This window comes from Mesorhizobium sp. B264B1B (genome assembly GCF_020165765.1).
Taxonomy (GTDB): Bacteria; Pseudomonadota; Alphaproteobacteria; order Rhizobiales; family Rhizobiaceae; genus Mesorhizobium.
Map to the genome: position 1 here is coordinate 56636 of NZ_JAIUIS010000012.1, position 56299 is coordinate 112934.

59 protein-coding genes and 2 pseudogenes (2 of these 61 cut by a window edge) are annotated in these 56299 nt (G+C 60.1%); 34 read left to right on the forward strand and 27 right to left on the reverse strand.

Annotation, left to right across the window (positions count from 1 at the left end):
* From ccoN to LB547_RS23035, 18 genes are all read left to right on the forward strand, one after another.
* Positions 1 to 249: the 3' portion of a cytochrome-c oxidase, cbb3-type subunit I gene (gene ccoN, locus LB547_RS22950; RefSeq protein WP_140522793.1), read on the forward strand. 1362 nt of this gene lie to the left of the window's left edge; 249 of the gene's 1611 nt are visible here — the last part of the coding sequence; its start codon lies off the left edge, out of view; it ends in the stop codon at positions 247 to 249.
* Between the two features lie 11 nt (positions 250 to 260).
* Positions 261 to 992, forward strand: coding sequence for a cytochrome-c oxidase, cbb3-type subunit II (ccoO, locus tag LB547_RS22955; protein ID WP_140522795.1), 732 nt, complete (start codon positions 261 to 263; stop codon positions 990 to 992).
* An 11-nt stretch (positions 993 to 1003) separates the two neighbouring features.
* Positions 1004 to 1153, forward strand: coding sequence for a cbb3-type cytochrome c oxidase subunit 3 (locus LB547_RS22960; RefSeq protein ID WP_140522798.1), 150 nt, complete (start codon positions 1004 to 1006; stop codon positions 1151 to 1153).
* 2 nt (positions 1154 to 1155) lie between these two features.
* Positions 1156 to 2019, forward strand: coding sequence for a cytochrome-c oxidase, cbb3-type subunit III (gene ccoP / locus LB547_RS22965; RefSeq protein ID WP_140522800.1), 864 nt, complete (start codon positions 1156 to 1158; stop codon positions 2017 to 2019).
* Positions 2020 to 2192: 173 nt separating this feature from the next.
* The gene (gene ccoG, locus LB547_RS22970) at positions 2193 to 3752 is read left to right on the forward strand and encodes a cytochrome c oxidase accessory protein CcoG (RefSeq protein ID WP_140522802.1); all 1560 of its coding nucleotides are present in this window, start codon (positions 2193 to 2195) and stop codon (positions 3750 to 3752) included.
* Complete coding sequence (locus tag LB547_RS22975; protein ID WP_140522804.1) at positions 3749 to 4267, forward strand: FixH family protein; 519 nt, start codon at positions 3749 to 3751, stop codon at positions 4265 to 4267. Before ccoG ends, LB547_RS22975 begins: the two co-directional genes overlap by 4 nt.
* Positions 4242 to 6527, forward strand: coding sequence for a cation-translocating P-type ATPase (locus LB547_RS22980; RefSeq protein WP_140522806.1), 2286 nt, complete (start codon positions 4242 to 4244; stop codon positions 6525 to 6527). Before LB547_RS22975 ends, LB547_RS22980 begins: the two co-directional genes overlap by 26 nt.
* Positions 6527 to 6682, forward strand: coding sequence for a cbb3-type cytochrome oxidase assembly protein CcoS (gene ccoS / locus LB547_RS22985; RefSeq protein ID WP_140522808.1), 156 nt, complete (start codon positions 6527 to 6529; stop codon positions 6680 to 6682). The genes LB547_RS22980 and ccoS overlap by 1 nt, the downstream gene beginning before the upstream one ends.
* A 207-nt stretch (positions 6683 to 6889) precedes the next feature.
* Positions 6890 to 7996, forward strand: a complete 1107-nt coding sequence (gene nirK / locus LB547_RS22990) for a copper-containing nitrite reductase (protein ID WP_140522810.1) — start codon at positions 6890 to 6892, stop codon at positions 7994 to 7996.
* Positions 7997 to 8049: 53 nt separating this feature from the next.
* Positions 8050 to 8919 (forward strand): SUMF1/EgtB/PvdO family nonheme iron enzyme, encoded by an 870-nt coding sequence (locus LB547_RS22995; protein WP_140522812.1) that lies wholly within the window; start codon positions 8050 to 8052, stop codon positions 8917 to 8919.
* A gap of 885 nt (positions 8920 to 9804) precedes the next feature.
* Positions 9805 to 10182 (forward strand): hypothetical protein, encoded by a 378-nt coding sequence (locus tag LB547_RS23000; protein WP_140522814.1) that lies wholly within the window; start codon positions 9805 to 9807, stop codon positions 10180 to 10182.
* 122 nt (positions 10183 to 10304) lie between these two features.
* The gene (locus LB547_RS23005; protein ID WP_181165394.1) at positions 10305 to 10562 is read left to right on the forward strand and encodes a hypothetical protein; all 258 of its coding nucleotides are present in this window, start codon (positions 10305 to 10307) and stop codon (positions 10560 to 10562) included.
* Positions 10563 to 10748: 186 nt separating this feature from the next.
* Positions 10749 to 11081, forward strand: a complete 333-nt coding sequence (locus LB547_RS23010) for a DUF982 domain-containing protein (protein WP_224684583.1) — start codon at positions 10749 to 10751, stop codon at positions 11079 to 11081.
* A 308-nt stretch (positions 11082 to 11389) separates the two neighbouring features.
* Positions 11390 to 12100, forward strand: a complete 711-nt coding sequence (locus tag LB547_RS23015; RefSeq protein WP_140522820.1) for a c-type cytochrome — start codon at positions 11390 to 11392, stop codon at positions 12098 to 12100.
* Positions 12101 to 12109: 9 nt separating this feature from the next.
* Positions 12110 to 13387: a c-type cytochrome gene (locus LB547_RS23020; protein ID WP_140522822.1), complete on the forward strand. Its 1278-nt coding sequence runs from the start codon at positions 12110 to 12112 to the stop codon at positions 13385 to 13387.
* Between the two features lie 202 nt (positions 13388 to 13589).
* Complete coding sequence (locus LB547_RS23025) at positions 13590 to 14147, forward strand: cytochrome C oxidase subunit II (protein WP_140522824.1); 558 nt, start codon at positions 13590 to 13592, stop codon at positions 14145 to 14147.
* Positions 14137 to 15759, forward strand: coding sequence for a b(o/a)3-type cytochrome-c oxidase subunit 1 (locus tag LB547_RS23030; RefSeq protein ID WP_140522826.1), 1623 nt, complete (start codon positions 14137 to 14139; stop codon positions 15757 to 15759). The genes LB547_RS23025 and LB547_RS23030 overlap by 11 nt, the downstream gene beginning before the upstream one ends.
* Positions 15759 to 16574 (forward strand): c-type cytochrome, encoded by an 816-nt coding sequence (locus tag LB547_RS23035; RefSeq protein WP_140522828.1) that lies wholly within the window; start codon positions 15759 to 15761, stop codon positions 16572 to 16574. The genes LB547_RS23030 and LB547_RS23035 overlap by 1 nt, the downstream gene beginning before the upstream one ends.
* Positions 16575 to 16734: 160 nt before the next feature.
* Here the strand turns inward: LB547_RS23035 and LB547_RS23040 are convergent, their stop codons facing one another.
* Entirely contained in the window at positions 16735 to 17925 is a 1191-nt protein-coding gene (locus LB547_RS23040) for an NnrS family protein (protein WP_140522830.1), read from the reverse strand.
* Between the two features lie 262 nt (positions 17926 to 18187).
* On the opposite strand from LB547_RS23040, the gene LB547_RS23045 reads away from it, so the two are divergent.
* Positions 18188 to 18580, forward strand: a complete 393-nt coding sequence (locus tag LB547_RS23045) for a hypothetical protein (RefSeq protein WP_140522832.1) — start codon at positions 18188 to 18190, stop codon at positions 18578 to 18580.
* Between the two features lie 143 nt (positions 18581 to 18723).
* Positions 18724 to 19035 (forward strand): hypothetical protein, encoded by a 312-nt coding sequence (locus tag LB547_RS23050; RefSeq protein WP_140522834.1) that lies wholly within the window; start codon positions 18724 to 18726, stop codon positions 19033 to 19035.
* 57 nt (positions 19036 to 19092) lie between these two features.
* Here the strand turns inward: LB547_RS23050 and LB547_RS23055 are convergent, their stop codons facing one another.
* From LB547_RS23055 to LB547_RS23065, 3 genes are read right to left on the reverse strand one after another with little or no spacing between them, the layout of a single operon-like run.
* Entirely contained in the window at positions 19093 to 19347 is a 255-nt protein-coding gene (locus tag LB547_RS23055) for a DUF2249 domain-containing protein (protein ID WP_140522836.1), read from the reverse strand.
* A 37-nt stretch (positions 19348 to 19384) separates the two neighbouring features.
* On the reverse strand, positions 19385 to 19969 hold the full coding sequence (locus LB547_RS23060; protein WP_140522838.1) for a UbiX family flavin prenyltransferase: 585 nt from the start codon (positions 19967 to 19969) through the stop codon (positions 19385 to 19387).
* A complete protein-coding gene (locus LB547_RS23065) occupies positions 19966 to 21519 on the reverse strand; it encodes a UbiD family decarboxylase (RefSeq protein ID WP_318013164.1) in 1554 nt (517 codons plus the stop codon). Before LB547_RS23065 ends, LB547_RS23060 begins: the two co-directional genes overlap by 4 nt.
* A 111-nt stretch (positions 21520 to 21630) precedes the next feature.
* On the opposite strand from LB547_RS23065, the gene LB547_RS23070 reads away from it, so the two are divergent.
* The 6 genes and pseudogenes from LB547_RS23070 to ric all read left to right on the forward strand — a co-directional run bounded on the left by LB547_RS23070 (position 21631) and on the right by ric (position 26441).
* The gene (locus LB547_RS23070; RefSeq protein WP_140522840.1) at positions 21631 to 22071 is read left to right on the forward strand and encodes a hypothetical protein; all 441 of its coding nucleotides are present in this window, start codon (positions 21631 to 21633) and stop codon (positions 22069 to 22071) included.
* Positions 22072 to 22099: 28 nt separating this feature from the next.
* A complete protein-coding gene (locus LB547_RS23075) occupies positions 22100 to 22648 on the forward strand; it encodes a ubiquinone anaerobic biosynthesis accessory factor UbiT (protein ID WP_140522842.1) in 549 nt (182 codons plus the stop codon).
* Positions 22649 to 22659: 11 nt separating this feature from the next.
* Positions 22660 to 23643, forward strand: a pseudogene (gene ubiU, locus LB547_RS23080) (ubiquinone anaerobic biosynthesis protein UbiU).
* Between the two features lie 4 nt (positions 23644 to 23647).
* Positions 23648 to 24250, forward strand: a complete 603-nt coding sequence (locus LB547_RS23085) for a U32 family peptidase (RefSeq protein WP_224656235.1) — start codon at positions 23648 to 23650, stop codon at positions 24248 to 24250.
* A 318-nt stretch (positions 24251 to 24568) separates the two neighbouring features.
* Positions 24569 to 25098: pseudogene (gene mog / locus LB547_RS23090) on the forward strand (molybdopterin adenylyltransferase).
* 578 nt (positions 25099 to 25676) lie between these two features.
* Entirely contained in the window at positions 25677 to 26441 is a 765-nt protein-coding gene (gene ric / locus LB547_RS23095) for an iron-sulfur cluster repair di-iron protein (protein ID WP_224702965.1), read from the forward strand.
* Positions 26442 to 26675: 234 nt separating this feature from the next.
* Here the strand turns inward: ric and LB547_RS23100 are convergent, their stop codons facing one another.
* From LB547_RS23100 to LB547_RS23150, 11 genes are all read right to left on the reverse strand, one after another.
* The gene (locus tag LB547_RS23100) at positions 26676 to 27035 is read right to left on the reverse strand and encodes a hypothetical protein (protein ID WP_140522844.1); all 360 of its coding nucleotides are present in this window, start codon (positions 27033 to 27035) and stop codon (positions 26676 to 26678) included.
* Between the two features lie 186 nt (positions 27036 to 27221).
* On the reverse strand, positions 27222 to 30335 hold the full coding sequence (locus LB547_RS23105; protein WP_140522846.1) for a molybdopterin cofactor-binding domain-containing protein: 3114 nt from the start codon (positions 30333 to 30335) through the stop codon (positions 27222 to 27224).
* The gene (locus LB547_RS23110) at positions 30332 to 30802 is read right to left on the reverse strand and encodes a (2Fe-2S)-binding protein (protein ID WP_140522848.1); all 471 of its coding nucleotides are present in this window, start codon (positions 30800 to 30802) and stop codon (positions 30332 to 30334) included. The genes LB547_RS23105 and LB547_RS23110 overlap by 4 nt, the downstream gene beginning before the upstream one ends.
* Before the next feature lie 117 nt (positions 30803 to 30919).
* Positions 30920 to 31198 carry a DUF2249 domain-containing protein gene (locus LB547_RS23115; protein WP_140522850.1) on the reverse strand — a complete coding sequence of 93 codons (279 nt, stop codon included), beginning with the start codon at positions 31196 to 31198 and terminating at the stop codon, positions 30920 to 30922.
* 465 nt (positions 31199 to 31663) lie between these two features.
* Positions 31664 to 32536, reverse strand: a complete 873-nt coding sequence (locus LB547_RS23120) for an FAD:protein FMN transferase (protein ID WP_224656233.1) — start codon at positions 32534 to 32536, stop codon at positions 31664 to 31666.
* A 133-nt stretch (positions 32537 to 32669) separates the two neighbouring features.
* Positions 32670 to 33224 carry a nitrous oxide reductase accessory protein NosL gene (locus LB547_RS23125; RefSeq protein WP_140522854.1) on the reverse strand — a complete coding sequence of 185 codons (555 nt, stop codon included), beginning with the start codon at positions 33222 to 33224 and terminating at the stop codon, positions 32670 to 32672.
* A gap of 2 nt (positions 33225 to 33226) precedes the next feature.
* Positions 33227 to 34057, reverse strand: a complete 831-nt coding sequence (locus tag LB547_RS23130; RefSeq protein ID WP_140522856.1) for an ABC transporter permease — start codon at positions 34055 to 34057, stop codon at positions 33227 to 33229.
* Positions 34054 to 34971, reverse strand: a complete 918-nt coding sequence (locus tag LB547_RS23135) for an ABC transporter ATP-binding protein (RefSeq protein ID WP_140522858.1) — start codon at positions 34969 to 34971, stop codon at positions 34054 to 34056. Before LB547_RS23135 ends, LB547_RS23130 begins: the two co-directional genes overlap by 4 nt.
* Positions 34968 to 36317: a nitrous oxide reductase family maturation protein NosD gene (locus LB547_RS23140; RefSeq protein WP_140522860.1), complete on the reverse strand. Its 1350-nt coding sequence runs from the start codon at positions 36315 to 36317 to the stop codon at positions 34968 to 34970. The genes LB547_RS23135 and LB547_RS23140 overlap by 4 nt, the downstream gene beginning before the upstream one ends.
* A 37-nt stretch (positions 36318 to 36354) precedes the next feature.
* Positions 36355 to 38280 (reverse strand): TAT-dependent nitrous-oxide reductase, encoded by a 1926-nt coding sequence (gene nosZ / locus LB547_RS23145; RefSeq protein ID WP_140522862.1) that lies wholly within the window; start codon positions 38278 to 38280, stop codon positions 36355 to 36357.
* A 24-nt stretch (positions 38281 to 38304) separates the two neighbouring features.
* Positions 38305 to 40605, reverse strand: a complete 2301-nt coding sequence (locus tag LB547_RS23150) for a NosR/NirI family protein (RefSeq protein ID WP_140555439.1) — start codon at positions 40603 to 40605, stop codon at positions 38305 to 38307.
* A gap of 159 nt (positions 40606 to 40764) precedes the next feature.
* Between LB547_RS23150 and LB547_RS23155 the strand changes: the two genes are divergently transcribed.
* Positions 40765 to 41658, forward strand: a complete 894-nt coding sequence (locus LB547_RS23155; protein ID WP_140522864.1) for a ferritin-like domain-containing protein — start codon at positions 40765 to 40767, stop codon at positions 41656 to 41658.
* Between the two features lie 143 nt (positions 41659 to 41801).
* On the opposite strand, the gene LB547_RS23160 is transcribed toward LB547_RS23155, so the two are convergent.
* Both LB547_RS23160 and LB547_RS23165 read right to left on the reverse strand, forming a co-directional pair.
* Positions 41802 to 43007 (reverse strand): NnrS family protein, encoded by a 1206-nt coding sequence (locus LB547_RS23160; protein ID WP_140523397.1) that lies wholly within the window; start codon positions 43005 to 43007, stop codon positions 41802 to 41804.
* 84 nt (positions 43008 to 43091) lie between these two features.
* Positions 43092 to 43538 carry a pseudoazurin gene (locus LB547_RS23165; RefSeq protein WP_140522866.1) on the reverse strand — a complete coding sequence of 149 codons (447 nt, stop codon included), beginning with the start codon at positions 43536 to 43538 and terminating at the stop codon, positions 43092 to 43094.
* Positions 43539 to 43756: 218 nt separating this feature from the next.
* On the opposite strand from LB547_RS23165, the gene LB547_RS23170 reads away from it, so the two are divergent.
* Complete coding sequence (locus LB547_RS23170; protein WP_140522868.1) at positions 43757 to 44461, forward strand: Crp/Fnr family transcriptional regulator; 705 nt, start codon at positions 43757 to 43759, stop codon at positions 44459 to 44461.
* Here LB547_RS23170 and LB547_RS23175 read toward each other — a convergent pair.
* The 5 genes from LB547_RS23175 to LB547_RS23195 all read right to left on the reverse strand — a co-directional run bounded on the left by LB547_RS23175 (position 44458) and on the right by LB547_RS23195 (position 47683).
* Entirely contained in the window at positions 44458 to 44673 is a 216-nt protein-coding gene (locus LB547_RS23175) for a DUF1858 domain-containing protein (protein ID WP_140522870.1), read from the reverse strand. The genes LB547_RS23170 and LB547_RS23175 overlap by 4 nt on opposite strands.
* 525 nt (positions 44674 to 45198) lie before the next feature.
* Positions 45199 to 45525 carry a metal-sulfur cluster assembly factor gene (locus tag LB547_RS23180; RefSeq protein ID WP_140522872.1) on the reverse strand — a complete coding sequence of 109 codons (327 nt, stop codon included), beginning with the start codon at positions 45523 to 45525 and terminating at the stop codon, positions 45199 to 45201.
* On the reverse strand, positions 45522 to 46061 hold the full coding sequence (locus tag LB547_RS23185; protein ID WP_140522874.1) for a DUF2249 domain-containing protein: 540 nt from the start codon (positions 46059 to 46061) through the stop codon (positions 45522 to 45524). The genes LB547_RS23180 and LB547_RS23185 overlap by 4 nt, the downstream gene beginning before the upstream one ends.
* Before the next feature lie 11 nt (positions 46062 to 46072).
* Entirely contained in the window at positions 46073 to 47428 is a 1356-nt protein-coding gene (locus tag LB547_RS23190) for a hypothetical protein (RefSeq protein ID WP_140523399.1), read from the reverse strand.
* Positions 47429 to 47509: 81 nt separating this feature from the next.
* Positions 47510 to 47683 (reverse strand): hypothetical protein, encoded by a 174-nt coding sequence (locus LB547_RS23195; protein ID WP_181165392.1) that lies wholly within the window; start codon positions 47681 to 47683, stop codon positions 47510 to 47512.
* 744 nt (positions 47684 to 48427) lie between these two features.
* On the opposite strand from LB547_RS23195, the gene LB547_RS23200 reads away from it, so the two are divergent.
* The gene (locus LB547_RS23200; RefSeq protein WP_140522876.1) at positions 48428 to 48703 is read left to right on the forward strand and encodes a DUF6522 family protein; all 276 of its coding nucleotides are present in this window, start codon (positions 48428 to 48430) and stop codon (positions 48701 to 48703) included.
* A 230-nt stretch (positions 48704 to 48933) separates the two neighbouring features.
* Here LB547_RS23200 and LB547_RS23205 read toward each other — a convergent pair whose 3' ends face one another.
* Positions 48934 to 49629, reverse strand: a complete 696-nt coding sequence (locus LB547_RS23205; RefSeq protein ID WP_140522878.1) for a VIT family protein — start codon at positions 49627 to 49629, stop codon at positions 48934 to 48936.
* A 4-nt stretch (positions 49630 to 49633) separates the two neighbouring features.
* The gene (locus LB547_RS23210; RefSeq protein ID WP_140522880.1) at positions 49634 to 50152 is read right to left on the reverse strand and encodes a cytochrome b; all 519 of its coding nucleotides are present in this window, start codon (positions 50150 to 50152) and stop codon (positions 49634 to 49636) included.
* A 111-nt stretch (positions 50153 to 50263) separates the two neighbouring features.
* Between LB547_RS23210 and LB547_RS23215 the strand changes: the two genes are divergently transcribed.
* Genes LB547_RS23215 through LB547_RS23225 form a run of 3 tightly spaced genes read left to right on the forward strand, consistent with a single transcriptional unit; the run spans position 50264 to position 53365 of the window.
* Entirely contained in the window at positions 50264 to 51109 is an 846-nt protein-coding gene (locus tag LB547_RS23215; RefSeq protein ID WP_224656231.1) for an FMN-binding protein, read from the forward strand.
* A 25-nt stretch (positions 51110 to 51134) separates the two neighbouring features.
* Complete coding sequence (locus LB547_RS23220) at positions 51135 to 51857, forward strand: FAD:protein FMN transferase (protein WP_224656230.1); 723 nt, start codon at positions 51135 to 51137, stop codon at positions 51855 to 51857.
* Complete coding sequence (locus LB547_RS23225) at positions 51854 to 53365, forward strand: RnfABCDGE type electron transport complex subunit D (RefSeq protein WP_140522883.1); 1512 nt, start codon at positions 51854 to 51856, stop codon at positions 53363 to 53365. The genes LB547_RS23220 and LB547_RS23225 overlap by 4 nt, the downstream gene beginning before the upstream one ends.
* 7 nt (positions 53366 to 53372) lie before the next feature.
* Here LB547_RS23225 and LB547_RS23230 read toward each other — a convergent pair whose 3' ends face one another.
* From LB547_RS23230 to LB547_RS23240, 3 genes are read right to left on the reverse strand one after another with little or no spacing between them, the layout of a single operon-like run.
* Positions 53373 to 54716, reverse strand: a complete 1344-nt coding sequence (locus tag LB547_RS23230; protein ID WP_140522885.1) for a sensor histidine kinase — start codon at positions 54714 to 54716, stop codon at positions 53373 to 53375.
* Positions 54716 to 55381: a response regulator transcription factor gene (locus LB547_RS23235; RefSeq protein ID WP_140522887.1), complete on the reverse strand. Its 666-nt coding sequence runs from the start codon at positions 55379 to 55381 to the stop codon at positions 54716 to 54718. The genes LB547_RS23230 and LB547_RS23235 overlap by 1 nt, the downstream gene beginning before the upstream one ends.
* A complete protein-coding gene (locus LB547_RS23240) occupies positions 55381 to 55707 on the reverse strand; it encodes a PepSY domain-containing protein (protein WP_140522889.1) in 327 nt (108 codons plus the stop codon). Before LB547_RS23240 ends, LB547_RS23235 begins: the two co-directional genes overlap by 1 nt.
* A gap of 131 nt (positions 55708 to 55838) precedes the next feature.
* On the opposite strand from LB547_RS23240, the gene LB547_RS23245 reads away from it, so the two are divergent.
* Positions 55839 to 56117, forward strand: coding sequence for a hypothetical protein (locus tag LB547_RS23245; protein ID WP_140522891.1), 279 nt, complete (start codon positions 55839 to 55841; stop codon positions 56115 to 56117).
* 117 nt (positions 56118 to 56234) lie between these two features.
* A protein-coding gene (locus LB547_RS23250; RefSeq protein WP_140522893.1) for a DUF2231 domain-containing protein crosses the window boundary here: on the forward strand, positions 56235 to 56299 show its 5' end (the start). 403 nt of this gene lie beyond the right edge of the window; 65 of the gene's 468 nt are visible here — the first part of the coding sequence; it begins with the start codon at positions 56235 to 56237; its stop codon lies beyond the right edge, outside the window.

The window sequence follows — 56299 nt, forward strand, 5'->3', positions numbered from 1 at the left end:
ATGTGGGTGTCCGGCATCATGCAGGGCCTGATGTGGCGCGAATACGACGAGCAGGGCTTCCTGGTCTACTCCTTCGCCGAAACGGTCGCAGCCATGCACCCCTACTACGTCATGCGCGCCATCGGTGGCGCCATGTACCTCTCGGGCGCCCTGGTCATGGCCTGGAACATCGCCATGACCATCCTCGGCCACCAGCGCGAGGAGCAACCGATGCCTGGCTCCGTTCCCGCCCTTCAGCCTGCCGAATAAGGAGCCAGAACATGGGCTTGATGGATAGACATGCACTAATCGAGAAGAACGCCACGCTTCTTCTTGTGGGCTCCCTTCTTGTTGTGACAATCGGCGGCATCGTTGAAATCGCACCGCTCTTCTATCTCGACAACACGATCGAGAAGGTGGAAGGCATGCGCCCCTACTCGCCGCTCGAACTTGTCGGGCGCAACATCTATGTGCGCGAAGGCTGCTACCTCTGCCACAGCCAGATGATCAGGCCGTTCCGCGACGAAGTCGAGCGCTACGGCCACTACAGCCTGGCTGCGGAGTCGATGTACGACCACCCCTTCCAGTGGGGATCCAAACGCACCGGGCCGGATCTCGCCCGCGTCGGTGACCGCTATTCGAATGCCTGGCACGTCGCGCACCTTGCCGACCCCCGCTCGGTCGTCCCGGAATCGGTCATGCCGAGCTATGCCTTCCTGAAGGACGCGCAGATCGAGGTGAAGAACTTCTCGACGCACCTGGTTGCGAACGCGCGCGTTGGTGTCCCTTACTCGGACGACATGATCGCCAACGCCAATGCCGATTTGAAGGCGCAGGCCGACCCGAATGCCGACACGTCCGGCCTCGAGAAGCGCTATCCCAAAGCCAAGGTCGGTGACCTCGACGGCAATCCGCAGGAGGTGACCGAAATGGATGCCCTGGTTGCCTATCTCCAGATGCTCGGGACCTTGGTCGACTTCAAGAACTACGACGAAGCCGCCGGCTACCGTTGAGGAGTTTATCCATGGATTACAATTTGATGCGGGAGTTTGCTGACAGCTGGGGTCTGGTCGCCATGGCACTCTTCTTTGTCGGAGCAATTGTCTTTGCCCTGCGCCCTGGCAGCCGCAAGCTGGCCGACGAAGCTGCCCGGATTCCCCTTGAGGACGAGTGATCATGAGCGACGAGCACATCGATGAAATCTCTGGCGTCTCAACCACCGGTCACGAATGGGACGGCATCAGGGAGCTGAACAACCCGCTTCCGCGCTGGTGGGTCACAACGTTCTACGTCACCATCGTGTGGGCGATCGGCTACACCATCGCCTATCCGGCATGGCCGCTGCTGCACTCGGCGACAACGGGTGTTCTCGGCTATTCGAGCCGCAATGACGTCAAGAACGAGCTGGCGGCGGCGGAAGCAGCGAAGGGCAAGTACGTCGCGGCGGTGGAGTCGAAAAGCATCTCCGAAATCGCCGCGGACGATGTCTTGCGGGAATTCGCGGTCGCGGCCGGCGGCGCCGCATTCAAGGTTAACTGCACGCAGTGCCACGGCTCCGGCGCCCAGGGTTCCAAGGGCTTTCCCAACCTCAACGACGACGACTGGCTGTGGGGCGGCAAGGCCGAGCAGATCCAGCAGACGATCACGCACGGCATCCGCTTCGCTTCAGATCCGGACACGCGCCTGTCGGAAATGCCGGCCTTCGGCGACATCATCACCGCCGACCAGATCTCCCAGGTCAGCGCCTACGTCGCCAGCCTGTCCGGCAAGGTCCGCGATGCAACTCTTATTCAACTCGGCGCCAAGGTCTTCGCCGAAAACTGCGTCGCTTGTCACGGCGACAATGCGAAAGGCAACAGGGAGCTCGGCGCGCCCGACCTGACCGACGCGATCTGGCTCTACGGGTCGGGCGAAACGGCAATCGCCGACCAGGTTCGCGCACCGAAGCAGGGCGTGATGCCAGCGTGGGGCGCGCGTCTCGGCGAGACCAAGGTCAAGGAGTTGGCGGTCTACATCCATTCGCTCGGCGGCGGGGAATAGGTCGGGGGCCCTCTTTCCTGCCCTTCGCCGCCTGAGCGACGCGGCCCGGCCAGTCCGGGCCTCAATTTTTTCGGCATTCCTCGATTGACCTGCATCAACGCGGGTCTGTCCATGCCGCGGCAAGGTTGTCCAGCGCACTCAAAGTCACGGTCTGCGCGCAAGTGGAGATACTCGTGCTGGACAAGACGCAGATAGAACGGCTGGAAGCCGAGGCGGTCAATTCCGCCAAGACCCGTCAGCCCCTTTACGCTGCGCGCAAGAAAATTTTCCCAAAGCGCGCCTCAGGCAACTTTCGCCGCTTCAAATGGCTGGTGATGGCGATCACGCTTGGCATCTACTACCTGACGCCGTGGCTGCGTTGGGACCGCGGTCCATTTGCCCCGGACCAGGCCGTGCTGCTCGATCTCGCCAATCGGCGCTTTTACTTTTTCTTTGTCGAGATATGGCCCCAGGAATTCTACTATGTGGCCGGCCTTCTTGTCATGGCCGGCGTTGGACTTTTCCTGATTACCTCGACTGTCGGCCGTGCCTGGTGCGGCTATGCATGTCCGCAGACCGTATGGGTCGATCTGTTCCTTGTCATCGAACGTGCGATCGAGGGGGACCGCAACGCCCGCATGAAACTTGACGATGGTCCCTGGACCGCCCGCAAGCTGATGCTGCGCGTATCGAAGCACGCCGTCTGGCTGGTCATCGGTGCGGCGACCGGCGGCGCCTGGATTTTCTATTTCGCTGATGCACCGACACTTGTGGGCGAGCTTTTCACCGGTACCGCCGCGCCTGTCGCCTACATCACCATCGCCGTGTTGACGGCGACCACCTACACGTTCGGCGGCCTGATGCGCGAACAGGTCTGCACCTATATGTGCCCATGGCCGCGCATCCAGGCAGCCATGCTCGACGAGAATTCGCTCACCGTCACCTACAATGACTGGCGCGGCGAACCGCGCTCGCGTCACGCCAAGAAGGTGCAAGCCGCAGGGCAGTCCGTCGGCGACTGCGTCGACTGCAATGCCTGCGTTGCGGTATGCCCAATGGGGATCGACATTCGCGACGGCCAGCAGCTCGAATGCATTACCTGCGCGCTGTGTATCGACGCCTGTGACGGCGTCATGGACAAGCTCGGCAAGGAGCGCGGGCTGATCTCCTACGCGACGCTCTCCGACTACAACGCCAACATGATGCTGGCGACCGCAGGCGGCTCCAGTTCAATCAATCCGTCGCTGGTCAGGACTGCCGTCGGCACCTTCTCCGATCAGGTGGCGCATTTTCACATTCGCAAGATCTTCCGGCCGCGCACCTACGTCTACATGGGCCTGTGGTCGCTGATCGGGCTGGGCCTGCTCTATTCGCTGCTGACGCGCAATCGGCTTGAGCTGAACGTGCTGCATGACCGCAATCCGCAATTCGTCACGCTATCCGATGGTTCCATCCGCAACGGCTATACCGTCAAGCTGCTCAACATGATCCCTGAGCCAAGGACCATCGCCGTCACCATGCAGGGCCTGGAGGGTGCCGACATGGTCGTCGTCGGCGACGACATCCCGGCCGGCCGGTCTTTCGCCGTCCCGGTCGAACCCGACCGCCTGAAAACGTTGAAGGTCTTCGTTCGCCAGCCGGCGGACCAGATCCACGCCCCGGCCCAGACCTTCAAGCTCCGTGTCGAGGACAAGGCGAGCTTCGAGTCGAACGAGTACACCGCCACATTCAACGCGCCAGAGGCCGCCAAATGACCGCCAATGCCCAAAAGCCTCGCGAATTCACCGGCAGGCACATGCTGGCCATCATTCTCACCTTTTTCGGGGTGGTCATCGCGGTCAACCTGACCATGGCCACGCTCGCCAATACGAGTTGGACCGGCCTCGTCGTCGAAAACACCTATGTGGCCAGCCAGCAATTCAACAAGGAGGCCGAGGCCGGCCGCGCCCAAGCAGCGCTCGGTTGGACCGGCAAGCTGACCATCGCATGGGGCGAAGTCCGCTACGGCCTCTCCGACGCAGCCGGCAAGCCGGTTCCTCTGCACGGCGTCAAGGTGCTGTTTCGTCATCCCGCCTACGAGAAAGAGGACGAGTCCGTCACGCTCGCGCTTGCCTCCGGCCAGGAATTCGCAGCGCAGCATATGCCGAAGGACGGTGTCTGGATCGTCGAAGTCGACGCCGATGCCGGCCAGGCACGACCCTATCGCGACGTCCGCAGGATCATGATTTCTCATGGAGGCTGCAGTGAGCTGCTGTGCACCGGGCGCTGAAATGGCGCTAGATCTGAACGGCGCCACATCGGTCCTGCCATCCAGCCAGGAGATCAGGTTGGCGAGCCGATCGCTTGGCGACGATCTTCGGCAGACCGACCTTTCAGTGCCGACGGTTCATTGCGCCGCCTGCATCCAGACGATCGAAGCGGCACTTGGAAGGCTCGATCACGTCGAAAGCGCGCGCGTCAACCTGTCGACGAAACGGGTCGCGGTCCGGTGGCGTGGAGACGAGGTGCCACCCTTCGTCGCCGCGCTTGGCAGGCTGGGCTACGAGGCGCATCTGTTCGCACCCGAGATCGACGACAAGGACAAGACGCTTGCCGAACTGATCCGCGCAGTCGCTGTTGCCGGCTTTGCGGCGGGCAACATCATGCTGCTTTCGGTTTCGGTCTGGTCCGGCGCCGAAGGTGCTACCCGCGACCTGTTTCACTGGGTCTCGGCGTTGATCGCCATTCCTGCCCTCGCCTTTGCCGGCGGCATCTTCTTCCGTTCGGCCTGGAATGCTCTGCGCCATGGTCGCATGAACATGGACGTGCCCATCGCGGTCGGTGTTTCGCTCGCCTACGCCATGAGCCTCTATGAGACGGTCAATCATGGCGACCACGCCTATTTCGACGCGTCGGTATCGCTGCTGTTCTTCCTTTTGATCGGACGCACGCTGGATCATGTGATGCGGGAGCGTGCCCGGACTGCCGTGAAAGGCCTGTCTCAGCTGGCCGCGCGTGGCGCCATGGTGCTGCGCGGCGACGGCGCGCGCGACTATTTGCCGGTCGGCGAGATCGAACCAGGCATGCGATTGTTGATCGCAGCCGGCGAGAGGATCCCCGTCGACGGCAAGATCATCCAGGGAACGTCGGATTTCGACTGCTCGCTGGCCTCGGGCGAAAGCACGCCGAAAAACGTGGCGCCGGGCGAAGCAGTACAGGCCGGCGTGCTCAATCTTACCGGCCCGCTGATGATTCAGGCGACAGCCGCCGCAAAGGATTCGTTCCTGGCGGAAATGGTCCGGCTGATGGAGGCCGCCGAGGGCGGTCGCGCGCGCTATCGCCGCGTCGCCGATCGCGTCTCGGCGCTCTACGCCCCGGTGGTTCATCTCACCGCCTTCTTGACATTCCTGGGCTGGATGGCGGGGACCGGCGACTGGCACCGGGCCGTGACGATCGCCATCGCGGTTCTCATCATCACATGTCCATGCGCGCTCGGCCTCGCCGTGCCGATCGTTCAGGTGGTCGCAGCACGACGCCTGTTCGAGAACGGCATCATGGTCAAGGATGGTTCGGCCATGGAACGCCTGGCGACAATCGACACGACGGTGTTCGACAAGACCGGCACGTTGACCCTTGGCCGGCCCCGGCTGGTCAACGCTTCGTCGATCGATCCAGGCATGCTGGCGATCGCAGCCGACTTGGCCGCACATTCCCGTCATCCATTTTCAAAGGCCATAGCCGGCTTTGCCATTTCGAGCCGGCAGCACAAATTCGATGCGGTGACCGAGCAACCAGGTTTCGGGATCGAAGCCACCGACGCCGGAACCATCTGGCGTTTGGGTCGACGCGGATGGGCCGGCTGGAAGGCTCGCACTGGCGGCGAAGGCAAATACGGCTACGGCGGAACGGTGCTGACGAAAAATGGCATGATTGCCGCATCCTTCGTTTTCGAGGATGCGCTGCGCGCCCACGCCAGAGCGGCCGTCCAACGGTTGGACGATGCCGGGGTATCGGTGGAAATGCTGTCGGGCGATACCGCTAAAGCCTGCGCCGAGGTTGCGGACGTGCTGGGTGTCGATAACTTCGTTCCCTGCCTGCTGCCGTCCGGCAAGGTCGAACGCATCGAGAGTCTGGCGAGAGATGGGCACAAGGTTCTGATGGTTGGCGACGGGCTCAACGATACGCCGGCGCTGAGCGCGGCCCATGTCTCGATCGCACCGGCCAGCGCCGCCGATATCGGCCGGAATGCAGCGGATTTCGTTTTCCTGCGCGAAAGTCTTCTGGCCGTGCCTCTCGCGCTGGACATCTCGCGGAAGGCAGGAAGCCTGATCCGGCAAAACATCGCCATCGCGATCGTCTATAATGCGGTCGCGGTACCGATCGCCATCCTTGGCCACGTTACGCCCTTGATAGCGGCGATCGCCATGTCCGCCTCATCGCTGCTTGTCATCGGCAATGCGCTGCGACTGCGATCGTCGAAACCAATCTCACCGGCCAGCGATATTCGCCACGATAGGCTGTCCAACTCCAACGAACGGGTCGGACCGTAATGACCACACTGACCTACCTCATACCTGTCGCGCTGTTTCTTGGAGCGCTTGGCCTGGGGGGCTTCCTGTGGGCTTTGAAAACTGGCCAGTACGAAGATCTCGACGGAGCCGCCGAACGGATTCTGATCGATACGGAAGATAAAAGCGGCCGCTGATATTCAAGAAGTGGCCCGTGACGGCGCATCCTTGCAGAAAACGGCGACGCCAAAATTCTCCACTTCAAATAGTGACACATAAGATCGCTGCGTTCCGAGCTGTTGTTTCCGCGATTAACATCACCAATTTGCGCCAACGCAAAGAAACGCTAGGTCAGGTCAGGTAGTTTCTCCTCATCCACAATGGTCGAGAGACAGGAGATTGACATGATTACGCGACGCGAAGCCCTCTTCGGAGCAGCGTTTGGCGCTGCCGCCGTTGCGGCGCTGCCCGCATTGTCGGCAACGGTTACAAAGGCAGAGGTGCGGGGGCTGCCCCGCGAAAAGATCATGCTCGTTGCGCCGCCTTTTGTGCATTCGCATGACCAGATTGCCAAGGGCGGACCGAAGATCGTCGAGTTCACCATGACAATCGAAGAAAAGCCGATCGTCATTGATGCCGACGGCACAAAGCTCAACGCGATGACCTACAACGGCTCGATCCCCGGCCCGCTGATGGTCGTGCACCAGGACGACTACCTCGAGCTGACGCTCATCAATCCTGAAACCAATTCGCTTGCCCACAACATCGACTTCCACGCCGCAACCGGCGCTCTGGGTGGCGGCGAGCTCACGCTGATCAACCCCGGCGAACAGGTGACCCTGCGCTTCAAGGCGACGCGGACGGGAACGTTTATCTATCACTGCGCCCCTGGCGGCGCGATGATCCCCTGGCATGTCGTGTCTGGGATGAACGGCGCGGTCATGGTGCTGCCGCGCGACGGCTTGAGGAACGACAAGGGCGAACCGGTCAAGTACGACAAGATCTTCTACGTGGGCGAGAGTGACTTCTATATCCCGCGCGACGAGAAGGGCAACTTCAAGAGCTACGAATCCGCCGGCGACGCCTACGATGACACCGTCAAGGTGATGCGCGGGCTCATTCCCACGCATGTGGTGTTCAACGGCAAGGTCGGATCGCTCACCGGCGACAACGCCATGAAGTCGAAGGTCGGCGAAACCGTGCTGATCGTCCACTCACAGGCCAACCGCGATACGCGGCCGCATCTGATCGGCGGCCATGGCGATTACGTCTGGGAACAGGGTAAATTCGCCAACCCGCCGGCCAAGGATCTGGAAACCTGGTTCATTCGTGGTGGTTCCGCGGGCTCGGCGCTCTACACCTTCCTGCAGCCGGGCGTCTACGCCTACGTCAATCACAATCTGATCGAGGCCGTGGAGCTCGGAGCGACCGCTCACTTCAAGGTCGAGGGCGATTGGAACGACGACCTCATGACGCAGGTGGAAGCGCCCAAACCCGTCGCCATGAACTGAACGGCCCTCGCATTTGCCCGGACAGTGATCCTGTCCGGGCTTGGACAAGAACTATGTCGGCTTTCATCCTGAAGCTCGTGCCAATGGCCGTGGTGGCCGCAGCGGTAGCGGTAGGACTCTCGATACAGGCCGCCGATGGCCAGCGACAGCCCCACGCCATTGCCACAACGGTTAGCCTGTTCCCCGGTTCGATCACCTATCCGATGCCCGGCGAGTTCCTGAAGAACGGACGACCGCAAACCAATCCCAAGGTCGAGCAGCAACTCAACGGTCCGCTTGAGATCATGACTTATCAGGTCAGCGCAGCCGACTATACGGATTGCGTGTCGGCTGGGGCCTGTCGGCCGGCGGAGGAGACCCGCTCAATCCCGCATGACGCACCCGCAACGACAGTGAGCTATCTCGACGCCGTTGCCTACGCCCGGTGGTATTCAGAAGCAACAGGTGACCAATGGCGGCTGCCCACCGACGAGGAATGGGCATTTGCGGCAGCTGAGCGGTTTGCAGGCGAATTCGAAGGTGTCGAAAACGATGCCAACAACCCTGCCAGGCGTTGGCTCACCAGCTACCAGGCAGAGCTTGACCTCAATCGCAAACCGGACCCGTTGCCCAGGAGCCGGGGTTCCTTTGGTGTGAATTCGCGTGGCTTGGCCGACTTTTCCGGCAACGTGTGGGAGTGGACTTCGACCTGTTATGTCCGCACGACGCTGGCCGAAGACGGAAGCGGGGTTGTGAGCGCGGTCGACAATTGTGGCGTCCATGTCCTTGAAGGCCTTCACAGAGCCTATATGTCGAATTTCGTAAGTGACGGAAAAAGCGGAGGCTGCGCCGTCGGCTTGCCCCCCGACAATCTGGGATTCAGACTGGTGCGAGGGCATCGTGGATGGGCCAACCGTTTCCTTAGCTATCTCGGCATTACCTGACAGTCAGGAGCAAGTGCTGCGTTCTGGTTTCGTCGGTCGATTGCTGCTCCGGGCTCACGGTGTCTTTGGCCTCATCTATGCTGTTCGATAGATCAGGATAAAGCCGGCAAAAGCCGCCATCCGGCCAGCACCCGCCGCTCCAGTTGGGGACGAAGGCGATCAGAATTCCCAGTGATCCCGCAAGAAGGACGGCTACGAAGATGAACAAAGGCGCCATTTCCAGCTTTGAACTCTCGCCCAGTGTGCCCGAGCGCTGGTCATCAGAGCAGGTGTCAAAGCGCCCACCGCACCCGTTCCGAGCGCGCATAGCCCGGCAGCGGTCGGCACCATGGCAGGAAAGAAGATCGGCGCCGAAATGAAGGCAACTTCAACCGGCACGAGGCCCATGCAAGATGGAGGACCAGCGCAGCCCACGGTCGCCACGCCTGGCGGATAGCGGCCACGGCCATAAACAGTCCTGAGGCGCTGTCGTCATGAGCGGTCGACCACGTGCCCAGCGCGACGGCCGAGATGACTATTGCCACGATGTCGAGTTGGGCAAATTGTGTCGGCAGCCGGTCGTGTCTTGGCGGACGAGCCAGTTGCGCGTGAAACTCGGAACGATCCTTCCGCCGATGAACGAGGGTGGTTCACCTTGCGTCAATAGGTGAAAAGCTCGTCCTCTTCGACCTCCATGAGTAAGGAACCACATAAGCGTCCCGAAATTTGCCGAGGATTTGGTGGCCGTCTTGAACGCGGTTGATCGCAAGCGAACGCTTGGCAACGCTTGATTGATCCTTCGCGCTCAAACATTCCCGGCCGCTTTGGTTCGGGTGTTGATTTGCTTTGTGGGGTCCGTTCAACAGGGAGTAAATAAATCCTTTCGAGGGGGAGGAAGCCCCATGCTTGCAGCGCATACAGACATCGCGCGCGGCCATCGAAGCCACCTTCCTGCTGCGGCATCGCTCCTTTGCTGAAAGAGCCGCATTTCGGCGCGATATTAATCATACCCGAAGCGTAACCACGGCATCACACGACCTTCTGAGACGGCTTCACCAGTCCCAGAACGATGACACCGTCCGACCTTGGGAAGATGCAGACCCGGCTCCCCTTACCATCTCAGCGTTCGATGCCGATATTCTCCGCGCTGTGTTCCGAGATTTGGTCTCGGGAACGAACGCGCCCGAGTGTCAATGGCGCGATCTGGCTAAGAGCCTGGTACTCGAATACGTCGGGTGCGTGCCGGTCGAAGTTGGCTTGGTGGATTGGATCATCAGCAAGTAGTTGTCCCTGCCGGCGTCAGTTTAGCCTGAATGACGAAGCTCAGGGCTCTCGGGCGCTTTCTGGCCTTGGGAACCATCCAGGGCACCCGGAGTTCGGTGCTGAACTACTCGTGCAGACCGACCATGGCAGAACTCGACAAAGCCCGGCAGCAGGCCATAGCCCACCTTGTTCGCCGGTGGATCAAGACAGAGGCGTTCCGCCGCCACCTTCGCCAGTTGCTGGGGCTGCGGATAGACCACGATCTCCCCCAGGAGCATCGGTCCCTGCTCGAAGAACTGAGACGGAAATACAGCGAATGGTCTCATGGCCCCAAGGTACGAACGGAAAAGAGACCCCAAGGGGTGGACGGTGGTCGACCAAAAGACCGGGAAACCCGCTGAACCCGAGGGTCACCCAGCGGTCGGCCTTGAGGTCACCTTACGCGACGGACCTCGTGATGCTCCTGAACGCCTCTGAACTCAAACGCAGGCTCTCCTATCGGAGCGTCAGCTGATGGCCACCTTGATGGCCACCCACTGGTTCACCCCACCGGTCCCGTCAGCGGCAACCCGTCAGGCATGACGTACATGGTCAGCAGCGTAGAGGCTGCCGCCGAGCATCTCCTTCAGTGGAGTAAGCGTGGCCCTAAGTGGAAACAAGCGGTGCGCGCTTGCTGGGCCGCTCTGGCTGGCCAAGCGACACCTCAGGAAGGCTCGAGAGTGCTTCAAGCTGGCTGCTATCGAGGAGGGGAAATTCCGAGGTGCCCCATTAGGGGGCTGACTGAGCAAGGAAGGCCCGCTGCCGGAGGGACGGACAACGGGCCTCAAGCGGCTGCATCCTCGGGGAATCGAACACTCTGCAAAAGCAACCTGTACGGCGCAGAATGGTTCCGCATGGAGTTGCCGGTTCAAGCGGGTTAGTATGAGCTAGGATCCTTCGGTCTGGCTGACAATACGCGTCGATGCCCCAGAAATCGCCTGGAGAAACCCCAAGCTGCCCCGCCCGTTTCCGACCCCGCGTTTCTGCCAAACACTGCGGTTCAGGCTACCTTTCCGGCTCAAGCTCCATCTGCTTCGTCTCGTCCTCTCCAACGCGCTCCTCGACCCGTTTGCGGCAATTTCCGTGGCCCATCAGCTCATGTCTGTGAAAACAAGCGAGTTGCCGCTGCGGGGGTTCCATATCCTTGCTGTCTTGGTTATGGTCTCAGCCAGGCCGATGGAGCTTAGGTATGAGCAACCCAATTCCGCTCGCTGTTGTTGCGTCTCTGTTGCTCACCTCCGTCTCCGCACTTTCGCAAGACAATCCGCCAAACAACGCTCCAGACACAATGGAAGCTCGCGTGCAGGCCTGCACCATTTGTCATGGCGACAAAGGCAAGGGCACCAGCGACGTCTATTTCCCGCGACTGGCGGGCAAGCCATCCGGATATCTCTATAATCAGTTGCTCGCGTTCAGAGCGGGACGGCGCCATTATCCGCCGATGAACTACTTGCTCGAATTCCTGCCGCAGTCCTATCTCAAGAAGATGGCGGACTATTTTGCCGACCAACGGCCGGCCTTGCCTGTTGCCGCGCCCCCCGACGTCTCGCAAGACGCTTTGATGCATGGCAAGGAACTGGTGACACATGGTGACTCAGCGCGCTCCATACCTGCGTGCGCGAGCTGTCACGGCCCTTCGCTTACGGGCATGGAGCCTGCAATTCCCGGCCTTCTTGGTCTGCGCCCAGCCTATGTAAGCGCTCAGCTCGGCGCCTGGCGCTACGGGACCCGGACGGCGACTGCTCCTGATTGCATGCAAGTCGTGGCAGGGCACCTTACGGAAGATGATGTGAGATCCGTGGCGGCGTGGCTGTCTTCCCTGCCGGCCCCGCCGAATGCCGCGCCAGCCCCGAAAGGCACCTTCACATTGCCCTTCGATTGTGGAAGCCAGCCGAACTGAGAGGACGCTATGCTGAAGCCCAAAGTTCTCGTCGGCCTCCTGGCGTTTTCAGGCGCGGTTTCGTTTGCCGCCCTCAAGCTGGACGACGCCGCCTGGGCGCAAGAACGGACATTGACAAACCCGGCGGCCACTATTCTCAAAGGCGAGTATCTGGCACGTGCCGGAGATTGCATCGCCTGCCATACGGCGCCCGAAGGCAAGTTGTTTTCAGGCGGCCGCGCCATGCTCACCCCCTTCGGCACACTCTACACTTCCAACATCACACCGGATCCTGAGACCGGTATCGGCCAATGGACGGCCGACGAGTTTTACAGGATGATGCATACCGGGCGTTCACGGGATGGGGGATTGATCTATCCGGCAATGCCGTTCGCCTCCTACACCAAGGTGACCCGGGAAGACAGCGACGCGATTTACGCCTATCTCAAGTCTGTCGAAGCGGTGAAACAGCGAAACCGGCCCCATGACCTCAGTTTTCCATACAACAACCGATCACTAATCCTTGGCTGGCGTACCTTGTTCTTTACCGAAGGCGAATATCAGCCCGATCCAAGCAAGTCGCAGGAGTGGAATCGCGGCGCCTACCTCGTCGAGGGGCTCGGGCACTGCGGCATGTGCCATACGCCGATCAACGCCCTTGGAGGCAACTCTCAGTCCGACGCCTTCAAGGGCGGTCTTATCCCGATGCAGAACTGGTATGCCCCATCCCTCACCTCGAACAAGGAAGCGGGGCTCGGCGACTGGAGCATCAAGGACATTTCCGATCTGCTGCGCACCGGGGTCTCGAACAGGGGCGCGGTCTACGGGCCGATGGCCGAAGTCGTTTACAACAGCCTCCAGTATCTCAGCGACGAAGACACGCGCGCAATGGCCGTCTACTTGAAGAGCATCGCTCAGGACAGCGCCCCCGATGTCGCTAAACCTTCCGTGCCGCCGAGCGAAGGAAGCCTGCTGATAAGCCTTGGCAAAACGGTGTACGATCAACGATGCGCAAGCTGCCACGGCGCGCGAGGCGAAGGGGCTCCGCCACATTACCCGCCATTGGCCGGCAACCAGTCCATCCAGATGCAGTCGGCGGTGAACGCGATCCGGATGGTACTGAATGGCGGTTATCCTCCCGGCACCGCCGGCAATCCGATGCCGTATGGCATGCCTCCGTTTGCCGGCACTTTGTCAGACAACGAGGTGGCGGCGGTAGTCACTTATGTCCGCACCTCGTGGGGCAATCGGGGAGCAGCGATCAGCCCGTCGGAAGCAAACCAGCTGCGCTCTGCGACATTGAATTGAGGGCCGGATGATCAACTCTGATGAGCCGACAGGCGCAGCCGGATCCGAAAAGGAGGCACTGGAGCGGATATTACGATCGGGCCCAGGCGGAGCTTTTCTCCTCGCCGGTATTACGACCGCCATTGTGCTTGGCATGTGGTTGACGTTCTACCTACTCGTATTCATCCCCCACGCCAATCCTTAGGGCTTCGAGGCTATCCAGATGACCGAGGATCCTGTTGACCATGCCGGGGCTGCGATTCGCGCCGAGAAAAACTGGGCAATAATCGCGGTCTTGATCATCGCCTTCCTCGCCGGCATGGCGGCCTTCGCCGGCATCCATCAGGCGACGATGCCGCAGGCGCGGGTGGAGACCGCTGATCCAACCACGCTTCACATTTCGGGTGAGTTCGTCGAATCCAACCTTGGTAGCGCCATCGAGCCTGACGGTTCAGTAACTGTCCGGGCAATCGGGCAACAATACTCCTTCGCGCCACAGTGCATTCTCGTCCCGACTGACACGACGATAACCATCCGCGCCACCAGTGCAGATGTCATCCACGGCCTTCTTATTCAGGGGACGAACGTCAACACCATGCTCGTCCCCGGCTACATTTCCGTGCAGAACGCCCGCTTCCGCAAGCCGGGCGAGTACCTGATGCCATGCCAGGAATATTGCAGCTTCGGGCACGAAGGAATGTGGGGGAAAGTCAAGGTCATTGACAAAGCCGAGTTCATGACCATGGCAACCAAGCAAGAGAGGGTGAGCTGTGTTAAATAGCCGGCGACTGATACTTGCTCATTTTTGGCTTGCGTTTGCGGTTTTTGGGCTCGCGCTTATCATGGGCGCCTGGCAGATGTTCATTCGAAGCCCGCTTCATACCTGGATCACCAATCCGGAATGGTATTATCGCTCGCTGACGGCCCACGGAACCATTATGGGTTACGTGTTCCCGACGCTCGTGGCCATGGGCTTCGGCTACGCCATTTCCGAAAGCGCGCTCAAGCAACCACTCATCGGACGGCGATGGGCCTGGGCGGGCTTCTGGCTGATCGTGATCGGCGCAGTGACGGCGATGGTTCCCGTGTCGCTTGGCCGCGCATCCGTACTCTACACGTTCTATCCGCCGCTGATTGGGAGCCCATTCTACTATATCGGCGTCGTGCTGGTGGTGCTCGGGTCATGGATATGGGTCGCACTCATGTCCATCAACCTGAGGATCTGGAAGCGAAACAACCCGGACGCGCCGGTGCCTCTCGCCATGTTCGCCAATGTAGCGGGCGCATATCTTTGGGCCTGGACGGCCGTTGGAGCGGCGCTAGAGCTTTTGTTCCAGATTTTGCCGGTAGCGCTCGGCTTGAAATCGACCATAGACGCTGGGTTGGCCCGCGTCTTCTTCTCATGGACGCTTCATGCCATCGTCTATTTCTGGCTGATGCCTACCTATATCGCCTATTACACGATCGTGCCGCGGGCCATTGGCGGGAAGCTCTACAGCGACTCCATGGGCAGGATTGCCTTCATCCTCTTTCTGGTCGTTGCGATGCCCATCGGCATCCATCACGCTTTCGCCGATCCGCAGGTCGGCGCCGGCTTCAAGTTCATCCATTCGGCGTTCACGGCGCTTGTGGCCCTGCCGACCCTGCTGACTGTTTTCACGATCTGCGCATCTGTCGAAATCGCAGGTCGCCTGCGTGGGGGCAGAGGACCACTGGGATGGATCGCTACATTGCCGTGGAACAATCCGATCATGCTGGCAACGGCATTCTCCTTCGTGCTTCTGGGTTTCGGCGGCGCCGGAGGCCTCATTAACATGAGCTATCAGCTCGACACCACGATCCACAACACGCAGTGGATAACCGGCCATTTCCATCTGATCTTCGGCGGCGCGATCGTGATCATGTATTTCGCCATCGCCTACGATCTATGGCCACATCTGACGGGGCGCGCGTTCATCGACTTCCGCCTCATGCGCCTGCAGCTCTGGCTATGGTTTCTGGGCATGATCATTACAACTTTCCCGTGGCATTATGTTGGTATATTAGGCATGCCTCGCCGCATGGCTTACTTCGATTATACCGACCCCGGACTTGCCTCCGAAGCGATGTCAGTGAGCATGTCGGCCTTTGGGGGGCTGATCCTGCTGATCTCCGGCGCGATCTTCATTCTCATCCTCATACGAGGCCAGCGCGCCCCGGCGATGGATGCGGGCGAATATCGCTTCAGCACGGCCGTCCATGCTCCCGTTTCTGTGCCCGCTGCCCTTAACAGCTATGGCCTTTGGCTGGCACTGATGATCGGGCTCACTGTGACCAATTATGGGTTCCCAATCTTGCAACTCGCGTTCAGGCAGGGCACCTCTGTTCCGGCTGTCTACATTGGAGCCCGATAATGTCGACGGAACGCCTCTTCTCAGCGACAAACCCTTGGGTCAGGTTGAGTATTGGTATCACGGCCGCGCTGGTGGTCTTGACAGCCCTTGGCGGCTTCATCCTGCTTCCCTATGCACAGTCTGATCTGAAGCTGGCTGGCTTGTGGGACGCAATATGCAGTGCTGCCGGCATTCCCAAACTGACATCGGGTGCCAGGACCGTTCAGCCCACGTTCAAGACCTCGGACGTCATCATGACGTCAGCCATGCTCGCCAATCCTTCGAACGAGTCGATCAACCGCGGTGCGACGCTCGCTCAGCAATGCGCGATATGCCATGGCCCGACGGGCGTCAGCCGCGCCGATTCGCCCAACCTCGCAGGGCAATACCCAGCCGCCATATACAAACAGCTAAAAGACTTCAAATCGGGCGCGCGCGTGAACGCCGTAATGAGTCCATTCGCGCCTCATCTTGCCGACCAGGACATGATCGACCTCGCGGCCTATTATAATTACCTGCCGCGATTGCCTGCCTATCATCCCTCGCAAAAGGTTCCTGCGCCTCGCATCGTCATCAATGGAGCCCCAATGCGCGGAATTGCGCCTTGCGGCTCGTGTCACGGCAGTTTGGACAACAAGGCCGGCAGTCCGTGGCTCGAAGGCCAGTCGGCCGTCTACATCAAAGCTCAACTGCGCGCTTTCGCAGACGGAGGTCGTCGCAACGATATTAGCCAGCAGATGCGAAATATTGCACGCGCAATGACGGACGATGAAATGGAGCAAGTAGCACAATACTACGCATCTCAACCCCCGGATAAGTATAAGCCGCAACCTTGAAGGCGTTCAGCAGCGTGGGTAGCATCTTCCACTGGACCGAACCGGCGGCCCTATGCTGTCGCAAAAATAACTTCACGAATTGGGTGTGAAGGCAATCGGCAGCGACGGCATGGCACCCTCGGATCAGCTCAATCAGGCGCGCTGCGGCATTGATCGTCGCTTAGGATGTGGAGCGGCAGTCTGGCTTCGTCTTGCGCAGGATGAGCATTCTACGGAATGCTGTGACAAACAGACCGAAGGCGACAACCCACATTGCTCCCGAGAGGTTGGTCAAGCCTGTCCCGTAGTCCGGCAACAGTTCGACGAGGAGGCGCGACAGGCAGCAAGTCGTCATCGCTATGAACGCACCGGTCGTCGGAGCCGAAGACGCGAAGGCGCGGTGGCTATGCTTACGGATCATGCTCGCCATGATAGCGAGGGCCATCGTGCCAATGGCGCCGATCGTCCATGCGTGGACCGCAGCCGCCTGTCCCAGCCACTCCGGTGCTAGAATGTGGATCGCCAGAAGTCCGAAACCCACGATGATCCATCCATATCCTATGTGAAGGGCAAGAGCCGTCGCCGAGGCCGCGCTTCGCCAACCATTCCATTGGGCGGCTCGCATGGTCTGACCGCAGGCGGCGAGCGCGCAGGCAACGCCGGTGAGTTGTGCCTGCGGCGCAACAACCCACAAACCAAGGGCGCATGCCGCAATAGCCGCTGCCGCGTATTCCAAAACGGCAGAACGGTTGACGGAGATTCGACCGCCCGCGCTCTCGACATAGGCCACCGTCAACGCCGGGACGACGCGTCCTCCGATGATCATGACAAGTCCGACGATCGAAGCCAAGGCTAGCCGCAGCGCAAATTCTACTTGGTAGGACGCCGCCGCAAGTATGTTGCCACCACAAAAGGCGAGCAGCAGAAACAATATCTTCAGGTTGCGGCGGTCGCGGCTCGCGATCACCCGTCCCGCCGCAATCAAGAGGAGCGTCAGCACCAAAAACGCATAGAGGGCAAGCCCGGCCGAATGCGACAGAAACAGGAAAGTCCCCCGGCTGCACAGCCATAGGGCGACGAGCAGACGCGTGGTAAGTGGCGAGACTGCGCGTCGTCCTGTCCATCGAGGCAATGCCGTCAACAGAAAGCCAGTCAAAATGGCTGGAACCATCCCGAAAAGAAGCACGTCGCGATGCCAATCGCCGGGAGATATCCCGGTCGGGCCGATGGCCTGTATTCCGAACGTTGACGGCAGCCAGACCGCCGGGCCTACAATCGCGTCCAACCCCGCGATTAGAAAGAATGGCCGAAACGGCGCCGACATCCGCCTCTGCTTCGCGTCGAAAATAAGCACACTCCCGTCGGCGGCCATGCGACAATTCCTCTACAGGGATGACTGACACGACGTCCTCGTGCCGCTTCTCAACTCGCAAGATCGGCGGTCGGAAAAAACTCAATGCGAAGGCAATACCGTCGATGATCGGTCTACGTGTTTGCTCCAGCGCAAACAGGCAGCAAAAATAGTCGCTTATAATCAAAACAATTTTCGAGACCGCGTCTGCCGATTGGCAGGGCGCGCGTCGTCTGTTCGCGTTGCGACCGGCTGCGAAACGTCTGCCCTAGGAGCGAAGAAGATGAAACAAAACGTTCCATTGAGTAGTATTGACGACTGTTCCCGGCGCTTTGCTGGCATGGCCGTTGTCGGCAGGCTGGCAAATTTGATCAAGGACGCCCGGCTCGATTGTGAGTGCCGTTCCAGACTCGACGAGACGCTGGCGCGATTTACGGCTCTGGAAGTGCGGCGCGCGGCACGCGAGCATCTTGCCAACGCCCGCTGTCAACGCGAGCGCATCGAAGCCATTCTCTTCTTCCTGCAGGATCTCGATGAAATGGGCGCAGCCGAACGGGATCGCAGCGTCTACATGGATCTCGCTCTCCTGTTTGACGACATCGCGAGCACCGCAAAGGAGGGTGCATTTTCGATGCGGCAACTCAGTTTATCTGCGGTGCAGACGGGCCATAGGTGATCAGCGGCAAGAACTGGTGAAGGCTTCAGGCGACCCTGCTAACCTGGTTCCGCCGATCGCGGTCCAAAACAGAGCCCGCGGCCACCTCCGACAGGGTGAAACTCAACACATTTCACAACGGAGAAATCGCACTGAAGAAATGCATGATGCCAACAATCGCCATGGTCCTCTTCATCGCCCCGGCGCTTGCGGCGGGAATGCATTCCGGCACTCATGACGGCCATGAACTGATGGTTATCGGTCAGCCGGGCATGGCGGCCAAAATAGATCGTACCATCGCGATCAGCATGGTCGAGAACGAAGATGGATCGATGGCGTTCGATCCGGTTTCAGTCACCGTAAAAAGAGGCGAGACGGTGCGTCTGGCCTTCACCAATGAAGGCGAATACGACCACCTGATACGGGGTCATTATGAGCTTGGAATGAAGGGGGCCCTCACGGTCACTGCCACCTGAGTCTTGAGTGACCAGATCGGTCGATCGGCGTGTGCGACCTCTTCGTAGAGCTCGACATCACTGCGCAGGTTGAGGTCTTCCTATCTCGATCAGCCATTCTGGTGGCCCCGGTCTAAGGCAAAGCCAGATGTGTTCGCCAGCAAAGAACGCTTCGAACTGACGCCTGAGTCTATCAGGATCAAAATCGAGAACGACCACGAATGTCTGACCGGGTTTGAGTCCGTCGAACATTGACAATACAGCGGACTGCTTCCTTTCAGGTGGAAGTTTCCGTACGTCATATGTCGCGCCTTTCGACGTCTGCAAATTCATTGCTATCCTTGCACGTTGAGCCAATCCATCAGGATGATCACGCGGCGGCGACTTTCTTTTCGCCCCAACGCGTGAGCTTGTCGCCCGGGTCAACGCCCGCCCAGCCAATCAGTCGGGCAGCCATCTCGACTACCATTTCCTCGATCGAGGCAAGCTTGACATAGAACGGCGGTACCGGCGGTGCGATGACTGCGCCCATCCGTGCTAGTCTCAACATCGCGTCGAGGTGCCCTTCATGGAGCGGCGCCTCGCGTGGAACAATGACCAGCCGGCGCCTTTCCTTCAGGACGACATCGGCGGCCCTGGTGAGAAGATTGTCGCCTAAACCGTGTGCCATAGCTGCCAAGGTCCGCATCGAACAGGGAACGACGATCATGCCATCCGTTCTGAAAGAGCCGCTGGCGATTGGTGCGGCGAAGTCCTGATAGGAATACGCGCGGTTGGCGACGGAGGTCAGTTGGGCAAGGCCGTCGGTGCCGAGCTCATGTGGGATCGCCAATCGCGCGCCCTTGGAGACGACGAGATGCGTCTCCACCCCGGCCCTGACCAACTGACGTATGGTCTCCAGCGCGAGCACGGAGCCGGATGCACCTGTCACACCGATTATCAGCCGTTTGGTCATTGTTGCCCCTGAGCGGTCGTCTGCGAAACAAACTCGTTCCATCGTTGAGACACCTGCTCCTCGATATGAGTTGACATCGTCAGCTCCTTTCCCCATTCGCGAGAGGTCTCGGACCCAATCTTGCGCGTCGCATCGAACCCGATCTTTCCCCCAAGCCCTTCGAGGGGTGAGGCGAAATCGAGCTGGTCGATAGGGGTTCGGTCCACCTGCATCAGATCGCGCGAGGGATCCATCCGGGTGGCGACCGCCCACATCACGTCCGGCCATGATCGAATGTCGATATCGTCATCCACCACGATGACAATCTTGGTCATCGAAAACTGCGGCAGCAGGGACCAGAACCCCATCATCACGCGCCTGGCCTGTCCGGCATACTTCTTGGCGATCGAGATGACCGCAATCCTGTAGGAGCAGGCTTCCGGCGGAAGCCACACATCAACGATTTCCGGTATCTGCTGGCGCAGGAGTGGCTTGTACACATCGAGCAGTGCCTCGCCGAGAACCGAGGGCTCGTCGGGCGCGCGCCCGGTGAACGTGGTCAGGTAATTTGCCCCGTCGCGAACGCGAACGCGCTTGAGGTTGAATACGGGGTATCGCTCCGGCGTGTTGTAATATCCCGTGTGATCGCCGAAAGGGCCCTCCAGCGCGGTTTCTGTTGAAGAGACGGCACCTTCAAGCACGATTTCCGCACTGGTTGGCACGTGAAGCATGATGCTCTTGCAGGGCGCCAATCCGACTCGGCGATTATTGATCATCCCGGACAGTGCCAGCTCCGACACGCCTTCAGGCGCCGGCATCACCGAGGCGATCAACGTCGCGGGATCTGCCCCGATGACGACCGCCACCGGCATCTCAAGCCCCCTCGCCTGCCATATGCGATGGTGGGCTGCTCCACCTCGCATGGGCAGCCATCTTACGATGGCACGATCACGGGCTAGCACCTGCATCCGGTATATGCCCAGATTGTATGTGCTCGGGTCGTCCTCGCCAGGCGGGCGAGTAATGACCACTGGCCATGTTATGAGTGGGCCTGCGTCTCCCGGCCAACAAGTCTGGATGGGAAGAAGCGAAAAATCCGGATCGGCGTCGCGCCACTCTCTGGGCGGGGAGACGATCTTCGGCCGCGCCACGAGTGCACCCCGCGCCGCAGGCAACATCTGTCGGGCCTGACGAAGGTTCTGTGGAGCCTGAGGCGATCTCATCCACGCAAGGAGCGCGCCGAGGGTTTCCAGACCGTGAAGGTCGGTGCCAAGGCCCCAGGCTACACGTTCCCGGGTGCCGAAAAGATTTGCGACGACGGGAAAGGCTGACTTGACGCCGCGATCGTCGACAGGCGCCGTAACGCGGAGCGCTGGGCCTTTCGAGGCAATCACCCGCCTGTGTATCTCGGTCAGTTCGAGCCGTGTCGAGACAGGGATGCCAACCTCACGAAGCTGCCCGTTCCGATCGAGGAACGAAAGGAATGAGCCAAGATCTGAAAACAAGGGAAGGCAGCGGTGATGCATAGCGAAATCCGGCCCGACCGGTTCGTCGGCGATCGATTTTGCCATCAGGGCTGACGAAGAACTTTGCGCTAGCGCAAAGAGCGAACGATCCGTCCCCGCTATTTTTCCCTTCTCACATCATTTCCGAGGAAGGCGATCGAGCCAAAAGGATTTCACATGGCAGGCAATCTCATTAGCGAAACTGTCGAAGCTTTGCGGTCCGTAATTTCCCTTCTCGCGGATCGCCGGCAGAGCATGGCAGCGACAAGGGACTTTTGGGCAATGGGTTTGGATGAGTGTACAGGCATCCTGAATGGCATCGGTTTGTCACGAAGCGAATTCGATGAAGCCATGCGGCTACCCTACGCTTCGCAAGACCTGCTTTCTTCCGCGATGCGTTCGATTGACATCGATCCTGACAGCTTTCAATCGCTGGAAGCCGCGCACCGTTTCATGTCACGCATCTGCATCGCCTGCCAGCATCGCCGCCAGTGTCATGGCCACCTGGCCGCCTTCGATTTCGAAAGCCACTATCAGGATTTCTGTCCCAACAGTGTCAATTTCGCGGACTTGCTGGCAGACGGACGCAGGAAGTCGATGGCCGGAAGGGCCTGCTGAACGAGCTCATGTGGATAGGATGTACTGAATGGTGACGATCAGCACGGAACCGACGTTGCCGGCGGTCATTCGTCATCTTTTCCCACCTTTTGCCGGACTTCCCCTCGGGCCGTTGCTGACGCTATCCTTGCGCTCGATGGCTAGGCGCCAGCCCCGATTGTTCGACCGCCTGGGCGAACATCGAACAGCTTGCGATTTCATCGACCCGGTCGACCTCGCCTTCGCATTTACCGTCGTACCGGACGCAGAGCGTTCGATCGTTCGTGTCGTCAGGAGAAGTGAGGCCGCGACATCAAACGTCCAGATCAGGGGACCTCTTCTGACACTCTTGAGCCTGCTCGACGGCACGCTGGATGGCGATGCGCTTTTCTTCAGCCGGATCATCTCGATCAGCGGCCGCACGGAGGCGGTGCTCGCGCTGAGGAACACAATCGAGGACGCCGAGCTTAGCCCCGCGGACCTACTCGGCCTGCGTGGCTTCCTGGCTCGTCTCGCCAATACGGGCATTCTCGGCGCATTGAGCGTCGCACGCCAAATGGCCAATCGAAATTCCAGACGCGAGGCGCCAGAGGCATGACAAGCGGACGCATGGAACTTGTCTGCCCGGCCGGAACCCCGCCTACATTGAGGGCAGCCGTCCAGGCAGGCGCGGACGCAGTCTATTGCGGATTTCGCGACGAAACGAATGCCCGGAATTTCCCCGGGGCTCAACTTCTCCGGGGAAGAACTGGCCGAGGGCGTCCGCTTCGCGCATAACCACGGCAGCAAGGTTCTCGTCGCCATCAATACATTCGCGCGTGTCAACGATGTTGGCCTGTGGAAAAAGGCAGCGGATACCGCAGCCGAATGCGGCGCAAATGCCATCATCGCGGCGGACATAGCCGTCCTTGATCATGTCGCCAAGAACCATAAACAAATTCGTCTTCATCTGTCGGTACAGGCTGCGGCAGCAACGCCGGAAGCAATCGGATTCTACGCGAAAAGTTTCGGAGTTCGTCGCGTCGTGCTGCCGCGGGTTCTTTCGGTTCAGGAGATCGCGGCGCTCAACCGCGCGATCGACGTGGAGACGAAGCATTCGTGTTCGGCGGCCTTTGCGTGATGATCGAAGGCCGATGCTATCTTTCTTCATACGCGACGGGAAAATCGCCAAATCTGAATGGCGTCTGTTCGCCACCCGAAATGGTGAGTTACGACGACGAGCCTAACGGCACGGCAGCACGGCTTTCAGGGTTCACGATCGACCGCTACGAGTTCGGCGAGCCAGTAGGCTATCCCACTTTGTGCAAGGGCAAATTCAAGGCCGGCGGCAAGACCTCCTATTTGTTCGAGGATCCCGTCAGCCTGAACGCTGGCGGGATGATTGCCGGGCTGAAGGCCGCCGGCGTAACCGCCTTGAAGATCGAAGGACGCCAGCGCGGCAAAGGTTATGTGACGGAAGTGGTCCGCGCCTTCCGGAAGGCCGTTGACGCGGTCGAGCAAGGCGGCGACGCCATTGAGATCGATCGGATTCTTGCTGGCCAGTCGGAAGGTTCCCGGCAGACGGCAGGAGCGTACAGCAAGAAGTGGAGATAGCACCTTGTCCGCAATTGCGTTGACGCTTGGGCCGGTCTTCTTCCACTGGTCGCCCGACCGCCTCACGGACTTCTACCGCAGGATCGCGGACGAGGCTCCGATCGACCGGGTCCATATCGGCGAAGTCGTCTGCGGCAAGCGGATGCCGTTTTCCGACCCCGTATGGCCTGAGATCATCGAACGCCTCGAGCGTGCCGGAAAGGAAGTGGTGCTGTCTACCCTGGCAGCACCGGCGACCGTTCGGGAACGCAGAAGCATCGAGGACCTCTGTGGCGACGATCGGCTGATCGAGATCAACGATGTCACCGCCCTGCCGTCACGCTCCGGCAAGCCTTTCGTGACAGGTCCGTTCCTGAACGTTTATAATGGGTCTTCCGCGCAATTCCTCATTCATCGCGGTGCCAAAACCATATGCCCGCCAGTGGAATTGTCGCTCGCCGCCGTCGGCGCCATGGCCAGCGCATGTCCCGAGGCGGATTTCGAGATTTTCGCCTTCGGTCGGCTGCCGCTCGCGCTTCCGGGCGATGCTATCATGCGCGCATTTACGGCCTTCACAAGGATTCGTGCCAGTTTACCTGCGAGAAAGACCCGGACGGTCTTGCCGTAGACACGCTCGACGACCAGCAGTTCCTCGCGATCAATGGCGTGCAGACGCTCTCCAACCAGGTGCAGGCCTTTTGCCCCGCACCCGCGGATCTCGCCTCCAGAGGCGTCCGGCGCATCCGCCTGTCTCCGCACACGTGCGACATGATCGAGGTGGCAAAGACGTACAGAGCTCTTGCCAATGGGAGAGAGGATCGCGAGGGGGCCCGTTTTATTCTCTCGTGCCTCGATCTGCCCGGCACGCTCGTCGATGGATACGCCCATGCCAAGCCCGGATGGCAAGCGACCGCTTCGATCTGAAGGTGGATCTCGAACAGAAAAAATGACCCAGATTGCAATCATTACAGTGTCAGAACGTGCAAGCCGCGGCGAATATCAAGATCTTGGCGGGCCTGCCATCGAGCGCTGGCTTCGACGTGTCGTAGCATCGCCTTGCGTCTTCATCCGCCGCATAGTCCCTGACGGCGTGGAAAGTGTCCGGAATGTGCTCATCGAGCTTTGCGACCAATGCGGCGTTGATCTTATCCTGACGACTGGAGGGACCGGTCCATCTCCAAGGGATCTTACCCAGAGGCAATGCAGCAAGTCATCACCAAGGAACTTCCCGGTTTTGGCGAACTCATGCGGCAGGCCAGCATGCGGCAAGTCCGCACAGCCATTCTTTCACGTCAGACTGCGGGAGTCCGCGGCCATCCGCTGATCATAAACCTGCCAGGCAAGCCGGCTTTAATCGACGTATGCTTGAACGCCGTCTTTCCTGCCGTGCCTTACTGTCTCGAACTGATCGGCGCAGCGCCAATCATACCCGAGCGATGTTCGGATGATCCCGTGTCGACAGCGCTTTTAGATTAAGAGCTGCGGACAATCACCTGATCCATCGGATCGTAGCTGCGAGAGGGCGACAACGAGGGAATTCCTGATTGTTTTCTCAAGCGAGTTGCGATGCGTCACACCTGTTTGAGCTTTGAGAAGCAACATTCGACCAGAGTGGCTTGGCGCACCGCGTGTTTGCGATCACATGGCGCAGGCGATCGGCATCGTCGGCCATTGCGACTTTGGCTGGCCGCCGATCAGAGCATAAGCCTGCGGCCTTTGCGCGACGGCCGGATGAAGCGCACCGGATGCCCTCATGCCTCCTGCGGCTGAAACAGCGGAAAACTCTGTTCAATCGCCGAAGACATCGGGCCTATCACGCTAGGCGATCAGGTGCGCACCCCTGCCCGGACACGCAGGATCCGAACTTGATAAATTGCTATGTTCTTTGAGCCAAATGCCCTGAACTCAGCCGCGCCGCACGCACTCAGGCTTCCCGCTGGGAGGCTGACGGCGACAGCTTGGTGATCTGCTCCTCTTTGTTCCAGCGCAAAGACGCGGACCTTTATCTGGGCAATTCATGGTCCAACGGTTGGCACGATTTCGTCCTCGAGACATTGCGTCGCGTCGAATGGGCCCGCTTCAAGTTTCAAAGCCGTTGTGTCGAAAATGCATGGAGCTTCGTCATGAACACCCAATTCCCAGTTCCAGAACTATGGGAACGCACGGTCGGCGACATAGCCGCAACGCTGCCTGGCGCCACCGCCGTTTTCCGCAAATTCAAGATCGACTTCTGCTGCAATGGCGATCTCACCCTCGATGGCGCCGCGCACCGGCGCGGAGTCGATCCCGACGACCTTGAGCGCGCGTTGGAGGCACTTGGTACCGACACTGCGGGTACAGCGGCGCCGGCTGCGATGGACAGCGATGAACTGATCAACCACATCGAAGCCTGCTACCACGAAGCGCACCGGCGCGCTCTGCCCGAGCTCATTGCACTGTCGCGTAAGGTTGAGGCGGTGCATCGCGAACATCCGAAGGTGCCGGCCGGCCTTTCGGATGCGTTACGGCAGTTGCAGAGCGAACTGGAGCAACACATGGCCAAGGAAGAGGCCATTCTGTTTCCAGCAATGCGGCAGTGGGGCAAAGGCAAGTTCGATATCCCGATTTCGGAACTGCGGCACGAGCACGACGACCAAGGCACCTTGCTTCGGCTCCTCGAAAGCCTCACCGGCGACTTCGTCACGCCCGACGGAGCCTGCCGCTCCTGGCAGGCGCTCTACGTCGGCACGGCTCAGTTTGCCGAAGACCTGATGGAACACATCCACTTGGAGAACAACATCCTGTTCCCGCGGTTCGCGGCAACGGAAGGCCGCGTCTAGCCGCCTAACGTCGACGACGACTGCAGCTACGCGGATCGCATAGCGAATCCTCGGCTGATGGTCTTGGTACTGAGGTAGCCACCGTGTTGTCGTCAGCACCAACTCGCTGTGGACCAACGCGCCTTTCCAGTTCGTCCAACCTGTCCCTGATGTCGTTGGCATCGGCCAGGTCTTCGCCCTGCCCTATCCTAGTTTGGCCTGATCTCACGACGGCCAATGGCGTGGCGGAAATGCCTAGTGGCGGTCGCTAAAATAGCTACGGGCTCGCGATAACACTTCCTCAGCGGTGACCGCATCGACAAATTCCACGCCAACGACACGACCCTCGGCCTTCTGACGGCATATGCGCTCGAGCAAGCCGACACAGCTCGATCTATTTCCGATTATAATCCATTTCTTCCGAGCTTCCAGAAAGCCAAGAACCTCCCCGAAGAAATCATCGTCTCGACGTTGGCCTTTCTGACCATCATGCGTCAGCCGCATGTCACCGATGAATTCAGGTTCTCCAGCGACTGACGGCGTTGCAGCGTCTTCAAAAAGGAACACTTTTGCTGTTCGGAATTCCAGCCACACAACAGCGTGATCGATTGACATGCCCTACCCCAGCTATCCTACGAGATATCCGGTGTGGGCGCTTGCCGCGCATTTGATATCGTTCGGCGGCATCGGCAGTGAACAGGCATGGAAGGGATGCACGGCCAGAAAGCGCAGGCGCACCCTAGGCTTCGGACCGAGTGCAATACCACAGTGGCTTAGATGCACCTCCATGACCATTGTCCCTCAACTCAATCCAGCGAGGACTCGCACGGGTATTGGCGGCAAATCTGTCAGTTCAGTGCCCAGGGCATCATTGACGGCGTTGACCACGGCCGCCGCGACCGGGATTGTCGCGATCTCTCCGACGGCTTTGGCGCCGAAGGGGCCGGTCGGCTCACCCTCTTCGGTGAGCAGGACACGCATCGGCGGCATCTCGGAGGCATTGGCCAATGTATAGCGGCTGAAGCTGTCGCCACGCATTCGACCAGTGACAGGGTCGATCGCAACATCCTCGTAAAGGGCATATCCGATACCGATCTGGATTCCCCCATGGAGTTGGCCTTCCACCAGCATGGGGTTGATCGCTCGGCCGACGTCATGGGCGGCTAGATAATCTGTCACGCGTACGCGACCGGCGAGTCCGTCGACCTCCACCTCAGCAAAATGCGCTGCGTATGAGCCTGAATTGGCCTGGGCGCGATAGGTCTCGGTCGCCGTGGGCAGTTCCGCCCCGCGGACCGTCAAGCGGGCAGCGAGTTCTGAAAGCGCCAGGCCCGAGCCGTCCGGGCGGCGCACTGCGCCCGCCTCCAGCCTCAATTCATCAACTTCTGTATTCAATTCCAGGACCGCCGCAGCCCGGATCACTTCCGAGAGTGCCACGCCTGCAAGTCGGATTGCTTCGCCGCAGATATAGGTCATGCGACTGGCCCGTGTGCCGAGATCATATGGACAGCTATCGGTGTCGGCGGGAACGATGGCAATGTCGCACGCCCTAAGACCCAACGTCTCGCCCGTGATCTGCGCAAGCGTCGTGTCGGCCCCACAGCCGAGGTCGTGGAGCGCGCAGACGAGTTCCGCTCGCCCGTCGGGCAGGAGGCTCAACCTCGCCGTCGTTTCCTCGTGGAAACCGGGATAGCAGCCGTTGATGTGAGTGGCCGAGGCTACCCCCACTCCTCGCCGCCACCGGCCTCGTCCGGCATCCGTCTGCCTACGCGCCTGCCAGCCGAATGCATCGGCCCCGCGTAGCAGACATTCTCTCCCCCGAGCGTTGCCAACGTTGAGCCCTTGCCAAGGTTCAATCGCGTTAGGCTCAACCAGATTCCTCAGCCGCATCGCCACCGGATCCACCCCCAGCCGCCGCGCGGATATATCAAGCGTGATCTCGGCTATTGTGTGGATCTGGGGGGATCCGTAACCGCGAAAAGCGCCTGCCGGGGCGGTGTTGATGTAGACTGCGCGGCCCGTGTAGCGCTCGGCGGGAACGTCATAAAGCCGAACCAGTCTTTGAAGCATCGAACTGGGCAGATAGTTGCCGCCGGTGCAATAAGCGCCGATGTCCACCAGCGTCTCGGTGTCGCGCGCCAGGATTCGGCCGTCGGAGCTAAGCGCGATCCGCATCCGGCCGACAACGCTCGACCGCGTGCGGGTCGCGGTGAAGGTTTCATGCTGGTCGTAGCGGATCATGACAGGCCGCCCTAGTACCAGCGCAAAGAATGCACACAACGGATCGAGAATCGGCTCGGCCTTGCCGCCGAAGGAGTCGCCTATGGGAGTCTTCACTACGCGTATCTGATCTGGTGGCACTCCCAATGCCTGGACGACGACAGCCTGCACTCCAAAAACGCTCTGACACGGCGAAAGGATCAAGATTCGACCGTCGGATTCAGGCTTGGCAATACAGGCGTGAGGTTCAAGGGCACAGTGATGGCTGCGCGGAGTCGTGACATGTGTTTCCACCACCAGGTCAGCCGCCGCAAATCCGGCATCAAGATCGCCATGCGTAAAGCTCTCGTCGGCCACGGGGTTCATGAAAGCCGGGATGCCATCGTCCCGCATCGCTGGCCCGGCGTGACCGAGCGCAGCTTCAGGATCAAATATAGCGGGGAGATCTACATCTTCGACCGCCACCAACCGTGCGGCGTGCCGCGCGATCTCCTCCGTGTCCGCCACCACAGCCGCAACCCGGTCGCCAATATGGCGCACCACCGCCGGGAACATTCGCTCGTCTGCCAGCGCCTCCTGTCCGGCGAACCAGATCGAGCTGTTGTAGTATCGTGGGGGCGTGTTTTCATGCCAGAAGACAGCGTGTACGCCCTCAACCGCCAACGCGGATGCAGCATCGACACAGGCGACGCGGGCATGTGGATGCGGGCTGAAAACGAGCGCGCAGTGCAGCAATCCTTCGACATGCAAATCGGCCGCGAAGCGCAATGCGCCCGTGACCTTTGCCACACCGTCAACGAGCGGCACCCGATGGGAGATCTGGTTCATCCCGCTGCTTCCTCGAAGAGCCGATCCACGTGGGCTGAGCCCCAGGGCCTGCGCGATCAGGTCGAGGCCGAGTCCGGCGATCGCGCGGCGCTTGTATATCTGCGAATTCCGGCCGGGAATGGCCGTATCGACATCGTCGACTAACGCCGCAATGAAGTCGCGCAACGTGGCGGCACCGAGCTTACGGCCCGCGAGCGCCCCCTCTGCCTGGAGCAGTCTGCTAGAAACGGGACCAAGCGCTCCGGCTGCGATCCGCACGACACCGAAATGGTTGCTCTGAAACTCAGCCAGCAGTGCGAGATTGAGGCGCGAGATGGTCATGTCCTGCCGAGATCCGAGCTTGACGAAGGCGCTTCGCGGCAGAAGGCCGCTTGCTGGCAAGATCACTTCCGTAATCAGATGACCGGAGCTTGGAAGGTGTTCGCAGAGCGCGGCCTCGTGTTGTGTCCCGTCGTGCTTGAGCAGCACCAGTCTTGTTCCCGCGGCGACCAACACGGGCATCAAGTCGGCGGCTGGGGCGGCATTGGCGATGTTGCCACCGATGGTGGCCCGGTTGCGGATCTGGACAGACTCGCACTGTGCGGCAGCCTCGCAAAGGGCCGGAATTCGTACTCGCAGCCTGCAATCCGCGGCAAGCACCGCGACAGTGGTGGCACCTCCGATGCGAACATCCGAGCCATCCGTGGAAATGAAGGCCATGCCCGCCACACGGGCGAGATCAACCAGCAGTCCGATTTCGGGGAGCGGACGGCCCGCGATCAGCATGTCCGTCCCTCCGGCGACGAAATGCACCGGCCCCGCTTCCGCGGCGAGCGTCGCCCGCAACTCGGCCATGTCGACGGGCGCTGAGACCGTGAGCGCATTCATCGCCCTGCCCCCTGGCGAGCGGCGGCTGCGGTAGCGACCGCCTGCACGATGGTCTCGAAGCCGGTGCAGCGGCAGATATTGCCTGCTAGTGCATGGCGGATTTCGGCTTCACCTGGGCTGGGATTGGCATGTAAGAGTCCCTGGGCTGCCAGCAGCATTCCCGGCGTGCAGTAGCCGCATTGCACGGCACCCATCTTCAAGAAGGCCTGCTGCAGATCGTTGATGCCGCTCCCACAGAGTCCCTCGATGGTGGTGATCTCGCGCCCCGCGACTTGAAAGGCCAGCATCAGGCAGGAATCAACCGGCTGGCTATCCAGCAGCACCGTGCATGCGCCACACTCGCCTTCGCAACAGCCTTCCTTGACACCCGTCAGGCCAAGGACGTCGCGAAGAAAGCTGCTCAATCGCGAGATTGGCAAGATCTCAGTCTCGATCGCCTGACCGTTAACCTTCAGCGACATTCTCATGGCGAGGAACCTTCCTCGCCTTAGATGTTTCGAATGTTTGACCTAGGCGGCGGCCAGACCAGTCGGTGGCGACGAAAAAGAAACCTTGCAAAGTGCTGCCGGACGTTGGGCTGGTCATCAGCTGCCGCAGCAACAGTCGCAGCCAGACGATTGCGGTCTGCTGATTTCGACGCGCCAGACCTCCGGCCCTCGCTCAAGGTATTCCCAAGCGAATACACCGGGATATCTGGCCTCGATCTGATAGTGCAGAGGTCGTGGGTCGTGGTCGTTGACGATGATGAAAGAAGAACCCTCGACCAACGCGGCCGCTACCCCGAAGATTCGCGGGTGACGATCTATCGGGGCGATGGTCCGCACGTCGATCAAAAGTGTCGATGCAAGTTCTGGGTCTGCCATGTCGATTGGAATTCCCGGCCGCCAGAAACGTTGGAGCCAGGAGACGGCGGCGATGGTCGATCCCGGCGCGAAAATCTACCCCGTGGTCAGTCAGCCTATTTGTCGAAACGCAAACAATTCCGAGAATCCTGGAGGAATTGGGAAATTGCCGCTTGTCGGCATTCCGCAAAGAGCCGTACGGGCGAACGGCTAGCATGACTGACGCTCCGTCCGTCCTGAGAAAATAGATGCCCGTCCTTCGCGGTTGTACCAGTGACCCAACGGCTCCGCGTTCTCGCCGGCAGTGGGAGGCCAGGTACCTGTGCCGACTGACTGGCGATTTCTAAAGGTGAGCCAGTATCGCTTTTTCTCGATTATCTCGCAGTCTTGCGGGAGAAGACTCACTTGGCACCCGATCCTGGCAGAGCCGCCTGACAATGCGGGCAATTGGACTTGTACCTTTGCCGCCCATCCCCACTCCCCGATTTAAGACTTGACGTGCGTCCATAGAGTGTCTTGCGACAGAACATACGCGTCTACGCCATCGAGGCGTCGGACCGCACCGGCAATTGTCTCCACGTCCATCAAGCTGAAGGCGGTCGACAGTGCATCCGCAATCGTGGCAGTCGGCGCGACGACGCTCAGGCTCGCATAGCGTTGGGGAGTGGATCCGGTTCGCGGATCAATAATATGGGTGAACCGGCCGTCTTCATCGAACTGAAAGCCGGCCGGGCTCGAGGTGGCGACGGCGCTGTCCGTCAGCGGCAAGACTTTCAGAATCGAATCGGAATTGAAGGGATCAGTTATGCCAATGCGCCAAGGACGGTCCTCCGGCGCCGATCCGATCGCACGGCCCTCGCCCATGTTGACGAGCGCGTGCTCAACGCCGCCGGCACGCAGCAGATCGACAACCTTATCCGTTGCGTAACCCTGCGCGATGCCGTTGAGCGTGAGCGCCGACCCGGCCATCGGCAATTCTATGCGATCTTCCGAGTAGGCCAATCTGTCGAAGCCGACCCGATCAAGGGCCTCTTGCATGACCCGCCGCGACGGCCCGGCCGCAGTGGCTCCGGGATCGGAAAAGTGGCGTTGATAGGCCAGCCACAATGGCTGCACCGTAGGATCGAAGGCGCGCCCGGTAAGACGCCAGACGTCGTTGCAACGGCGAAGGATTTCGACGAGATCCGTTGCCGGCGAGACCAGGAATCCTTGGCGATTCAATCTCGAAAGGTCCGAATCCTCACGATAGAGGCTGAAAATCCTTTCCAAGCGGCGGACTTCGGCGGCAACTTGGTCAACGAGCCTCAAGGCCAAGGCTCGGTCGGGATGGTTGATCAGCAGCGTTGCCTGGGCGCCCATAGCTTCTCCGCGCCACGAGACGGCCGACGGTGTCGCCAGAGCTTTGCGACCGAGCGGAAGCAAGGCCATTCCAGCAGCCGCAGCAGTTATGCCAATGAATCGACGGCGAGACATATGGGAGATCATGGCGCCCTCAATTGACGTTGTCGGGATCAAGCGATTGCGGGTCCGAGCCCCGATCGGAAACCGTCTCAGACTCCTGCCCCAGAACGTAATCGCGCGGCAGGTCGGTGAAGTTCAGGACCTGGCCACCATGCTCGCTGGCAAAGGCCCGGGCGGATTCGCTGGAGGAGAAAGGCACCGCTTCCGCAGCTCCCATGCCGCCCTTTTTGTCGCTCCCGATGACGAAAAAGGCGTCCTTGGCATTCACCCAGTTGTTGATACCTGGATTATCCCAGTTGGGTGCTTTCGCCATGTCGGACACGTAGACCGCCCGTATGTCCTTGGGTTCCTCTGGCAGCATGGTAAAGGCGATCGTGTCGCGGGCCGAGGAGAACCAGATGGGCTCGTCATACTTGGCAAGGATAACCTGCCCTTTCGGGCCCGGATGTTCGAGGATGTTCATACCGCAATAGCGACCCATCGCATCTTCGGTCATGGCGAACGGCGCCGGCATCTTGTCCGGGCCGCGCTGACAGCCGGCTATGGCTATGAGGCTTCCGGCGAGGAGTCCCAGTCCCAAGCGCATCCTCACAACTCCCTCGTCGAAAATATGAAAGCGGCGGCGGCCATCGGCGCCACCGTCCACGCTGCTAGTGTCGCCACGAGCGACAAGGAACCGAGCCCGACACTCTGGACGGTTCCAGCCATGCCGGATGCCGAACTGATCTCGGCAGTGCCCATGAGATTCAGCAGCCTGTACGCATCGGTCGGATTAAGAAGAAGCAGGGCATTTAGCATGCCGGCGGTCACGAATCGCCCTTGATCGGCTACCAGCAATCCCAGCAACCCCATGTCGTAGATCAGCACAAACAGGAGCCAGATACCGATCGCGATCCCACTCGCGGTTCCGTGGTCGCGTGAGAGCGCGCTCACAAGATAGCCGATCGCCACAAACACGGCTCCGAGCAGCACCGATGAGGCCGTCATTGTTCCGAAGGCGAACCAACTGGCGCCGCCAATCGACTTTCCGGTCGCCGCCAGCGCAATCGCGGCAACGCCATACCCAATGAGGGTCGCAAATGCCAGGATCGCAAGATGGCCAAGGAACTTGCCGAGAAGCACTTGCCAACGCCGCACGGGATAGCTCAGCAACAACGTCATCGTGCCGCGCTCGATCTCGCCGACAATCGCATCATGGGAGATCAGTAAGGCGATGAGCGGAACGATGAATATGGTGAGGCTGGCCAGGCTCACCACGACAACGTCAAGAGCGCCGGCCCCGACATTGCCAGTTGGCGCACTGCCGAGAAACGTCAGGGTTAGCGCGAGCGCCGCCAACAGTGCTGTCGCTGCCACCACCCAGCGGTTTCGCAGCCCTTCGCGGATTTCCTTGACGGCCAGAAGCGCGATCGTACTCATGCTGATGGTCTCCCGCCGAGGAAATGGGCATAAAGTTCATCGAGGCCGGGCGGCACCATCTCGATGTCGTCGAATGGCACTTCGGCGCCGCCTGTCCGGCGCAGGAACGCGATCTTGCTATCGGGGGACGCGTCCAATTCGATGGTATGGCCGTTCACCTGCCGGAGATCCGGCCCATTTCCCATCCAGTCCCTGATGCGCTGGACGCCGCCGTCGGTAGCCCTCATCCGAATGACCGTCGGCAGGCGAGAGATCCGCCGCAATTCATCGAGCGACCCGTCCGCGATCTTCTTGCCTTCGTTCATTATAATGACGCGCGTGGCGTTTCCTTCGAGCTCGTTGAGGGCGTGCGACGACAGAAGGATCGTTGTCCCCGCATCCCGCATTTCACGCACGATCCGATAGAATTGCTGGCGCAGTTCTGGATCGAGGCCGGTGGTCGGCTCGTCCAGCAGAAGAACCCGCGGCGTTCCGATCAGCGCTTGCGCCAATCCCAGCCGCTGCCGCATGCCCTTCGAGTAAGTTCCAATGCGTCGGTCCGCAGCATGCGCAAGACCGATCCGATCCATCAGCTCGTTCACGGAGCGCGGGCTCTCGCCCTTCAATCCAACGTAGAATCGAAGCATTTCGCGGCCAGTCAGAACCGGATTGAACGAAACGTTCTCCGGCAGATAGCCAAGATGTCTGCGAACGGCGGAATTTCCGGCTGACGTATCCTGCCCCAGCACGGTCACGGAACCTGATGTGGGCCGGCTCAGCCCAAGCATGAGCTTGATCAGGGTTGTCTTGCCCGCACCGTTATGTCCAACGAGGGCGACGGTCTCAGCATCACTCAGTGCGAATGAAACGTCATCGACGGCCCTGACCCTGCCAAAGTGCCTGGCAACGGAGTTCAATTGAATGTTGACGCTCATGGGCTCTCCTTCGTGTCAGCCGGCTTCATCAGAGGATGGCTGTCGACGACGCCGCCGGGGAAGACTGCGGGAAATCGGGTCTGCGCCCAGCGGATCACCTGCACCGCGGGGCTGTTGACGAGAACCTTCGCCGCCGGCGCTGTCCAGAGCACTTTGTCGATCATATCGTTTGGTCGGTAGGAGTTGTCGCCGATACCGTCGCCGTTCAGGTCAAAAGCCGGGTTGTCGCTCCAGTAGTTACCTCGGCCGCCGCTCGACCACTCAAGGTAGCGCGTACCGACATATTTCACCTGGTTTCGATTGCGGATGAAGGCGTTACCGGCCATCTCGTTGCCTTCCGAACCGGCCGTAAAATGCACGCCGATCTCGCAACCCTCGAATCGATTGCCGCGAAAGCGGTTCTTGTTTGCATTGTAGATGAACACGCACTTCTCGGGGCCTAGGCGGGTAATGGCCCCTGTCGGAGTCACCACCCTGTCCGCGTCGGCCACAGGAAGTCCGTCCGTGTCGGCGAAACGCTGTCCGTTGCTCGCCCATCTTCCGATCGGCTGCCTTCGGCCGCGAACCACGTTGCCGCTTATTTCTGAGCCATTGGCATAATTGAGCAGCAGCCCGTTGTCGCGGTCGCCGTCGGACAAATTGCCCGTGACCCGCAGCCTACTGGAATACATGATGGCGTAGCCAACAACATTGCCGACTGAAACGTTGTCACTGATCACGCTGTCGTTTGTGTACATGTAATGGATGGCGAACCGCACATCGTGGAAGGTGTTCGCGCTGAATTCATTGTGTTTGCTGGCAGTCGCAAAAATGCCATCGCGTCCAAAGCTGATCTGGTTGCCGACGACCTTGGCGCCTGGCGCGTTCCAGACGGAGACGCCATTTCCAGCCTGGTTCGTCCGCCCTGTGCGCATGCCCTCTATGCGGTTACCCCTAGCGACGGCGCCCGCAGCGCCATGGAGATATATTCCGTAGAGGTTGCCGAGGATCGTGTTTCCCTCGACCATCACGCCCTTGGCCGTCTCTTTCACGAACACGCCGGCGTCCATCGCATCCAAGTCGGACCCAGAACCAACAATCTCCAAATCGCGCACCGCAGCATTCGCGGCCTCGACGGTGATCACGTTGCCCTGGCCATCACCCTCGACGATTGCGCCCGCCTGGCCTTGCAGGGTCACCCGTTTGTTGATGGATACAGGACCGCGATGTCTGCCGACTGCGAGCAACAGCACGTCGCCGGGGGCGGCGGCATCGACGGTCGTTTGAAGGGGCGTCTCATCGGCCGGCACGGCGATTTCCGCCGCCCCGGCATCGTTACCAGGAATGGCGACGAGAAACGCCGCCATTCCCAAAGTTCCGAGGGTGGCCAATCGAGCCATGCTGTCACGCCGCCTGCGGCTCGACGAACATGCGGCCCTGCATCTCCATGTGCATGGCATGACAGAACCAGGAGCAGTAATACCAGTAGACGCCTGCGCGGTCGGCCGTGAACGTCACCGAAGCAGTTGCCTGGGACGCTACTTCCATGTTGATCCCGTAGTTGACGATTGCGAAGCCATGGGTGAGGTCTTCCACCTCATCGATATTGGTGACGTAGACCGTGACCTCGTCGCCTTGCTTGACGGAGAAGCTCTCCAGTCCGAACGCCGGTGCAGCCGACGTCATGTAGACGCGAACCTTGTTTCCGTCGCGGATGACTTCGCTATCCGCCAGCAGGTCAATGCCGTCAGCAACTGCCTGTTTTACCGCGTCAGCGAAGAACGGGTCCGCCCGATCCCATGCGCTGACGGGGTTTATTTTCGACCGGTGAACCAGCGTTGCGTCATGTGGTTCGGCAAAGCTCGGCCCGTCATGGACGAGCGCCATGGTATCCCCCGAGATATCGATGAGCTGGTCGTTCTCAGGCTTGAGCGGGCCGACGTTGAGGAACCGGTCCTTGGAGAACTTGTTGAGGGAGATGAGCCATTTGCCGTCCGCCTCCTTCGTCTGCCCCATCGAGGAATGGTTGTGGCCGGGCTGATAATGGACGTCGAGCTTTTGGCGGATCGGATCGACCTTCTCGCCGGCGAAGGAGCGCTTGGCATCGTCGATATTCCATTTGCAGATCTGGCTGTCGATGAACAAGGTGGTGTAGGCATTGCCCCGGCCATCGAAAGCCGTGTGCAACGGCCCAAGACCGAGCTGGGGTTCGGCCACGACGGCATCGCGGGGCTGGATCTTGTCGTCGAAGAGATCGTCGAACTTGCGCACATCGAAAACCGTGCAGGTGGGCGACAGCTTGCCGTTGGCCACCACATGGATTCCGTCTGGCGCGGTATTGATGCCATGCGGGCTGTTCGGAACGGGAACGTAGCGCGTGTAGGGCGAACCGTGGCGTCCGTCGATGACCGGCACGCCGCCGATTTCCTTGAAATCACCCTTGGCGACGGCTTGCTCGATGCGCTTGAGATTGAAGATGACGACCCAATCCTGCTCTTTCGCCATCGTCTCGGCCAAATTGACACCTTCTTCGGAATTGTAGCAGGTGGCATAACAATATTTGCCCTGGTAGTCGGCATCGACGTTGTCGAGATTGCCGTCGACCATCACCTGCCATGCGACCTTCATTGTCTCCCCGTCAACGGCGGTGAAGATGGCGTGGTACTTCGTCTTGTCGTCGAGGACTTTACCGTCGTTCGGGATCGGCACCCGGTCCTCGCCATTGCAGAAAACGTAGCCTGTCTTCGGATATTTCTGGACGCGCAGCCCGTGCACGGTGTGCTGGTTCGGCAGCTGGATGATCTTGTCGCATTTCATCACGTCGAGGCGGATACGGGCCACGCGGGTATTGGCCTTGTCATTCGCGAACAGGTAGCGGCCGTCATAGGTGCCATCCGTAAACGAGAGGTGCGGGTGATGAAGATCGCCGTTGAGGTAGATGCCGCCCTTGTCCTTCAGGAATTCCTTGGTTTGCGGCAGCAGCCCTTCGGTCAGCACCTTGCGGCTTTCGTTGGTCAGGCCCCATCCGGTCGCGCTGCAGCGGTTGAAGACGGGGATCCGCATCAGTTCGCGCATCGAAGGCGCACCGACAATGCGGACTTCGCCGCTTTGGCCGCTCGAAAAGAACACATAATATTCATCGAGCTCGCCTGGCATGACCTCGAACTTTTGCCCTCCAGACGCAGCGCTCTGTGCCGCAGCCGGCGACACCATGCTTCCGCCCAATGTCAGCGTGCCGCCAATGCCCGATGCGCCGGCGGCCGCCACGATTGCCGACGTACCCAACAGCTGGCGCCTGCTCAGGGTTCTCTTGCGGTCTTCTTCCGACATATTCCGTCTCCTTCTGGTTGAGTCTTAGGTCGTTGAACTGAGAACAGGGCTGCTTTGCTCGATTGGCTTGCCTTTGAAGGCGATCACCGGCTTGGCCGGCCCCTTGCCCCGGCTCGACGGTGACGAGAGCGCCTCGAATTTCTCGCGCTTCAGGCGCACCTGGATCATGTGCGGGCAGCGATGGTCGTCGTGGTAGAGTTCTTGGCAATGCATGCAGTAGATGCATTCATTGACGTTGATCTGGCCCTCTGGATGGATCGCCTGCACGGGGCATTCCTTGGCGCAACGCTGGCAGGGCGAGCCGCACTCGGGATAGCGCTTCAGCCACTCGAACATGCGGATGCGCCCTGGTATGGCGAGTGCGGCGCCGAGCGGACAGAGATAGCGGCAGTAGAAGCGTTCGATGAACAGGCCGGCAACCAGAAGCGCCAGCGCGAAGATCACGAACGGCCATTCGCGGGCGAACTTCAGGATGATCGCGGTTTTGAACGGCTCGACCTCGGCGTAAGTCTCTGCCATTCCCACCGAATAGAGCGAAAGGCCGAAGAGGCCGAGGAAGATGATGTACTTGATTGGCCACAGCCGCTCGTGCAGGCCGAAGGGCAGCGTGATCTGGGGCACTTTCAGCCACTGCGCCAGATTATTGCTTAGCTCCTGGAGCGCACCGAACGGACAAAGCCAGCCGCAAAACGGCCCACGGCCCCAGAAGAGCAGCCCGGCCGCAACCGCACCCCAAAGGATGAAGATGAGGGGTGCCGACAGAAAGAATTCCCAGCTGAAGCCGCTGATCAACGAGTTGAAAAACGTCAGCACATTGACCACGGAGAGCTGGGCATTGGCGTACCATCCAAGCCAGACCAGTGTGAAAAGGAGATAGCCTCGTCGCACCCAACCGAACAGGCGTGGCCGCCGAACCAGCCAGTTCTGGAAGAAGAAGATGGCGGTAAGGACAAGGAGGGCGGCCACGGTGATGGCGAGCGAAACGGTGTCCATCCTCCAAATTTTCATCCAGAGCGGTTCTTGGTCGGGGAAAGTCGCGCCTGGCTCTTCAGCCGACGCAGGTGCCGGCGCGGCCGCTTCCGAAACCGATTTGACGGCCTCCTGCACCGGAGGCTCTTCGATCGTCAGGTAACGGTCGGGAAGAGTATAGCCGACATTGAACGGAAGCACCGCCTTGTCGCGCGCACCAAAGCTACGCTGGGCTAGCAGTTGCAGTTCCCAAGGCCGCGTCAGATCGAGCGAAAATTCCTCCGGTACGGAAAACAATGCTATTTCGCGCAGGCTCGGCGCGCCTTTGGCCGCCAGGTCGCCGAGTCTGGTGTGGTTTCGATCGCGGAACCGGACACCTTGGCCGTCTTGCAGCAGTTCGATCCGATCAAAGATCCCGCCCCGGACATAGCCAGAGCCCTTGAAGGAATAAGCGCCCTCCCCGGCAACAACGATTGCCTGCTGCCCGGGCTTGAGCTTCCTTTGCAGCCGCTCGTAGGCGGCATCTCCCAGAAGGCTGCGACCGATCGTCGGCACACTGACCGCAGCCACATACAAGTCGATGAAGCGATCGCCTGGATTGGCTGTCTCGGGCTTGACGGAAGCTTCTGGATGGCCGGCTTGCGCGAAAGCGTCGGAGACCTCGCCGACGCTGAGGCGGAGGCTGCGAATTGAGCCATCGCCCAGGAGCGAAGCCCAATCGCGGATTTCAGACTTGGATAGGTCCGGTTTCTTAATCAGCCCTGGGGCGACTGGTGAGGTGGACGAACCCGTTGCACCAAGACGGTTGCTCCGGATCAGTTTGACGGCGGAGCGGACGACGCTGTCGCTCATCACCAGAACTGTCACGGTGGCACCGCTGACGATGTCGACCTGCGGAAGTTGTTCTGCCCCAGCAGCGACGCGACTAAGGTCCTTGCCGATCAATAAGTTGAGCGCCGCAACGACCTTTGCCTGCGGTATGCCTATGAGGACGATCGGTTCCTTGTGCTCGACCAGCTTGATTCCGCGGATAATGCCCGCGGGATCAATGCCAACAAGAATTCTGATCGGTTTTCCCGAATATCCAACGGCGCTGGAAAAGTCGGTGTTGAGGTAGGCATATCCGATCTTTCGGTTTCCCGAATAGACTGGCGCCAGCGCCGGGACCCCCTCCATCTCCCCGTATCGGTCGCCTCCCTGGATAAGCTCCCCGGGCTTGGTGTTTGCCAGGTAATCCTTAAGGCTCCCAGCCGCATGGGTGGGAGCGGACAAGACAGTTAGGATTGCAAGGGTTGTAATTGCCCACGCAGCAAGGCGGCGCCAGTTCCTCCAGAGTCGGAAACAAGCGGCCAACATATATCGTGTGGAAATGCTCCCCGGCATTGGCTTCCTTCATCACGTTCTCAAGCTGGGAGCCGGCTGGTTTCGTCCGCCAGCAGCCTCTGGCGCGTGTGTCGGCGGTTTTGGACGGGAGTTCTTTGACGCAGCGCAAACAACTCCCAGGCAGTTGGCTTAGTGTCGGAAAAACTGGCATCGGAGGAAAAAGTCATGTCTCGTTTGGGAGCAGAGCCGGCGGCGCCGGTCAGGTCGATGGCCGAACTTCTGGCAATCGCTTTCGCGATGGAGAAGGAATCTGCTCAAAGGTACTCAGAACTGGCACAACGAATGCGCGATAAGGGTCAGGCGAGACTGGCCGAGGTCTTCGAGCGCCTGGTCAAGGAGGAAACGGGCCATATCGAAAACGTCACTCGCTGGTCCCGGCAATCCAGTGGCAATGATCCGGATCTGAGGCAGCTCCGATGGACGCCGAAAGGTGTTTTCGATGACGAGAACACGGCCGTGGTCTCGCCGGAACTTGTGGACCCCTACCATTCGTTTGCGATGGCAGTGAGAAACGAAGAGCGCGCTTTTGCCTTTTGGTCCTACGTAGCTTCGAACGCACCTTCAACGGAGATCCGCTCCGCTGCCGAGCAGATGGCCAGAGAGGAGTTGGAACATGCCCGTGTTCTGCGGGTCGAACGCCGGCTTGCATTCTCTTCGCGTCGTGAGGCCGACGCGACATTTGCCAGCGCTGGCGACCTTGCAACCATGGAAGAACAGGTCGCGATCCGACTGAAAGCATTTGCGGCGCTTCGCGGGGAACATGACGAGACCGTGCTTAGCGGTCTGGCGGCAGAGGCACGAAAACTTGCGCAACAACTCACGGCCAGTCCGTTTGGAACGAACACGTCTATCAGCGACCGATCGCCGGAATCCTTGGATGCTCTCTGCGAGCTGCTGGCCGAATCCTACCTCAACGCGGGGGAAACCCTTCCCCTCCAGGCCGACCGCGACCGAGCTCAAATGCTGGCAACGACTGCCATTAAGCGCTTGGCTACTTTGAGATATCTCGACGAACAGCCGCTATGATTGTTGGCGCGATCAGTGTGGGTTCAACACCGAAATTCGCCAATTGCGCTGCTCCAACGTGATACAAATTCCGGATTCGTCATACCAAGCGATGTCGACGGCATTCCGTTTGCTTCGATACGGCGCGGTCCAGGTCTCGCGCGTCAAGAAGGCGCCTTGTTCGGCTGCCGCGCACGTAATTTGGGCCGAACGAGCATGCCGCCAAACAGGGCCACATATCCGAGGAAGGCCGCCACCCACAACGTCGCCGACATGTGGAGAAGCATTGCTTGCGCAGGTAGGAACGCGGCGCCGATGCGCAGGACGGCCGCAAGCACGATCGCGACAAAGACCACGCGTGTGCCAATGGTCGCCCGCAATTCGCGCCCTGTATGCCCAAGCGTGGCTCGGGTCATGACGGCGAGCGTCATGCATGCCACCGCTCCTACGCTGAACGCGTGAATGCCCGCCGCCGAAGGGACTGTCTCCGGCACGACGACGGCAAGTCCGGCGAGCAGGAGACCGATCGGCACGAAGGCAAACGCGACGTGCAGGATCAGCACCAGCGGATCACGAAACGTGCGATCACCCGCCCAGCGCACAAGCCGGATAGCGTTGAAGGCCGCCCCGACGATCAGCATCGCGCCTGTCGCGCTGCTTTCGGGAAAGAATGCCCAGGCCGCCAACGCGGTCGCCGACAGTGCGATCGCTGCGATGTCGAATTGGCTGAACGGGGCCGGCAGGCGTCCCTGATTTTCGCGTACCAACCAATTGCGGGTGAAACTGGGAACGATACGTCCGCCTATGATCATGATCAGAACGACGGCAGCCCCGAGTCCGAGCCGGCGGCTGATGTCCGAGACTGCATGGTTGTGCGCTTCGACATGAAACATCACATTGGCCACCAAAAGTACGGCGACCGGCAACAGCACCTTGAGGTTCCGCCAGTTCCGACCCGCGATGATTTCAGTCGCGGCGGCGACCGCGACAGCCACAAGGAAGGCGCAGTCGATTGCGGCTCCAACGAGCCAGCCGGTCTGCGCCGAAAAGAACACGGCGAACCGCCCCGCAAGCCACAACAGGACGAGTGCCAGCAAAGGCAGGCCTTGCACCGGCAGTCGTCCGGTCCAATTCGGGATCGCGGTCAGCAAGAAACCCGTGACGATCGCCGCGAGATAGCCAAACAGCATCTCGTGGACATGCCAGTCTACCGGCAAGAAGGCGCTTGAGGTTTCGATACGACCGTAAAACAACGGCAGCCAGAGCAGGATCGCCCCTCCGGCATACAGCGAGCCGAGCAGGAAGAACGGCCGGAAACCGTAGGAGAGAACCGCCGGATAAGTGCCGGGTCGTGTGCGTGGGATTGCCATCGGATGCATTTCAAAAGGGAACCATAGGCGGACTAACGTCCGCCCGCAGGTCCTTTAGGTCTCTGAACAAGAATTGCCCCACCTTCAGTTGCCTGCTGGAATTGCACCCAACAGCGTCTCGAACACTTTCTTCGCCTTCCCGGACTGCTTAACCGCCGCTGCCTGCGCCAGATTGACCGGCTTGCCGACCACGATCAACGCCACCATGCCCATCCCATAATGAGGCGCGCACTTCACGCCATAGATACCTTCCTTGTCGAGTGTAACGGTGATTTGTTCGCCCGGCTTGCCCTTGAAAGTCTTCGCGCCGTCGGGGATCATGCCGTTGATCGTTTCGGCATCGTGGCCCTTGTCGGTTGGCACGAACGTGATGGTGTCACCAGGCGCTGCCTGGACAAAGTCCGGTTGAAAGACCATTACGCCTTTCTCACCTTTGTTGAGCATCTGGATCTGGTGATCGGCGGCTTGAGCAGCTCCGCTCATTAGCGATGCGGCGGCGAGCGCGGTGGCGATGGTGACTGCGTATCTCATGATTTTACCTTTCTGTGATTTCATATTTGACGGGTTCGCCGTTGGGGAGCTTTTAGACTGACTTCAGCATGCGAACTTTGATGCAACGCAAACAAGGTCGAAGGAAAAGGCCGGGCTTGGTGCCCCTTGCCGTCCGTCGGGAACCCATGACATTGTGTGCTCGACAGAGACACGGATTTGCTGATGCCCATTGCAAGATCTTGGAAGAGGAATTGCCCTTGAGCCGTCTGGATCGGTCGTTGATCTCCGGGCTATCGGCCTTCCAGGGCATGACCCCGACGGATCTTGATTACATGATCGGCCAAGCGCGATCGTTGCGGGTTGTCAAGGATCAACCTATCTTCGAGCAAGAGCAGGAAGCCCACTCCTTCTTCTTGTTGCTCGACGGACATGTGCGTGTCGTTAAGACAACGCCAGACGGCCAAGAAGTGACCGTGCGCTACATTAGTCCTGGTGAACTGATGGGGATTGCCCACGCGTTGGGTCGCAGCACCTATCCGGCCAGCGCAATTGCTGCCGTCGATTGCGTGGCTCTTGCATGGCCAGGTCATCTTTGGCTCAAGTTCGCGGATTCCTTCCCAAGTTTTGGCGCCAATACCTATAAAACCGTTGGCAGCAGGCTGCAGGACGCTCACACGCGCGTGATCGAGATGTCCACCGAACAGGTGGATCAGCGCGTCGCCCATGCGCTGCTCAAGTTAATCAAGCAGACCGGTCGGCAAACCGATGAGGGAATCATGATTGATTTCCCGATATCACGGCAGGACATCGCCGAGATGACAGGAACGACGCTGCACACGGTGAGTCGGCTGCTCTCATCTTGGGAGGAAAAGGGGCTCGTTAAAAGTGGCCGCGAAAAGGTGACCGTGGTGGAACCTCACCGCCTGCTTTTGCTGGCCGAAGGACGGACTGGGAACAACTAGTCCGCTCCGGTTCGCTCGATCGCGGCGTTCAGATCGACACGCAGTGATTCCTCGCCTATCCCGTGCTCACGCGCCGCTTCGGAAATGGTGTGGAACGAGGCAACCGGGCAGCCGACGCAAAGCAGGCGATACTGGAGAACCACTCCGATGGTTGCCGGCCACCTGAGCATTATTTCGTCCATCGTTGCATCGTCGCGAAGTCGGGTCTTCATGCGCGTCGTCCAGGTTTAGGAAGCAATATCTTGCAACCGCTGTTCCAGATGATCGTTGCGCTGAGACAAAGAGGAAGCGCCCTCCCGCGTGTGCCCCCTTCCCAAGCAACGCTGAGATGCGTTTTGGACACCGAGGGCGGGCGCAGGCTGCTTGGTCCATAGGAGTAGGCATGCCACCCCAACAGGAAACTCTGAGCCGATGCTAAGCGCCCGTGTCATAAACATTCCGACGGTCGGGAAAGCGAGCGCGCTTCGCCGTGGCCGAACAGCGTAAGCCCACAAGTGAAACGCGCCACTGCAAGGCCCGGCCTTGCAAGGCAAGCATATGCGCCGCTGGTTGCGGGAACTCCGTAGCAAGGGTCCGGGTCAGAAATCGCGCACACCTTTCAACCATGAAGACGATCAGGACCGATGTCTTCACAACGCCGTGGAGCGCATTTGACCGTCGTAAATCAACGACGTTTCCAGAGCGGCGCACCGTCTATGACGAGGCGTTGCCTTGCAGCCATGCTGTCATGCAATGGGTCACGTTGCGGTCAGGCCAAGACGGCACTTGGCGTCTGTATTCATCATATCAGGTGCCCATGGTGGATCATATGTGAGCCGGATGTCTACCCAATGGATCCCAGGTACTATCCAGGCGGCCGAGCGGACTGCATCCTTGAGGTATCCCGTCGCGGGACAAGCACGGGCCGTGGTCGTCATTTCGATATGCGCTATCCCATCCTGTTCCACCGAAACTTGGTAGATCAATCCGAGATCGACGACATTTTCTCCAAGCTCCGGATCAATGACCATGCGCAGGGATTCACGTATGCCAACCGCTAGTGCCTGGCCTTCCGCTCCGTTCATGATACTCGCCCTCCTGACCCACCAGAGCGGATGACTATGCGATAGTGCCCTTGCGGCTCGAAGGTGCCGCGCCAGCGATGCCCACGTACCTGCAACTCATCGAATAAAAAAACTGGTTCGCGCGGCAGCAGCACTGCCATCGTCTGACCAAGTGCCAAGGTCTTGACCGCTTGCAGCGTTCTGACCATCGGTTCCGGCGGCTCGAGATCGCGATTGTCGAGCTCCATGATTGGTTCTGGCCAGTCGCGTGGCATGTCGTCGGTGCTTGCTGATCGTTCCGACGGTTCCCCTACCTGCTGTGCTGCCCCAACCGGCGTGAAGACAACTTCCCAGTCACCATTGCCAATTTCTTTGGCCGAGGGCTCGAAGCCTCGCGCGCCAAGCACCTGAAACAAGGGAATGGGCTTAAAGGACACAAGCAAGCGCAGGCTTTGACCCGGGCCGAGTGCGGCCACCGCTTCCATGATGGCACTGAAGGGCTCGCCACCTTCGCGAAGGATCGGCCGAACGTCGAGGTCGTAATGCGGGGCACTCATTCGGGTTTCCTCTATAATGGGCGCCAGGAGGGCAGGAAAAGGCGCGGGCGCGATGCTCCCTCGGGCAGGCGCAAGGCTGCGGTAACATTGGCAAGGCGGCGCGCAAGAACGAGTTCCGCGACGATCGCTATCGTAGCAGCTAAGGTCACAGCCGTAGCCATGCGGAACAGACCCGGCACCTCGGTCAGAAGCGCCCCAGTCCCGACCAGCACGCCGGCGTAGAAGAGTGCGAAACTCACCTTGCCGCGCGTTTCGACGACAAGATCCTGGACGCGCGGCGTTGGCTTCCTGCCCATCACCGGTCCGTAGCATTCGAGCCAGGTTAGGAACGGCACGATCTTGTAGAGTTGCGAAAGCCCCAGCCCTGTTAGCCAACCGAAAGCAACGAGATAGACAACTGCGCCTGCATGCTGCGCAAGCGTTCCCGTCGCCAGCAGAGCGAGGAGAAGCACAACCGACAGATAAAGGGCGGAGAAGGCGCCGATCGCCGAACTGCTGTTCAATTCGATCTTGCGTCGCTTGCGGCTGCGATAGAAGAAAACGAGATCGATGGCATAGAACACCGTCGCGGCGGACGCGAGTAAGCAAGCGAGAACGGCAGGCAGCATTATCTCTCCGGAAAGACGTGTCAAAGGCTCTGACGACACAATAAGAAGCAGGGCGGTAGCGCCGGCCCACAAGACCAGATAACCCGTGGTGCGTTCGCTGTCCGGGGAAAGCATAAACATTGGCAGCAAGCGGTAACTCACACCAACGGCCGTGAAGCCGAGCCAGCCGCCAAGGCCTACCATCACGTGAGTGGGAAGAGCCGCTTGCACATCTATGCCAATCCCACCTAGCACCTCGCCGGAGAGCGAGAATGCAAAGGAGGCACCCAAGACGCTGGTGACTGCGATGCTGGCAAGCCCTCCCGCAACGAAGCGCGCGGGCAGTGGCAGTCTGGATGGTCGGACATCCCATAACGTACGTGCGAGCGCCCATCCCACCAATCCGAAGCCAGCCGGAAGGAGAAGCCCGGCAAACGCAAGCGCAGGAACATCAACGTCAATTGCTCCTGATAGGCGCAAGAATCCGGTGACCAGGCAAGTCAGACCGACAATCAGGCACAGCAGCGCCGGCAAGGCCAGAGACTCGCAGCGAAGTGGCCGCGCAACGAGCACCGGGACAAACTGGAACAAGGCTCCGCACATCAGAAGGCTAAGCCAGCCTATTGTGATCATGTGGACGATCATAAGCGTCTCTGGGGCTTCCAAGGCAACAGTCGGAAAACCGTAGCCGGCCATCATCAGCATCTGAGCGGCGACCAAAGACACCAGTGCCGAGGCGAAGTACGCCATGGTCCAGCGCGAAAGAGCCGAGTTGATCATCGCCAGACAGCTATACAATGAAAACATCTGCGATCATGGGACATGTCAGAACTCATTCGCCAAATCGGAGCAGCAGACATTCTACACAAGGGCCATCACCGCTGTGGCACCCAACACGATTGGGGCGAGCCCAGCGATGAGCATGGGCAGCCATGTCTTCTCTGCCTTTGGGCCGCTCGCCGCTTCAGTGCTGAATACGAGGCTTGGGCATCCGTTGATCGCGTCTTCCATCCCTATCTCGAATTGCATGTTCATGTCACTTCCTTGAACTCCCGGTCGCTGAGGCGTCCGTCAAAGCGCTTCGCATTTGCCTCGCAATCCTTTGTTTGCTTCGACGTGCGACCGCTTTAGCAATCCCGCATCGTACGGCAGAAGCGCAATCGTATCCCCCTCGGGCAGCGCGCGAACACATCAGGTCAAAGTCGTCGAACGTCGATTACGAGAAGCTATCCGACATGCCCCAATAGTTCTTTGCGTTCGCGCAAACTGGGGTCGATCCGCGTCTTACTCGGGTTAGTGATCGCCCTGTGGGATTTCGGGTGCCATTCCGGTGCAAGAGCAGTGAGGACGCTGACAAGCGCGATTACGCCTGAGCAGGGAACGATCTCCGCAATCGCAACTGCTTGACCGACAAGACCAAGCCTTCGTAGAGCAATTGCCGCGAGGATGGCCAGAGCAGCTTGGGAGCGCTTTAATCAGTCGTCCAAAGGCAATCACCACAGTCCACAACGTCCCTGGGCAAAGCCGCCCGTCCAGGCCGAAATCCGTCGGGGCGAGCACGGCGACGAGGACGCTTGCGTTAGAGCAAAGAACATCCGATGGGATGCCATAAACTGGAGCTAGCAGTTTGATGGAAGGCCGTCGTTTAGAATCTATCGCGATGCTAATGGACGCAGAACTGCGGTGAGCGGATTCACCTTGCCAGTTGGCCGAGGGCAATCAGCAGGTTGAGAATTATGCAGAACAAGACGCTGCCAGAGATTGCGTGTGGAGGTCTGAATGATCTCGGTTAAATGGGCGGATGCTGCGCCCGAGATCGATGCCGCGGCTGCCGCCAAAGCGATGAAGTTCTCTGTTGAGTATTTCATAAGGCAGATCCAGCGTGGCGGCATCAAAGGGCGGGTTGAGCGAGGGGTTGGTGAGGACGATGGCAAACACCGTTTGGCCTTCCGTTCTCATGATCGTGAGTTGACAATAGTTGTCGGTCCAAACGGTGAGATCATCAGCCAGGAACTAATCGTGGCGACCCCAAAGCGTCGTTGGAGGCGGGCTTGAGCCGTGCCCAGCGCAATTGGAGACATCTGCGAGGCCGTCAATTCCTTCCTTGTAGCACAATGAGGCTGCTGACGTTGGGACCCCGACTGATCTGGCCCACTTCGATCCCGAGCCACTTCGCTTCACGAACAGGTTCCACTGCGCCTCGCACACTGACCATGTAATGATCTGAGCGCTGGTGCTGAAGCGCTAGCCCAAGCCACACAGCGAGATCGAAATAACTAGGCCGGTCAGATGGCAATACCAACGGCGGCGCCGATACCGGCGGTCAGAGCCATTGCCAGCGCGCCCCAGAAGGTGACACGAACCATTGCCCTCAGCACATTGGCGCCGCCGGCTTTGGCCCCGATGGCACCCAGAACCGCCAGGAACAGGAGGGAGGCGACAGACACCGTTGTGGCAAGCCAGGCGGCCGGCGAAATAAGCACCATCGCCAAAGGCATGGCTGCGCCAACCGAAAATGCGGCAGCCGAGGTCAGAGCGGCCTGGATCGGCCTCGCCGTGGTCACCTCGGAGATACCAAGTTCGTCACGTGCGTGGGCGCCGAGCGCGTCCTTCGCCATCAATTGGTCGGCGACCTGCAAGGCCAGGGTTGGCTCGACGCCTCGTCTGACATAGATCTCCGCAAGTTCGTGACGCTCGAAATCTGGCTGCGTGGCCAACTCGCCCTTCTCACGCGCAAGGTCAGCTTGTTCGGTGTCGGACTGCGAACTGACCGAAACATACTCTCCGGCCGCCATCGACATCGCGCCGGCGACCAGTCCGGCCACGCCGGCCACCAGAACATTTGAGGCCGCGGCATTGGCCGCCGCCACACCAACGATCAGGCTGGCCGTCGACACGATTCCGTCATTGGCGCCCAGCACGGCGGCGCGCAGCCAGCCGACGCGCGATACGAGATGGTTTTCACTGTGCAGGCGGCTCATGGCATCACCGCGCGCGCCGTCCAGCAGGCCGGAGCATTCTGACGAGCACATCCGATTTTACGAAGAAATGCTGCCACAGCGCCGCTACGGCATGAAGGCCTACAACGATGATGATCACTGGCTTGGCGAGTTCGTGTATCTCACCCATTGCTCGAATGTTGAAGTACCATGCCAGCGCTCCGGTAATTGGCATCCCGAAAATGAACAGGTAGAGCAGGAAATGGGCGGCAGCGGCGATCCCCTTTAACAGTGCGCTTTCTTCCGACGGTGCTGCCGGCACACCAACCTTGAGACGGACCGCAAGCCGCCAGATCGCCAGTACCAGAACTGCCAAACCGACATAGACATGAATATTCGCGTTTAAGATGTCGCCAGCTGCCGGCTCGGTGCCGCGCGAGAACGCCCGGTAAGCCGGCTTGATGTCCTCACCGATTACAAGCTGCAGGACGATCAGCACCGCGATGGTCCAATGCAGCAATATCTGGGTTCCGGTGTATCCGGCCGGCTCTTTGACAACAGCCATAGGCAGCTACCTTGTTTGAGAGAGCCCTCTTAGCTCAGGCTTTATGTGGATATCTTGATCTATGACAAATCGACTTGATGTCGTCCATGAGCTTTGCCGGGCACTCGCAGCTTGAACTCGGCTGACAGCCAGTTGTCAGCTTGGTCGTGGGATATTGCCTCCGGAGAGCAGATAGGCCGCCCTGCGAGAGTCAACGTGGAAACACCTCCGATGAAACAGATTGCCTTGTCACTTTTCGTGATCGCCGCGTCGGGCGCTTATGTCTGGGATCAGGCCGGCAAGGACCCTGCAAACGATATGCTCGGCGAAGCGCTGCCGGCCGACGCAGCCGAAGCGCCTTCAGCGCAGCCAAAAGAGCCGGCCCCGTTTGCGGCGACCTTGCCGGCGCCCCTCGACCCCCGGTTCAGAACAAGGTTCCCGATTGCCCCGGAAACGACGGCTGGCATAGCAGTGCCCGCCGAACGAACAGATGATCCGGTCAAGCAGACAGTGGTTCCGGTGACCCCACAACCCTCGCGAGCGCTGCTGGCGCAGCCAGTGGCGCCGGCTGCCTCCGATCCTGCGCCATCGGTACCTTCATTTGCCGTCACTCCCGCCGTCTACATACCAGTCCCGCAGCCGAGGCCAGCATATCGGGATGCGCCAGCACGTGTCGTCCGGGTCGACATGAAGATCTATGCCGACGGCGTCTACACCGGCCCTACGGCCGATGCCTACTACGGCATCATCCAGATTCAGGCCCTGATACAGGGCGGGCAGCTTAAGGCGCTGAAGGTATTGAAATACCCATCCGACCGCCGCACCTCCATCAATATCAACAGGCAAGCGCTGCCCATGCTGCGCGACGAAGCGATCAGCGCCCAAAGCGCCAATGTCGACATTATTTCGGGCGCGACCCTGACCAGCAGGGCTTTCATCCAGTCGCTGCGCGGCGCGCTGAAGAAAGCGACGTCGTAGGTCCATGCGCGACACGCGAATTTTGATGGGCATGCCCATAACGGTCGACATCGGTGGCGCCTCGACCGGGGAGCTGATCGACAGGGTCTTTGGCTATTTCGAGAATATCGACCGGCGCTTCAGCACATACCGGGCCGACAGCGAGATCGCGGCCATCAACCGCGGCGACGTTCCGGTCGCCGACTGGAGCGGCGAGATGATGGAAGTGCTCGCTCTCGCCAGACAGACGAAAGACGAGACGGACGGATACTTCGATATTCGCAAGCCCGACGGATCGCTCGATCCTTCCGGCATCGTCAAGGGCTGGGCAATCCGCAATGCGGCAGGCATCGTTCAACGGGCCGGCATCAGCGATTTCTTCATCGAGGCGGGCGGCGATATCCAGTCCTGCGGCAAGAATGCTTCGGGTCAGGATTGGAGCGTCGGTATCCGCAATCCCTTCAATGCTCACGAGATCGTAAAGGTCGTCTATCCCCGCGATCGCGGCGTCGCGACCTCAGGCACCTATGTCCGCGGCCAACACATCTACAACCCGCACGGGATTGGTAATCCAATCCAGGACATCGTCAGCCTGACCGTGATCGGCGCCGATGTGCTCGAAGCCGATCGTTTCGCCACCGCGGCCTTCGCCATGGGTCGGGACGGCATTTTCTTCATCGAGCAGACCCCTGGCCTGGAGGGATATCTCGTCGACGCCAGTGGCCGCGCCACCCCGACAGCCGGGTTCGGAGCCCTTTGCCTGCCATGATCAAGACCATCGACCGATTTCTCGATCACCTGACCATGTACAGGCTGGTCCTCTACTATCTGATGACGCTTGTCGGCGCAGCGTTCGTGCTCGGCTTCGCCAAGCTGGTGCCACATGACCCCATTGCGCTTGGCTTCACGACGGCTCTTGCGCTGGCCGCCTGCTGGATCACCAACAAGGCCTTTGCGCGTGTCTTCGCGGTCCCGGCCAACAACGAGTCCGCCTACATCACCGCGCTCATCCTGGCGCTTATCCTCGATCCGGTGGCGGTCACGGACACAAAGGGGATCGCAGCGGTGGCATTCGCGTCCGTCTGGGCGATTTCATCGAAATTCATTCTCGCCATCGGCCGAAAGCACCTTTTCAACCCGGCTGCGCTGGGCGTGGCGCTGTCCGCGCTGCTGCTCGACCAACCAGCCACCTGGTGGGTGGGCGGCAATCTGCCATTGCTTCCGCTCGTGCTCGTCGGCGGTATGCTCATTGTCCGCAAACTGCGCCGGCTTGACCTTGTCTCGACCTTCCTTGTCGCGGCGCTGGCGACCATCCTGGCAACGACCGATCCGGACCAGTATTGGACGGCGCTCACGCAGACACTGAGTTCCTCGCCCCTGCTGTTCTTTGCCTTCGTGATGCTGACCGAGCCGCTGACCGCGCCGACGATGCGTTGGCCGCGTATCGCCTTTGCCGCGATCGTCGGCTTTCTGTTTGCTCCCGCCATTCATCTCGGCTCGTTCTATTTCACGCCGGAACTGGCGCTGCTTGCCGGCAACCTGTTTGCCTATGCGGCAGGCCCCAAGGGACGCTTCGTGCTGACTCTTGAACGCATCGAGCAGTCGGCCGTCGACAGCTTTGACTTCATCTTCCGCTCGCCGCGCAAGCTCGCCTTCGAGGCCGGTCAGTATCTCGAATGGACGCTTGGTCTCCATCGTGCCGACAATCGCGGCAACCGCCGGTATTTCACGGTCGCCTCGGCGCCGACGGAGGAAACGGTCCGCCTCGGCGTCAAGTTCTATCCGCAATCAAGCGCCTTCAAGCGCGAATTGATGGCCATGAAGCCAGGCAGCACGATTCACGCCGCGCAACTGGCCGGCAATTTCACGTTGCCCGCCCGGCGTGAAATCAAGATCGCTTTCCTGGCCGGGGGCATCGGGATCACGCCATTCCGCTCGATGCTGCAATACCTACTCGACCGCAATGAGCGGCGGCCGATCGTCATCCTCTACGGAACCGAGGGGCAGCAGGACATTGCCTACCGTGACGTGCTCGGTGCCGCAAAACGCGAACTCGGCATCCGAACGTTCCACGCCGTCGCGCGAGGTGGCGAGCGTGGCCAGTATCCTGGCTACATCGACGAGCGCCTGATCCGTCTGGCTATACCGGACCACCTCGAGCGGATTTTCTACATTTCCGGCCCGCAGGCGATGGTCAAGGCGCTGCGCAAGAAGCTGCTGGCCATGGGCGTGCGTCGCTCGAAGATAAGGGTCGACTACTTCCCGGGTTTCGTCTGAAGGACGCTCAACTGTGTCGTCGCAAGGAAATGGCCATAAACAGACCCGGATCGGCGTTGGCCATGGCAAGGCGTCCGCCATAGGCTTCGACGATATCGGATACGATGGCCAGGCCAAGCCCGCTGCTGCCGCCCTTGCTGTCGAGCTGGACACCACGGGACAGAGCGGTCTCCCGATCGGCATCCGGTATGCCAGGACCATCATCGGCGACAGTGACGATTACCTCGTCAGCGGTGGAGGATGCATCGACACGCACTGACGACTTTGCGTAGCGCGCGGCGTTTTCGACCAGATTGCCGAGGATTTCCGACAAGTCGCCTTCATCCATCGGCGCTGTCAGATCCTCCGGGACGGTCATCTTGAATGAAAGCTGCTTGCCGCTTGGCGTGCGCTTGACGACGGCAATGACGCCGGCCGCGACCTGCGATACCCGGCAGGATGCCTCGCCGGAAACGCCGGGCGCGAGGCGGGCGCGCGCGAGCTCCCGCTCGACATGGCGCCGGATCGCTTCTGTGCTCTTCTCGATCTCGTCGGCCAGATCCGTCTCGCCTTTCTTGCGCAAGGCACGGATGTCAGCCGACAGGACCTGGAGCGGCGTCTTGAGGCCGTGCGCCAGATCGGTGGCGCGCGAACGGGCCCGAGCAAGAGCCTTCTCCTGGGCATTGAGAAGACGATTGATTTCGTCAGCGAGCGGCTGCACTTCGCTCGGTGCCACCACATCGAGCCGTGTCGTTCGCTGCGCAATCACGCTTCCGACGGCGGCCCGCAAGGTCTCCAGAGGTGCGAGACCGATCGTGATCTGGATGAAAAACGCGGCCATGAGAACTGCGGCGAGCATCAAGAGAGCCGGAGCAAGATCGCGAACATACTCGCTTACAGACGCCTCGATGGTTCGATGATCCTCCGCCACGACTGCGCGAAAGGACCGACCTCCGGCGTCGATGATTGTACGCTCGACCGCAATGCTGAGTTCTCCGCCAGGTCCCGTGAACTCCTCGACCGTTCGCATCTCACCCGTTGCGCTGCGGGCAGGCAGGACCAGCTTGGCGTCCCACAAAGATCGTGAGCGCTGGAGACCGCCGGTAGCGATGTCTTCGACCTGCCAGTAATAACCGGACAGCGGATTGGCGAAGCGCGGGTCGGTGAGCACCGGGGCTAACACCAGTTGGCCGTTGCTTGTGAAGGTCGTTGCGCCGATCAACTCATTGAGATCGACCGTCAGCTCGCCCACAACGCGCCGCTCGACGTGAAGTTCAAACAGATAGCGCAAGCCGGCGCCGGCTATGGCGAGCGCGACAAGAATCGAGATCGTTGCCGCCAGCCACAGCCTGAAGCGGATCGAGCCGCCCATCAGGCGGGATCATCGGGCATCAGATACCCGAAGCCGCGCCGCGTTTCGATGGCGCCACTCCCGAGCTTGCGACGCAAGCGCGCGACGATCACCTCGATCGTGTTCGGATCGCGGTCGTTCCCTGAATCGTAGAGATGCTCAGCAAGTTCGGTGGGCGCCACCACCCGACCAGCATGATGCATCAGAAACGCCAGGAGCCGGTATTCCAGCGGCGAAAGAGAAATGGGGACGCCACGGAGCGAAATACGCATCTGGCGCGTATCCAGAAGCAACGGCCCGGACCTCAGAACGGGTGCGGCCTGCCCGGCCGAACGACGCAGGATCGCCCGCAATCGGGCGAGCAGTTCTTCCATCTCAAAGGGTTTGGGAAGATAGTCGTCAGCACCGGAATTGATACCGTCCACGCGTTCGGTCCACGTACCTCTTGCCGTCAGGATGAGAACCGGAAACCTGCGCTCATTGGCCCGCCAGCGCTTCAAGACAGTGAGACCATCGAGCTTCGGCAACCCGAGGTCCAGGATCGCAGCATCGTAGTTCTCCACATCGCCTGCGAACCAGGCAGCCTCTCCATCGCGAACGATATCAACCGCCAGACCGGATGCCTTAAGGGCTGTAGCGATATCGGCGGCGATACGGGGCTCGTCCTCGGCAAGGAGGATCTTCATCAGTCCCCCTCCCTTTCGCGCATGATGACACCGGCACCGGCGTCAACATCGACAGTCTTTCGCCGGCCATCGGCGCCGACGACCTGGAATCGATAGACCCATTTGTTGGCCTTGCGGAGGAGGTCAACCGCGACGATGTCGCCTGGAGCCTGCGCGCGAACAATATCGAGGATATTGGAAAGGCCTTTTATCTCACCGTGTTCGTAGAGATCCCGCGCCCTGTCATGATCGCCATCGTCGTCCTCGTCAGCCCGCGCGGCAAGTGGCTGGGCCAGGACAAGCCCGGCCAGGCCCAGGATTGCGAGGCTCTTTAGTTTGACCATCATGAGGGAGGCATGTCGCACGTCGAAGCTTTCAATTTGCTGTCAACCATCCACAGCTGCCGGCAAGCAAAGGCTCGCTATCACGGCATCCTCGCGGCCAATCATGGCCGCGCAGAGAAAAGGATGTCGAAACCATGCGCAATTCCCTGTTCTTACTCGCAGCACTCGGATGCTTCTCGACCTTTGCCCTGCCGGCAGCCGCTGAATCTGAAGAAGGTTCATGCGCAGCGTCATCCTCATCCTCAATTGCCCCTGCCGGCCCAATCGATCTGGAGGCCATCCCCATGCAGGATGCCACCGGTCCCAAGGCGATCAAGGGCGTTGGCGATGACCACGAATGCGACGACAGTCACACTTCCAGTAAGGCCGTTTTCAGCAGCACTGACGAGGACGGCCAGGGGGACGACGACTGATACCGAAAAGCTTATGCCCAGCCCTTGAGCTGGGCGTCCGCTGATCAATTGCGCTATCGCCAAACTTACCCCCTCTATCTGCGCCATCCCTTGGCCACTCCGGAGATTTTCCTTGTCATGATCCCAGTCCAGCATATCCATCCCATGCTCGTGCATTTTCCCATTGTCCTCATCTACACTTT

Bases quoted from the DNA above. Each gene is read 5' to 3' on its own strand.
- ccoO (WP_140522795.1), top strand. From the start codon at position 261: ATGGGCTTGATGGATAGACATGCACTAATCGAGAAGAACGCCACGCTT.
- LB547_RS22960 (WP_140522798.1), top strand. From the start codon at position 1,004: ATGGATTACAATTTGATGCGGGAGTTTGCTGACAGCTGGGGTCTGGTC.
- ccoP (WP_140522800.1), top strand. From the start codon at position 1,156: ATGAGCGACGAGCACATCGATGAAATCTCTGGCGTCTCAACCACCGGT.
- LB547_RS22975 (WP_140522804.1), top strand. From the start codon at position 3,749: ATGACCGCCAATGCCCAAAAGCCTCGCGAATTCACCGGCAGGCACATG.
- ccoS (WP_140522808.1), top strand. From the start codon at position 6,527: ATGACCACACTGACCTACCTCATACCTGTCGCGCTGTTTCTTGGAGCG.
- nirK (WP_140522810.1), top strand. From the start codon at position 6,890: ATGATTACGCGACGCGAAGCCCTCTTCGGAGCAGCGTTTGGCGCTGCC.
- LB547_RS22995 (WP_140522812.1), top strand. From the start codon at position 8,050: ATGTCGGCTTTCATCCTGAAGCTCGTGCCAATGGCCGTGGTGGCCGCA.
- LB547_RS23005 (WP_181165394.1), top strand. From the start codon at position 10,305: ATGGCAGAACTCGACAAAGCCCGGCAGCAGGCCATAGCCCACCTTGTT.
- LB547_RS23010 (WP_224684583.1), top strand. From the start codon at position 10,749: ATGGTCAGCAGCGTAGAGGCTGCCGCCGAGCATCTCCTTCAGTGGAGT.
- LB547_RS23015 (WP_140522820.1), top strand. From the start codon at position 11,390: ATGAGCAACCCAATTCCGCTCGCTGTTGTTGCGTCTCTGTTGCTCACC.
- LB547_RS23020 (WP_140522822.1), top strand. From the start codon at position 12,110: ATGCTGAAGCCCAAAGTTCTCGTCGGCCTCCTGGCGTTTTCAGGCGCG.
- LB547_RS23025 (WP_140522824.1), top strand. From the start codon at position 13,590: ATGACCGAGGATCCTGTTGACCATGCCGGGGCTGCGATTCGCGCCGAG.
- LB547_RS23035 (WP_140522828.1), top strand. From the start codon at position 15,759: ATGTCGACGGAACGCCTCTTCTCAGCGACAAACCCTTGGGTCAGGTTG.
- LB547_RS23040 (WP_140522830.1), bottom strand. From the start codon at position 17,925: ATGGCCGCCGACGGGAGTGTGCTTATTTTCGACGCGAAGCAGAGGCGG.
- LB547_RS23045 (WP_140522832.1), top strand. From the start codon at position 18,188: ATGAAACAAAACGTTCCATTGAGTAGTATTGACGACTGTTCCCGGCGC.
- LB547_RS23050 (WP_140522834.1), top strand. From the start codon at position 18,724: ATGATGCCAACAATCGCCATGGTCCTCTTCATCGCCCCGGCGCTTGCG.
- LB547_RS23055 (WP_140522836.1), bottom strand. From the start codon at position 19,347: ATGAATTTGCAGACGTCGAAAGGCGCGACATATGACGTACGGAAACTT.
- LB547_RS23060 (WP_140522838.1), bottom strand. From the start codon at position 19,969: ATGACCAAACGGCTGATAATCGGTGTGACAGGTGCATCCGGCTCCGTG.
- LB547_RS23065 (WP_318013164.1), bottom strand. From the start codon at position 21,519: ATGGCAAAATCGATCGCCGACGAACCGGTCGGGCCGGATTTCGCTATG.
- LB547_RS23070 (WP_140522840.1), top strand. From the start codon at position 21,631: ATGGCAGGCAATCTCATTAGCGAAACTGTCGAAGCTTTGCGGTCCGTA.
- LB547_RS23075 (WP_140522842.1), top strand. From the start codon at position 22,100: ATGGTGACGATCAGCACGGAACCGACGTTGCCGGCGGTCATTCGTCAT.
- LB547_RS23100 (WP_140522844.1), bottom strand. From the start codon at position 27,035: ATGTCAATCGATCACGCTGTTGTGTGGCTGGAATTCCGAACAGCAAAA.
- LB547_RS23105 (WP_140522846.1), bottom strand. From the start codon at position 30,335: ATGAATGCGCTCACGGTCTCAGCGCCCGTCGACATGGCCGAGTTGCGG.
- LB547_RS23110 (WP_140522848.1), bottom strand. From the start codon at position 30,802: ATGAGAATGTCGCTGAAGGTTAACGGTCAGGCGATCGAGACTGAGATC.
- LB547_RS23115 (WP_140522850.1), bottom strand. From the start codon at position 31,198: ATGGCAGACCCAGAACTTGCATCGACACTTTTGATCGACGTGCGGACC.
- LB547_RS23120 (WP_224656233.1), bottom strand. From the start codon at position 32,536: ATGGGCGCCCAGGCAACGCTGCTGATCAACCATCCCGACCGAGCCTTG.
- LB547_RS23125 (WP_140522854.1), bottom strand. From the start codon at position 33,224: ATGCGCTTGGGACTGGGACTCCTCGCCGGAAGCCTCATAGCCATAGCC.
- LB547_RS23130 (WP_140522856.1), bottom strand. From the start codon at position 34,057: ATGAGTACGATCGCGCTTCTGGCCGTCAAGGAAATCCGCGAAGGGCTG.
- LB547_RS23135 (WP_140522858.1), bottom strand. From the start codon at position 34,971: ATGAGCGTCAACATTCAATTGAACTCCGTTGCCAGGCACTTTGGCAGG.
- LB547_RS23140 (WP_140522860.1), bottom strand. From the start codon at position 36,317: ATGGCGGCGTTTCTCGTCGCCATTCCTGGTAACGATGCCGGGGCGGCG.
- nosZ (WP_140522862.1), bottom strand. From the start codon at position 38,280: ATGTCGGAAGAAGACCGCAAGAGAACCCTGAGCAGGCGCCAGCTGTTG.
- LB547_RS23150 (WP_140555439.1), bottom strand. From the start codon at position 40,605: ATGTTGGCCGCTTGTTTCCGACTCTGGAGGAACTGGCGCCGCCTTGCT.
- LB547_RS23160 (WP_140523397.1), bottom strand. From the start codon at position 43,007: ATGGCAATCCCACGCACACGACCCGGCACTTATCCGGCGGTTCTCTCC.
- LB547_RS23165 (WP_140522866.1), bottom strand. From the start codon at position 43,538: ATGAGATACGCAGTCACCATCGCCACCGCGCTCGCCGCCGCATCGCTA.
- LB547_RS23175 (WP_140522870.1), bottom strand. From the start codon at position 44,673: ATGAAGACCCGACTTCGCGACGATGCAACGATGGACGAAATAATGCTC.
- LB547_RS23180 (WP_140522872.1), bottom strand. From the start codon at position 45,525: ATGAACGGAGCGGAAGGCCAGGCACTAGCGGTTGGCATACGTGAATCC.
- LB547_RS23185 (WP_140522874.1), bottom strand. From the start codon at position 46,061: ATGAGTGCCCCGCATTACGACCTCGACGTTCGGCCGATCCTTCGCGAA.
- LB547_RS23190 (WP_140523399.1), bottom strand. From the start codon at position 47,428: ATGATCAACTCGGCTCTTTCGCGCTGGACCATGGCGTACTTCGCCTCG.
- LB547_RS23195 (WP_181165392.1), bottom strand. From the start codon at position 47,683: ATGAACATGCAATTCGAGATAGGGATGGAAGACGCGATCAACGGATGC.
- LB547_RS23200 (WP_140522876.1), top strand. From the start codon at position 48,428: ATGATCTCGGTTAAATGGGCGGATGCTGCGCCCGAGATCGATGCCGCG.
- LB547_RS23205 (WP_140522878.1), bottom strand. From the start codon at position 49,629: ATGAGCCGCCTGCACAGTGAAAACCATCTCGTATCGCGCGTCGGCTGG.
- LB547_RS23210 (WP_140522880.1), bottom strand. From the start codon at position 50,152: ATGGCTGTTGTCAAAGAGCCGGCCGGATACACCGGAACCCAGATATTG.
- LB547_RS23220 (WP_224656230.1), top strand. From the start codon at position 51,135: ATGGGCATGCCCATAACGGTCGACATCGGTGGCGCCTCGACCGGGGAG.
- LB547_RS23225 (WP_140522883.1), top strand. From the start codon at position 51,854: ATGATCAAGACCATCGACCGATTTCTCGATCACCTGACCATGTACAGG.
- LB547_RS23230 (WP_140522885.1), bottom strand. From the start codon at position 54,716: ATGGGCGGCTCGATCCGCTTCAGGCTGTGGCTGGCGGCAACGATCTCG.
- LB547_RS23235 (WP_140522887.1), bottom strand. From the start codon at position 55,381: ATGAAGATCCTCCTTGCCGAGGACGAGCCCCGTATCGCCGCCGATATC.
- LB547_RS23240 (WP_140522889.1), bottom strand. From the start codon at position 55,707: ATGATGGTCAAACTAAAGAGCCTCGCAATCCTGGGCCTGGCCGGGCTT.
- LB547_RS23245 (WP_140522891.1), top strand. From the start codon at position 55,839: ATGCGCAATTCCCTGTTCTTACTCGCAGCACTCGGATGCTTCTCGACC.